Source organism: Pseudonocardia ammonioxydans, from assembly GCF_900115005.1.
In the GTDB taxonomy this organism is placed as follows: domain Bacteria; phylum Actinomycetota; class Actinomycetes; order Mycobacteriales; family Pseudonocardiaceae; genus Pseudonocardia; species Pseudonocardia ammonioxydans.
Genome location: NZ_FOUY01000035.1, coordinates 1 through 57,671, shown reverse-complemented (window position 1 = coordinate 57,671; position 57,671 = coordinate 1). Strand labels below are relative to the sequence as shown.

Sequence of the window (57,671 nt, the reverse complement as noted above, 5' to 3'; positions counted from 1 at the left end):
GCGTTGCGCGGGCTGGCGGAGCTCGGCTGGACCCCGGACCGCCCGGACGCCCGCCCGCTCTCCGCGCACCTGGCAGCTGCGCTGCTCAGCCAGTGGATCACTGCGCTGCTCGACGGCGGCCGGCCCACGGTGCAGGCAGTCTGGGCCGCGTCCGCGCAGCATGACGCCGCCGAGGCCGGCCGGCAGGGTGTGCTGTTGCGGCTGACCCTCGCCCGGGCCGATGCCGGGCCGGCCGACCGGACCTCCCGGGTGCTCGCCGATGTGGCGGCCGGTGCCGGCGCCGCCGGTGTCCCCGCACTGGTCACGGCGTGCCGGACCGCCCAGTCCGAGCTGCACGAAGGTGCCGGCCGGTACCGGGAGGCCCTCGAGGCGATGCGGTCGGCGACCGAGGCCGAACAGCTCGACCGCGATCGTGCTCGCCGCTTCCGGCAGGCGGTCGCCGCGGTACTTCCGGTCGCCGGTGCCCACCCGCGGTCCCGCCGACGTCGCTCGGCAGTCCGGTCCGCACCCGGGAGCAGTCCGCTTCCGGGGTCCGGTTCCGCGGAACGCGCCTCCGGCGATACGCGCGGGGCCGCGTCCGCATCCACAACCGTGCGGCGAGCGGCGCACGCCCGCCCCGACGACGGTGGACCGAGCCGGGGGCGCGACGGTGCGACCACCGCTGTCCCGGCGGACCGCAACGGCCTGACCTCGGCTGCGCGGGGGGAGCGCAACGGCACGGCCAGGGTGGTGCAGGAGAAGCGCAACGGTAAGGCCGCCACGCTCTCGGACGAGCGCAACGGCACCGCCGCCACGGTTCCGGGGGAGGGCCACGGTACGGCCGCCACGGCCCCGGAGGAGTACGACGGCGCGGGTACTGCGGTCTCGGGGGATGCTGTGGTCTCGGCCGATGCTGCGGTCTCGGCGGACGACGCTCGGCCGCGGTGGCCCGCTCCGGACCCGGTCACCGGGCCGGCCGCCGCGAACGTTCGGGACGACCGCACATCGCGTGAACGCGACAGGGTCCGTGACGCGAGGGACCGCGGCGACGCACCGGCACCCGCGATCGATCCCGCCGACCCGCTGGGTGTGTCGGGCATGCTGACCGGCAGCGGGATGGGGAACGGGACAGCGCCCCCCGCCGGCCGCTCGTCGGACGCCGTCGGCCCGGGGGCCGCCCCGGAGGTGTTCGCCCGGGCGGAGTGGGCGGGGTGGGATGAGCCCGCAGAGACCGTCACGCCCGATACCCGCGGCAGCGGTGCCCCACTTGCCGACGCGCTCCTCGCCGAGCTGCGCGGCGGGAGCGCGGGCATCGGCCGGGGCCGGTCACCGAGGGTGGGGGGTCTCGGGAAGCCCGCGGACGTCGACGCGGCCACGAAGGCCGGTGTCCGGGGTGACCGCGAGGCCGGCGGTGACCACGGCCGGGGCGGTGCGGCCCTCCCCGGCGACGCCGAGGTCGGGGGTGCCGGGCACGACGCCGGTGCCGGTGCCGCCACCACGGCAGATGTGTCCCTGTTCGGAGGTTCGGAGCTGGGCGGACGCGGTGAGCCCGGCACCGACGACAGCGGTGATACGGGGCGGGGCGTCGGGCGTGGCGTCGCACGGCACGGAGCCGGGCCCTCGGCGGGGGTCGACCGGTCGATCGTCGTGGACGTCGTCGACCCGGACAGCTCGCCGGTGACCGGCGACGCCGCCGCGGCGGTGCTGGAGGAGATCGCGATGCGGTCGCGTCGGCTGGTCCCGCCGTCCGGGACCGCGAGGCCCGACGACGCGATGGTGCGTATCGCGCTGCCTGACGCGGATCGCGTGACCGCCCTCCTCTGGGCGCGTTCGCTCTCCGCGCACCTCGCGGGCCGGGTGCACCGGGGTGGGCTACCGGCCGGGGCCGCACTGCGCCTGCGCTGCATCGGTCCGCACGGGGCCGAAGGAGACGAGCTCGTCCGGGATCTGACCGGGCCGGACGAGCCGGCACTTCAAGCACCGCTGTCGACGACGGCCGGCGGGCGGGCCGGTAGCGGCCCCGGCGGTCGGTTCACGGTGGACGGCGTCGTCCCCGGGGCCGGTCGGAGTCCGGGCCATGGCACGGGTGACCCAGCGGACGCCGCCGGGAACGACGCAGCCGGCGCCGCCGGGAACGACCCAGCGTGCCCCGCCGGGAACGGCACAGCGGATGGTGCCGAGCACGCCGCAGCGGCCCATGCCGAACCGGTGGCAGGATCCGCCATGGCGACCTCGCTGCCCTCACCGTGGCCCGAGCCCGAGCCCGAGCCCGAGTTCGCGGCCGGGGTCGAGCCCGGTGCCGGGGGTGAGGGTCGCGCCGGGCGCCGCAGGGCAGCCGACGGGGCGGTCTCGCCGCTGTTCGCGGCCGGTATCGAGGTGCGGCCGGGCAGCGGCGGCCGGCGTCGTTCCGACGGGCGGTCCCGTTCCGGCACCACCGCAGGGCACCGTGAACCGGCCGGAGGGGACGCAGCCAGCCGCGACGAGTCCGCGACCGTGCCGGACGACCCGGCGACCACCGCGGCGTCCGGGAGCGGACCGACCCCGAGCGCCCGCGGCGTCGACCGGCCCGGCACCGCTGCCGGAGCGAACACCGCGTCACCGGCTCCCGGCGTGACGGAACGGGACACCCCCGGCGCCGACCGCCGGCTGGCGGACATGGTGCGCGCGCACCTCGACCTCGGTGAGCGGCAGGGCGGGCAGCACACCGGTCGCGAGGGGCGTCCGGTGGCCTGGTCCTCGGTGAGCGAGGGCGACGGCCCGGCGGACCTGCCGAAACGAAACGGGCGCAGAGCCCGCGCCGCGGACCGGCCGAGCGATGCCGACGACACCTCCGGCAACCGGACCGGTGCCGCCGGTGGAGCCGACGTGTGGACGCTGCGGTCCGCCCGCGCCGACGCCCGGGAGACGCCGGACTCCCGGCCCGCCGAGACCGTGTCGGCCGGGACCGGGCAGGCAGGCGCCAGCACGACGCCCGCCACCACGACGCCCGCCACCACGACGTCCGCCACCGCGAGGTCGGCCGCGACGGAGCCCGCCACCGCGAGGTCGGCCGCGACGGAGTCCGCCACCGCGAGGTCGGCCACCATGGAGTCGGCCACCACGGAGTCCGCCACCACGAACTCCACGAGGTCGGCGGACCGGAACAGTGCCGGTGCGCGAACGGGAGCGTCGTCGAGGTCAGCGGTGTCCTCGGGAACGGCAGCGGCGCCGGGGTCGGTGTGGGCCTCCGCGTCGGCAGCGTCGCCAGGACCGGTCGGACCCGGCGTCGGGAGCCGGACGGAGCGCGGTAGCACGACACCGTCCGACGACCGTACGGACACGCCCGACGATCCGAACGCGATCCCCGAGGGCATGGGTCTCGCCGATCTCCTCGCCGGCGCCCTCGCCGCGTACCGCGAGATCTGACCGACCTGCACCGATGTGCCCGTGCACATCGCTCGTCGCCCGCCCGGAACCGTCGGGGCCGGAGGCTAGGGTGGCGAGCGTCATGGACGCGCGGGGGCCGGAGTGGGACGTGAGCAACGGTACGACGGGTGACACGGGGAGCACAGCGGACGTGGACGTGCGGTCGGGGAGTGGTCCGCGACCGGGCGGTACCGCCGCCGCGGACCTCGTCCGGTTCTACGTGCGGCACACCCCGGAGGCGGAGGACACCGGCGGCCCCGTGCTGCCCGGCCCGGCCACCGTGGTCGATGCGCATCTCGCGCTCGCCGCGCGCCGGGAGCCCGGCCGGGCCGCGGTCGACGTCGTCTCCGGGCCGGGTGAGGCGACCACGGTCGACATCGTCACCGACGACATGCCCTACCTGGTCGAGTCGGTGCTCGCCGGGGTCGGACGCGTCGGCGGCACCGTCCGGCGGGTCGTGCACCCGATCCTGGTCGTCGACCGCGACGGCACGGGGAACCTCACCGGCGTCGACACCGACGCCGACCCGAGCGAGCCGGGTGACGCGCTCGCCGAGTCGTGGATGCACCTCGACGTCGTCTCGTCCGGGCAGCTCGACCGGGAGGCGCTGCGCTCCGAGCTGGAACGCACCCTGTCCGACGTCCGCCAGGTCATCGACGACTCCTCCGCCATGACCCACCGGGTCCGGGCGCTGGCCGACGACCTGACCGGGATCACCTCGCACGGCGACGGCGTGGACCCGGGTGAGGTCGCCGACCTGCTGCGCTGGCTGGTCGACGACCACTTCGTCTTCATCGGCTACCGGCACTACGCGCGCCGCGACGGCCGTCTGCAACCCGACACCGACACCGGGCTCGGGGTCCTGCGCCCGGGCGACGCCGGCGCCAACCTGTTCCTCCCGGAGGAGGGCGAGCTCGGCGCCGAGGACCCGGCCGGCCCGTTGCTGATCACCCGGGCGAGCGAGCGCAGCCGGGTGCTGCGGCCGGTGCACCCCTACTACGTGGGCGTCCGCACCCGGGACGCCGCCGGGACCGTCGTCGGGGAGCACCGCTTCCTCGGCATGCTCACCGTGCCCGCCCGCCACGAGTCCGTGCTGGACATTCCGGTGGTGGCCCGCCGTATCCGGGGCGCGATCCGCCGCGCGGGCTTCCCCGCGGACTCCTACTCGGGTCAGCAGATGCTCGAGGTGTTCTCCGTGCTGCCCCGCACGGAGCTGTTCTCGTCCTCGGAACGGCGGCTGCACGACACCGGTGTCGGCGTGCTGGAGGCCAGCGCACGACGCGCGGTCCGGTTGTTCGTGCACCCGGACCCGTACCGGCGGTTCCTCTCCTGCCTGGTCTACCTGCCGCGGGACCGCTACACGACCGACACCCGGCTGCGCATCACCGACATCCTCCGCGAGCGGCTCCAGGGCAGCGATGTCACCTACACCGCGCAGGTCGGCGACGCCGAGCTGGCGATGCTGCACCTCACCGTCGCCACCGACCCGTCCGCGGAACCCGTCGCCTACGACGTGGCCGCCCTGCAGGACGAGATCGCCGAGGCCACCCGCAGCTGGGACGACCTGCTGGTCACCGCGCTCGGTGACGCCGGGCCGTCGGCGCGCCCGATGCTCGCCGGCGTCCCCGAGTCCTACAAGGCCGGGGTCGTCCCGGAGCGCGCGGTGGAGGACCTGCGCCGGCTGATGGCACTCGGCGGCGGTCCCGACGACACCGACGCGTTCGACCTGCGGCTCTACCGCACGACCGACGACGACATCCGGTTCGCGCTCTACCTGGGTGACGCCCCGGCGACCCTGACCCGGGTGCTGCCGCTGCTGCAGCAGCTCGACGTCGACGTCGTCGATGAGCGTCCCTTCGAGTTCACCCGGCCCGATGGCCGGCACTGCTGGCTCTACGACTTCGGGCTGCGCGCGCCCGAGCCGTCGGGCGCACCCGCGGCGCCGGCCGTGACCGTCGAGGACACCGGGACCCGGTTCGAGGAGGCGTTCGCCGCGGCGTGGCGCGGCGACGCCGAGTCCGACCGGTTCTCCGCGCTCGTCCTGCGTGCCGGGCTGCACTGGCGCGAGGCCGCCGTGCTGCGTGCCTACAGTCGCTACACCCGTCAGCTCGGTGGTCTGTTCACGCTGCAGTACACGGCGAACGTGCTGGTGAACCACCCGCAGGTCGCCCAGGGGCTGATCACGCTGTTCCGGGCCCGGTTCGACCCGGCGACGACCGACCCGGCCGAGCGCGACGCCGCCCACGAGCGTGCCCTGGCGAACGTCACCGCGCTGATCGACCAGGTCAGCGGCCTGGACGCGGACCGCATCCTGCGCGGCCTGCTCGCGGTGATCGAGTCGACGCTGCGCACCAACTGGTTCCGCGGCCGGGCGTTCTTCTCGTTCAAGCTGGACCCGGCGGCGGTGCCGGACATGCCGCTGCCGCGGCCGCGCTTCGAGATCTTCGTGTACTCCCCGGACGCCGAGGGCGTGCACCTGCGGTTCGGCCCGATCGCCCGCGGTGGGCTGCGGTTCTCCGACCGGCAGCAGGACTACCGCACCGAAATCCTCGGTCTGGTGAAGGCTCAGGCGGTGAAGAACGCCGTCATCGTGCCGGTCGGTGCGAAGGGCGGCTTCGTCGTGCGCCGGCCCACGCCGGACCCCGAGCACGTGCGGGCCTGCTACACGACGTTCATCTCCGGGCTGCTCGACGTCACCGACAACCTGCTCACCCACCCGGACGGCAGCACCGAGACCCTGCCGCCACCGGATGTCGTCCGGCACGACGGCGACGACTCCTACCTCGTCGTCGCCGCGGACAAGGGCACCGCGACGTTCTCCGACCTGGCCAACTCCATCGCCGGGGACTACGGCTTCTGGCTCGGCGACGCGTTCGCCTCCGGCGGGTCGGTGGGCTACGACCACAAGGCCATGGGCATCACCGCCCGCGGTGCCTGGGAGTCGGTGAAGCGCCACTTCCGCGAGCTCGACCTCGACACCCAGAGCCAGGAGTTCACCGTCGTCGGCATCGGCGACATGTCCGGTGACGTGTTCGGCAACGGGATGCTGCTCTCCGAGCACATCCGGCTGGTCGCCGCGTTCGACCACCGGCACGTGTTCGTCGACCCCACCCCGGACGCCGCCGCGTCGTACGCGGAACGGCGCCGGCTGTTCGAGCTGCCCCGCTCGACCTGGGAGGACTACGACAGCTCCCTGATCAGCGCGGGCGGCGGGGTGTGGCCGCGCACCGCGAAGTCGGTGCCGGTCGGGCCGGAGATGCGCACCGCGCTCGGCCTGCCCGGGACGGTCACGGCGATGTCGCCGCCCGAGCTGATCCACGCGATCCTGCAGGCGCCGGCCGACCTGTTGTGGAACGGGGGCATCGGCACCTACGTGAAGGCCTCCACCGAGACCCATGCCGACGTCGGGGACAAGGCCAACGACACGATCCGGGTGGACGGGCGCGACCTGCGGGTCCGGGTCGTCGGTGAGGGCGGCAACCTGGGCCTGACCCAGCGCGGCCGCATCGAGTACGCCCGTGCCGGCGGGCGCGACGGCGTGCCGGGCCGGGTCAACACCGACGCGATCGACAACTCGGCCGGGGTCGACTGCTCCGACCACGAGGTCAACATCAAGATCCTGCTCGACCGCCCGGTCACGGAGGGCACGCTCGACGGGCCGGCCCGCAACGAGCTGCTCGCGTCGATGACCGACGACGTCGCCGACCTGGTGCTGGCCGACAACATCGCGCAGAACAACGTGCTCGGTGTCGCGCGTGCCCACGCCCCCGGCATGGTCTCCGTGCACGGCCGCATGGTCACCGATCTCGTCGAACGGGCCGGGCTGGACCGCGAGCTGGAGGTGCTGCCCTCGGCCACCGGGTTCGACGAGCTCGACGAGGCGGGGTTGGGCCTGACCGGTCCCGAGCTCGCGACCCTGCTCGCCCACACCAAACTCGACCTCACCGCCCGGATCGTGGAGACCGACCTGCCGGACCGTCCGGCGTTCGAGCCGCCGCTGCCGGACTACTTCCCGGCCCAGGTCCGGGAGCGTTTCGGCGACGCCGTCCGTACCCACCCGCTGCGCCGCGAGATCATCGCCACGAAGCTGGTCAACGAGATGGTCGACGGCGCGGGGCTCAGCTACGCGTTCCGCCTCGGGGAGGAGATCGCGGCCGGCCCGGGCGACGTCCTGCGCGCCTACACCGTCACGACCCGGGTGTTCGAGCTGCCCGAGCTCTGGGCGGCGGTCCGGAGCGCCGACGTGCCGGTGGCCGTCGCCGACACCGTCGTGCTTCAGTCGCGCCGGCTGCTCGACCGGGTCTCACGCTGGTTCCTCACCAACCGGCCCCAGCCCCTGGCCGTCGGTGCGGAGATCAGCCGGTTCGCCGAGCCGATCGCCCGGCTGCGGGGCCAGCTGCCCGAGCTGCTGCAGGGCCGCGAGCTGGACTCGGTGCGGGAGCAGGCGGCGAGCCTGCGGGAGTCCGGTGTGCCGGAGGGCCTGGTCCGCCCGGCCGCCCTCTCGCTGTACGCCTACGGTCTGCTCGACGTGGTCGAGGTCGTGGAGCTGTCCGACCGGGAGAAGGAACCGCGTCCGGCCGCCGAGGTGGCCCGGCTGTACTACGCGCTGTCCGAGCACCTCGGCGTCGACCAGGCGTTGTCGGCGGGGAGCAGGCTCGACCGCGGCGACCGGTGGCACGCGCTGGCCCGGCTCGCGCTGCGCGACGACCTGTACGGCTCGCTGCGGTCGGTGACCCTCGACGCGCTGCGGGAGACCCCGCCCGGCACCGGTGTCGACGAGGCGATCGCGGCCTGGGAGCAGGCGAACGCGTCGAAGCTGTCCCGCGCCCGGACCGCCCTGGAGGAGATCGGCGCCTCGGCGTCGCTGGACCTGGCCACGTTGTCGGTGATCTCTCGCCAGCTGCGTGGGCTGGCCCGGTAGGACTCGGGGACATGTCGGGCACGTCCGCAACTTCTGCTGAGCCATCCGTCACTGGGTCGTCCGGCACCGGGCCGTTCGTCCACCTGGTCCCGTTGCGCTGGACCGACCAGGACGCCTACCGGCACGTGAACCACGCCCGGATCGTCACGCTGATCGAGGAGGCCCGCGTCGCGCTGGCCTTCACCGGCGCCGGGGAGGAGGGGATGACCGGGTTCGCGTCCGGGCTGCTGGTCGCCGGGCTGCACGTGGACTACAAGCGGCAGCTGCCCTGGCGCGCCGAGCCCCTGCGGGTGGAGATCACCGTGCGGGACCTGCGGGCCGCGTCGTTCACCCTCGACTACGTGCTGCGCGACGGGTCCGGCGCGGACGACCCGGTCGCGGTGACGGCCTGGACTTCGATGGCGCTCTACGACCTGGAGGCACAACGCGTGCGGCGACTCACCGGCGACGAACGTGACTACCTGAGGCGCTTCCTGGGAGAGGTGTCATGATCCTCCGGCTGGCGGACCCGTCCGAGCGGGACGACCTGGGCGCGTTCACGGCGCGGGTGGTGCGGCTCGACCAGGCCGCCGCGATCCGGCTGACCTCGGCGGGGGACCGTGTGACGGCGTGGGCCCGCACGCCGTTCGACGTGCTGGTCACCCGGTCCGTCACCGGGCGGCTCGACGGCGGGACCGCGGTCACCGCGCACGCGTCGACGCTGCTCACGGCGCTGGCGGTGGAGCGGGCCGAGGAGATCGACCCCGGCCCGGCGGCGTCGTGGCTCGACGAGCTGCCCCCACCCGACGGCTGGTCACGGGTGGACGAGGTGCCCGCCGGTGAGCTGGACGCCCTCGCCGATCGGGGCCTCGCGCTGGCCCGGGAACACGCCGGGCCGATGGGGCCGCCGGCGTCGTTGCTGGATCAGACCGTGCTGACGGTGTCGCCGCCCGAGGCCGGCGGGCCGGTGCGCGTGCCGATGCGGGTGCTGTTCGCGATGTCCGGGATGGGGTTCCTGGGTTCCGGACCGGCCCCGAACGCTCCGGGCGACCGCCGGGTGCGGGTGTCGGCGTCCGGGTCGTGGATGCGTCTCGACGCCCGCTACGGGGCCGTCGTGCGCCGCCGTGTGGTCTCGCTGCCGCTCACCGTCACCGGGTGATCAGGCCAGGTTCAGGACGCTGACCTCGCCGTCCCCGGTGACCCAGCCGGTGCGGCCGTCGGGGGCGACGGACACGGCGGTGGGCTGCTGGGCGACGTCGGTGGTGCCGGCGACCTCCCAGGTGGAGGTGTCAGTGGCGGTCTCAAAGGTCTGCAGGCCCTGCCCGGTCGTGACGTAGAGGTGCCCGCCGTCCGGGGCGAACGCCAGCCCGGTCGGCCCACCGGCGGCCTCCACCGTGGCGACCTCGCTGCCGTCGGCAGGATTCAGAATGCTGACGGTGTCCGAGTCCGGCCCGGCCACCGCGACCAGCGTCTCCGGGGCGGCGGCCGGGGTGACGGCGACGGCCTCGGCGCCCCCGGCGACCGGGAAGCTGCCGAGCACGGCGAGCGTGTTCGGGTCCAGCACGGTCAGCTGGTCGGCGCCGCGGGTGGCGACGTAGACGCGATCAGCGGCGTCGTTCGTGGTCGCCGCGTAGGGGTCCCGGGAGATCGGGACGGAACGCGTGACGACGCCGGCGTACGGGTCGAGCTCGTCGATCACGCCCTCCGCCCGGGACGGCACGTAGAGGAACCGTCCGTCCGCGGAGGTGACGGCTCCGCCCGGGTCGGCGGTCACCGGCACCGTGGAGACGACCGTCCCACCGGGGACGTCGACGACAGCGATCTGCCCACCGCTGCCGTCGGACATGCTGACGAACGCGCGGGTCCCGTCGGGCGAGGCGGTGACGCCCTGGGGCGTGGCCGGGAGCGGCACCTCGGCGGTGACGGCGTCGGACGCGCCGTCGACCACCAGCAGCCGGTTCGCGTCCTCCACGGCGACGAGTGCCGTACCGCCGGCTGTCGCGGCGACCGCGACCGGGGACCGCCCGGCCGGGACGGTCGCGCGCACCGTCGGTTGCGCGAGGCTGGTCCCGGCCGGTGCGGCGGCCGGTCGCGGCCCGAAACCGGCTCCGGAGTCGCTCGCCGCCGGGCGGTCCGGGGCCGCGCCGTCGTTCTGCGGGGTCGGCGAGAACATCGCCCACACCGTCAGCGTCCCGAGCAGCAGGATCGCCAGGGCGATCGCGAGCCCGGCCGGGGAGACGCCGCGGCGGCCGTTGCGCGGCTTCGCCGACATGATCGCCTCGCGGCGCGGGGTGATCGTCTTGGTCGTGGGCTCCGGTGCACCGGCATCGCCGGCGCCGTCGACGTCATCGGCGTCGACCGTGCTCCCGGTGCCATCCGTGCCGCCCGGGTCGGCCTTGCCGGCGGCGGCACGGGTCGCGGCCACCGAGACCGCGCCGACCGCGGCGGCCGCCGCGGCGTTCCGCCCGCCCCGCTCATCGGGGGACCGCTCGTCACCGTCGGTGCTCGGCGCCGGTCGTGCCGCGGTCCGCGCGGTGCTCTCGGCGGCGTCCTGCTGGGTCGTCCGGGTACCGGCGGGCCGGGGACGCCCGTCGTCGCCGACGGCACCCATCGTCACGGTGGTCTCGCCGGCCGTCGGATCCGGCGCCCCGGGGGAGCCGGGCGTGCGTGGCCGGTCGCGCGACCCGGTGGGGCCCTGCGGAGCCCACGCGGACGCGCCGGCGGCGGGCGGTCCCCACCCCCCGGCCTGCGGGTCGGCCCGGGCGTCCGGAACCGGGCGGGTCCCGGACGGCCCGCCCGGTGCCCGGAAGGATCCCGTGGCCGCAGCGGGGCCCGGGCGCTCGCTCGTCCGGTCCGGCGCCGGGAACGTGCCCGAGGCCGGTCCGGCAGCGGGACGCTCGGCCTGCTCACCCGGTCCGGGCAACGGCGGTGCGCCCGGTTCGGGGCGCTCGCGTGACCGCTCGGATGCGGGGGCGGCGCCCGGGACCTCTCCGGTGCCGGGGTGCTCGGCCGAGGCACCCGGTCCCGCGGACGGGCCCGGGCGAGCGGTCGTCCCGTCCGGCGCGGGGAACGCCCCGGAGACCCGTGCGGCCGCGGAGCGGTACTCGCCGGCGGCCGGGACCGTCCGGTCCGTTGCGCCGCCGGAGGTGGGGACGGCCCCGGACCTCGGATCCGAACCCCGGTGATCGGGCATCGCGCGGGCAGGGAGGGCCCCGGTGCCCGGGGGCGTCCCGGCAGGACCGTCGGTCTGGTCGGCCCCGGCGGTGCCCTCACGGCCGGTGGGGTCCGACGGAAGGGTTCCGCGGTCGGGCAACTCGCCGAAACCACGGCTGCTCCCGGCACCGCCCGGCGCCGCGAACAGGTCGTTGCCGGACAGCTCGGCCATCGCCGGGCCGCCCATCGCGGGCCGCGGAGCGGGAAGCCGATCCGGCTCGGACGCCGCCGGGCGCCGGCGGCCGGGCATGGTCGGACGGCTCCCCGGTGCCGGGGTGTCCGTCCGCGCGCCCCGGTCGTCCGGCCGGGCCTGCTGGTCGGAGTCGGACGCCGACGGGTAGTGCCCGAGGAACGCACCGGGCGGCAGGATGTCGGTCTCCGGTCCGTCGGCGCCGGACAGCGGTGGCCGCGGGGGCCACCGCTTCGACGACGGCGGGTCCCCGGCCGGGTCCGGGTCGTGCGTGTCCGGAGTGGACTGCGCAGGGCCGGCAGGTCTGCCGGGGGCGGGATCCGGGTGCGTCACCTCGGCGGTCTCCTCGATCGGCCGTGGCGGGGGTGCGATCGGCGGCACCACGGTGGGCGCGGGTTCGGTCACCGGGACGCCGTCGGTGCCGACCGGCCCGCCCGTCCTGCGACGACCGTCGGCGGGGGTGGCGGTCGACCCGTCGGACGGCTCCGGGGCGGACGCCGGCGCGGCGGACCGACCGGTCGGGGCGGCGGTCGGCTCACGGTGCCCGGTCGCGGACGGGGAGGACCCCGTCGACGGGGCGTCCGGGGCCGGTGCGGTCCCGGCGGTGGGCGCCGGTGCGAACGAGGGCGGCGGGGCGAACCGGTCCGCCGGGGTGTGCAGCGGGTCGACCGGCTCCTGGGCCCCGGAGCCGTCGGCGGGCAGCGATCCGATGCCCAGCGGGTCGTCGCCGAGGTCACCGAGGTCGGCATAGGAGTCGTCGCCGGTGTCGAATCCGGTCGTGGCCTGGTCGGCACGGTTCCCCGAGCCTGCGGAGGCGGAGCGTGGCGACGGCGTCGGGCGGCTACCGGCGGGCCCGGCTTGGCTGGACGTGCTCCCGGAGGCTCCGCTGCCACGGACCAGGTCGGTGAACCCGGTGCCGCCGGTGCCGGCGCCACCCGGGCCGGTGCCGGGGTACGTACCGGCGGCACCGGTCGGTGGTGGCGCGACCGAGGTGGACGGCCCGGCCGGGTCACCGCCGGTGCGGCCGGTCGTGGCACCGGGGGTGGTCGTGCCGGACGGCGTCCCGGCACCCGTCCGGGGTTCACCCGTACGGGAGCCGTCCCCGGCCGAGCCGGGGCGGGACGCACTGTCCGGGGCGGGCCCGGAATCGGTGGGGGAGGGGTCGGAGGCGTCGTCGGAGCCAGAACGCATGACCAGGTCGACCAGCGATCCGGGGACCACCGGTACGCGGCCGGTCCTGATCGCTTCGCCGAGCCCGGCCGCGTCCGGTTCCGCTGCATCGTCGCGGCCCGGTTGCCCGGGCGCCGACGTCATGCGTTCTGTGACGGTCGGGGGCACATCACGATCTGATTATCGCGAGCGCCGCCCGGGCCCCGGACCCCGGGTGGGTCCCCGGTGCGGTCGCGAGCCGTTGCTCGCCCCGTCGTTCCTGGTCCGGCCGCTCTCCCGGCCCGTCCCAAGATCACCGAACGGGAGTACCCCGATCGAGGTCAGGGAGATCGGCGGGATCTGCCCGATCGTCGTGCGGTCCGGGTCGTCGTCACGCGCGGTGCCGGGTCGCCGGCCCGGGCCGAGCAGGAGGGTGCCGGTGGCGGTGTCGTCCGCCGTGTCGTCGTCCGCTGTGTCGTCGTCGGCGCCGTCGCGGTCGGCCGCGAGGTCGTCCCGGTCGGCGGTCGTGCTGTCGGGGTCCTCCCCGTCCCGGAGCGCCGAGGGCGTCTCGTCGTGGGTCCCGGTGGCACCGTCGATCCTGGAAGTCCCCTCGTCCTGGGTGGCACTGTTGTCCCGGGTGGCACCGTCGGTCCGGGTGGCGCTGTCGTCCCGGGTGGCGCTGTCGTTCCGGGTGGCGCTGTCGGTGCCGCCGTCGGATCCGGAGTTGCCGCGAGGGCGGGAGGTGCTGTCGGCCGCGGTGTCGTCGGAGCGGGCGCCGCGGGCCCGTGCGTTGTCGCCGGGCCCCCAGCTGCCACCGGCCTCGGAGCTGCCGCCGGTCCCGGAATCACGGGCGGTCCGGGAGCCGCGGCCGGCCCCGATGTCGCGTCCGGCCCCCGAATCGTGGGTGGTCCCGCCGGTGTCGTGGCCGGTCCCCGAGGCGTCGCCGGTCCTGGGGCCGTCGCCGGTCCTGTAGCCGCGCCCGGCCACGGAGCCGCCGTCGAACATGGAGTAGCGGTCATTCCCGGTGTTGCGGGCGGTCCCGGAGCCGTGGTCGTCCCCGGTGCTGCGGCCGGTCCCGGTGCTGTCGTCGGTCCTGGAGTCGTGGCCGGTCCCCGAGTCGCGGGTGGTCCCGGAGCCGCCACCGGAGTGGGAGCTGCCGCCGAAGCGGGACACCCCGTTGGGACGGGAGACACTGTCGGAGCCGACCGTGCCGTCGGCGGTGTCCGCGGGATGGCCGGTATCGCTGGAGCCCGGCCGCAGGGTGTCGCCGGAGGTGAACCGGGCCGCGGTCGCGGAGCGCAGGTCGAAGGCTGCGGTGTCGGATGCCGCCGCACCGGTGGTGCCGGCCGGGTCGGTGCCCGGCGTCGCGCCGGCGGAGCCGGACCCGGACCGGCGGCGCTCGGAGCCCGGGGCGTCCTCCTCGGACTCGGGGGAGCCCACGGACTCGGGGGACCCCACGGACGTGGCGAGGCGGTCGGCACCGGTTCCGGACGACCAGACGAACGACGTGCCCGTCGTGGAGCGGGAGGCGTCCAGGACGGAGACCGACGCCATCGGCGAGTCCTCGGTGGACGACTCGCCTGCCGTCCCGGACGAGCCGGTGCCGGAGACGCCGAACAGGGCGTCGTCCAGGGTGGCCGAGACCGGCTCACGGTCCAGTTCGGTGGTCAGCGTCTCGCGCACCCGCGCCAGCTCGCCGCGGACCTCGTCGCGCAGGCCGGCCAGCCGTTCGACGTCCCGGGCCACCCCGGCACGCCGCTCGTCGGCATCGCGCTCGGCGGCACGCAGCGCGGTCGCGGCCTCGTCTCGGGCGGCGGTGAGGATCTCGTCGGCGTCGGCCCGGGCCGACGCGATGATCCGGTCGGCCTCCTCGCGGACCGAGCCGACCCGCTCCTCGACCGAACGCTCCCGCTCGGCGAGCGTGTCCTCACGGCGGTCCAGGCCGTGCTCGCGCCGGTCCACGTCCTGCGCCCGGTCGTCGAGAGCGGCGCTGCGGGAGGCGAACTCACGGTCCAGGGTGGAAGCCCGCTCGAGCAGCGCCTCCTCGGTGCGGGTGCGCCGGTCCTCGGCCTCCTGCCGTGCCCGGGAGACGATCTCGTCGGCGTCGGTGGCCGCACGCTCGCGCAGCTCTGCGGCCTCCTGTTCGGCCGCCTGCAGCACCCGTTCCACGCGGTGGCCGAAGCCGGCCTCCTCGGCCCGCCGCTCGACCGGCGCCGCGGCCGCCCGCGCCACCTGCTCCTGCAGCCGGCGCACCTGCGCCCGTGCCTCGTGCAGCGCCTGCTCGGCGGTCTCGGCGCGCCGGGCCTGCTCGTGGAGCCGGTCCTCCAGGCCGGCCAGCCGGGCCTCGACCTGGCCCCGGTCGTAACCGCGCAGCACGACCGTGAACCAGGACCCGTCACCCGGGTCGCCGTGCTCGTCGGCCTCCGCGCCGGCGGTGTCCGGGGCAGGGGTCCGGCGTGAGTGCCGCGACGCCCCGTGCGCCGGGTCAGGACGCTGCGGACCGGATCCGGACGGCGACGGCAGTGCGCTCACGATGAACCCCCAGACGGGCGACTACGGGCCGCCCGAAGCTCCGGGGCGGCGTCCGGTTCAACGAGCCCGGACGCATTCGGTCACGACGAGAGCCGCTTCGACGCGGATCAGCGCCAAATACCACCCGTTCGGCGGCCATTCAGCCGATTAGGGAGTCACTGTTGGTGACAATGACGACATGCGAGTCAGAACTCCGAGTTCTGCATGCTCATCGCCGCGTACTGCAGGTAGTTCCAGAGCTGCTCGCGGTGCGCGGGCGCGAGGTTCTCCTCGTCGACCGCGATCTGCATGCAGCGCAGCCACGCGTCCCGCTCGATCGGCCCGATCTTGAACGGGACGTGCCGCATCCGCAGTCGCGGGTGCCCTCGCTGGTCGGAGTAGGTGCGCGGCCCGCCCCAGTACTGCTCGAGGAACATCCGCAGCCGGTCCTCGGCCGGGCCCAGGTCCTCCTCGGGGTACATCGGGCGCAGGATCTCGTCCCGGGCGACCTCCTCGTAGAACCGGTGGACGATCCGGTGGAAGACCGGGGCCCCACCCACCTCGGCGTAGAAGTTCTGCGGTGCACTCACGTCGTCAGTCTCTCAGTTCCCCTGCGGTTCAGTTCTGCTGCTGGGCACGCCCGTCCAGGCTGCCGGCGAACAGCAGGGGGCGCGGCACGCCGTGGTCGTCGAACGCGTCGGTGATCGCACCGTTGAGGGCACGCTTGACCGCCCACTGCCTGCCGGGCTTGACCCGCACGGTGATCCGCAGGGTCACGCCCTCCGGGCTGATCTTGTCGACGCCGAGCACCTCCGGCGCCTCCAGGACGTCGTCGACGATGTCGGCCTGCGAGGCCCGCTCGGTGGCGGTCGTCCCGGCGAGCTCGGTGGCCTCCTCGATGTCGGCGCGGTGCGCGACGGGCAGGTCGACCACGGCCACCGCGTAGCCCTGGCTCATGTTCCCGACCCGCAGGATCTCGCCGTTGCGGACGTACCAGACGGTGCCCTGCAGGTCACGGATCGTGGTGATCCGCAGGCCGACCGACTCGACCGTGCCGATGGCCTCGCCGACGTCGACGATGTCGCCGACGCCGTACTGGTCCTCGAGCAGCATGAACATCCCGGACAGGAAGTCGCGCACGAGGTTCTGTGCACCGAACCCGATGGCGAGGCCGAGCACGCCCGCACCGGCCAGCAGCGGGCCGAGCGGGTAGCCGAGCTCGTTCATCACCATCATCACCGCGACGAGCAGCACGACCGCGGAGACGATCGAGCGCAGCACCGAGCCGATCGTCCGGGCCCGCTGCAGCCGGCGCTGCGACCCCGGCGCGTTGCTCCTCGCTCCCTCGCCGCGGTCGGTGCGGCGCAGCCGGCGGGCACGTCCGATCAGCGCGGTGAACCGTCCGTTGGTGGCGCCGTCGACCAGGCGGGCGATGGCGCGGTGGGCCACCCAGCGGAACAGGACGGCGATCACGACGATCATCGTGATCGAGACCGTTTTCCCGACGATGGTGTCGGCGTGCTGGGCCAGGAAGTCGTTGTTGGTCCAGCGGTAGAGCGTCGAGCACCAGGAGCCGGCGTCCCCGACGCAGTCGGGCATCGGTAGCGCGGACTGGACGGGGGCGGGCGGGATGATCGTCACGCGTCCTCCTCGGGGGCGGTGAGGGCGGCGTTCTCGGCGGCGAGAGCGGCCGGGGCCGGGGAGCCCCGTGACGCCGGTGCCGAGACTACGTCACCCGAACCGGTGACCCGATCACCCCAGGTGGGGTGGGAGTGCGCGGTGTCCGGGCAGGTCAGGGGCGGGTTCCGGGATCCCGGTCACGGTGCTGACCGGCACGACGCCGGCCCAGGCGAGATCGGCGGAGACGTCGGCGTCGTCGTCGGACGGCGGTCCGGAGCGGCGTTTCACGCTGGCCTCGGTCAGGTCGAGGGCGAACACGACGGTGGCGGCGAGCTCCTTGGCATCCGGGTGCCGGGCGTGCTCCCAGGCGCCGGGTGTCAGGTGCTCGACGATGGTGCGCAGGGCGTGCCACCGCGCGTGCGGGTCGGTGACCTTGCGTGCCACGCCGTGCACCACCGCGCTGCGGTAGTTCATCGAGAAGTGCATGACGGCGCGGGCGTGCACGATCCCGTCGAGGTGGGTGACGGTGACGCAGCAGGGGAGCTCGTCACCGGCGAGGTAGCGCGCGCCGCTGGAGCCGTGCAGGTAGAGGGTGTCGCCGTCGCGGCCGTAGGCCGTGGGGAGGACGACGGGTGCGCCGTCGCGGACGAAGCCGAGGTGGCAGACGCGGCCCTCGTCGAGGACGGCGTGCAGCTCGGCGGAATCGGTCGCCGCCCGGTCGCGATTGCGGCCGAGCGTGCTCCTGGCGGTGGTGGAGAGCGTCACGGGTCCAGCGTGTGCCGTCGAGTGGCATCCTGGAACGGCCAATTCCCCGGGAATCGAGAAGGCCGGTGACGTCGATGGTCGCGGTGGGCGTGGATCTGCCGATCATGATCGACCGGGCGGCCGGGGCGTCGCTCGCCGTCCAGGTCGCCGACGGCCTGCGCGCGGCTGCGGCCGGCGGGGCCCTGCGCCCCGGTGACCGCCTGCCCTCCACCCGCGCCCTGGCCACCGCGCTCGGGCTCAGCCGGACGGTCACCTCGGCCGCCTACGACCAGCTGCTCGCCGAGGGGTGGGTCGAGGGCCGGGTCGGAGCGGGCACCTACGTGACGGCGGTGCCCCGCGGGGTGTCGCCCGCGGCGCGCCGCGGCTCCGCGGGCGGGCCGGTCGGGGGCCGGCGTGATCCGGGGGCGGCCGCGGTCGGCCCGGTGCCCGCGCCGACGGCAGTCGCCATCGGGCCGGCAACTGCCGGTCCAGAGGGCGCAGCCGGGCCGGGGGCAGCGACCGGACCGGGCTCGTTCACCGGATCGGCACGCGCGTGGGGCCCCGCGGTCGTCGCCGCACGGGCAAGTGCCCCGGGGCGGGCGAGTGCCCGGCGGCCGAATGCCCCGGGGCGGCCGGAGCCGGGTGGCGGGCGGTACCGGCTCGATCCCGGGCGTCCGTGCACCGCGGCCCTGGACCGGGCCGCGTGGCGGCGGGCCTGGCGGGCCGCCGGCGGTGCCGGCCCGGACGACGTGCCCCGGCCGGACGGCCTGCCGGAGTTCCGCGACGCCGTCGTCGAGCACCTGCTGCGCCACCGCGGGCTGACCCCGGCGGACGTCCTCGCCACGGCGGGCACCTCGGCCGCGGTCGGTGAGCTCGCCCGGCTGCTGCCCGCGGGGGCCACGGTGGCCGTCGAGGACCCCGGCTACCAGCGGGCGGTCGGTGCGCTGCGGGCCGCGGGCCTGCGCGTCGTCCCCGTCCCCGTCGACGACGAGGGCCTGGTGGTCGACGCGATCCCGGCCGGCTGCGCGGCCGTCTACACGACCCCGGCCCACCAGTTCCCGACCGCGGTGCGGCTGGCCGCGCCGCGCCGGGTCGCCCTGCTCGAACGGGCCCGCGACGAGGACCTGCTGGTGATCGAGGACGACTACGACGGCGAGCTCCGCTACGACGTCGCCCCGTTGCCGCTGCTCGCCGCGCTCGCGCCGGACCGTGTCGTGCACCTCGGCACCGCGAGCAAGATCGTGAGTCCGACGCTCGGGGTGGGCTGGGCGGTCGCGCCGCGGCCGGTCCTCGAGGCCTGGCGCGAGCTGCGCGAGCGGACCGGGACCCGGCCGTCCCCCGCGGGCCAGCGCGTGTTCGCCGCGCTGGCCGCCGGCGGCGACCTGTCCCGCCACCTGCGACGCCTGCGTCGCGAGCTGCGCGAACGCCGCGAGCTGGTCGTCGCCGCGGCGACCCGCGCCGGCTGGGCCGTGCAGGGCGACCCGGCCGGTGCCCACCTGGTGGTGCCGCTGCCCGACGAGCCCGAGGCGATCGCGGCCGCCCGCGAGCGGGGGGTGGACGTGGGCGGGCTCGCCGACTACGCCACCGCTGACCACTCCACGGCCGACCACTCCACGGCGGACCACTTCACCGGCGGCCGGGAGGGTACCGGTCGGAGCGTGACCGGAGGCCGTCCGGCGGAACCGGCCGCCTCCGGACTGGTCGTCGGGTACGCCGCCGGAACCCGCGCCGAACTGCACACGGCGCTGGCGCTGCTGACCGGCGACTGACCGCTCCCCGGCTGCGGGGGGCCCGTGCGGCGAGGCATACCCTCGTGGCCCATGAGCTCCGACCGGGTCAGGGTGGCCGTCGTCTTCGGCGGCCGCAGTTCCGAGCACGCGATCTCGTGCGTCTCCGCGGGCAGCGTGCTGACCCACCTGGACCCGGAGCGGTTCGAGGTGATCCCGGTCGGGATCTCCCGTGACGGTGCGTGGGTGGTCGGCCCGTCCGACCCGCAGCAGCTGACGATCTCCGGTCGTGAGCTCCCCGAGGTCGACGCGGCCGCCGACGCGCTGGTGCTGCCCGGTGAGCCGGGCCGCGGGCTGGTGCGGCTCGACGGCGACGCCGTCGGGGAGGCCCTCGCCGGGGTCGACGTCGTCTTCCCGATCCTGCACGGCGCGTTCGGCGAGGACGGCACGATCCAGGGCCTGCTCGAGATGGCCGGTGTCCCCTACGTCGGTGCCGGCGTACTGGCCTCGGCCGTCGGGATGGACAAGGAGTTCGCGAAGAAGCTGCTGCGCGCCGAGGGGATCGACGTCGCCGACGGCGTCGTGCTCCGGCCCGGCACCGACATCGGGTTCGCCGACCGGGACCGCCTGGGCCTGCCGCTGTTCGTGAAGCCCGCCCGCGCCGGGTCGTCGATGGGCGTGACCCGGGTGACCGACCCGGCCGGGCTCGACGCCGCGATCGCGCAGGCCCGCGAGCACGACCCGAAGGTGCTGGTGGAGGCGGCCGTGCCGGGGCGCGAGGTCGAGTGCGCGGTGCTGGAGTTCCCGGACGGCAGCGTCCGCGCCAGCCTGCCCGCCGAGCTGCGCTACTCGGGCGAGTTCTACGACTTCGAGTCCAAGTACCTCGACGTGTCCGAGCTCGACATCCCGGCCAAGCTCGACGACGAGATCACCGACTCGGTGCGCTGGAAGGCGATCACCGCGTTCCGCGCGCTGGGCGTGCAGGGCCTGGCCCGCGTCGACTTCTTCGTCGCCGACGAGGGCGTCGACGGGCCCCGGATCACGGTCAACGAGGTCAACACGATGCCCGGGTTCACCCCGAGCTCGGCGTTCCCGAAGATGTGGGCGGTCACCGGCCTGGAGTACTCCGAGCTGCTGACCACGCTGGTGGAGACGGCGCTGGCCCGGGGGACCGGCCTGCGCTGAGCTGCTGAGCTAACCCTGCGCCGGCAGGGTCGCGGAGATCGCGTCGGAGACGGCCTGCAACGGGCCGGGGCCGATCTCGGCCGGTGCGGTCAGCTCCAGGTGGACGTGGCGGTCCACGGCCGAGTACGTGGTCGAGCGCGCCCCCTCGGGAGCGCTCAGCGGCAGCCAGGTCACCCCGTTCACGACGATCAGCGACGCGGTGGGCACCAGCTCCGCGGGACGCTCGGTGCCGCAGCGCAGCACCACCGGCTCCGGTTCGGCGACCCAGGCCCGGGCACCGGGCACCGCCGGGTCCAGCTCGCGCGGCGGCAGCTGCGCGGCGCCGTCCGGGCCGGGATCACCCGGCAGCTCCGCCGGCAGCGCGCCCAGCACGGCGTCGCACTGCGGCGTGGACGCCTGCGGTGCGGGCTGCGGGGGGAGGGCGAGGGAGCCGGTGTCCGGCCCGGCCGTGACCCGGCTGTGGATCCCCAGCGCGGCGACGACCAGCGCGAGGACCAGCGGCAGCGCGATCGCGAACGCGACCGGCACCGAGACCGGCCCGCGCCCGCGCTTCCCCGCGACCCCCACGAGCGGCCTCAGGTGAGCTTGACCACGGGGCAGGTCAGGGTGCGGGTGATGCCGTTGACGTTCTGCACCCGGGCCACGACCAGCCGGCCGAGCTCGTCGACGTCGTCGGCCTCGGCACGCACGATCACGTCGTACGGTCCGGTGACGTCCTCCGCCGAGATGACCCCCGGCAGCCCCCCGATCTCGGAGGCGACGGCGGCGGCCTTGCCGACCTCCGTCTGGACGAGGATGTATGCCTGCACCACGGCGTGCCCCTTTCCGGTACGTGCCGCCACGGGTGGATGGTTGGCGGCAGGAATGTCGGACGCAGAACCTACCGGAGGCAGCCCCCGTGTCCCCATCCGCGAGTACGCCCGAGGGCGGTTCCGAGGCGAGCGTCTCACTTCGTGAGGTCGGCGAGTTCCATCTGATCGACCGCGTCACCACGGGGCGGTCCCAGCCGGACACGACCCTGCTCGGGCCGGGCGACGACTCGGCGGTCGTCGCCGCCCCGGACGGCCGGGTGGTGGCGTGCACCGACGTCCTCGTCGAGGGCGTGCACTTCCGGCTGGACTGGTCCTCGCCCGACCAGGTCGGGCGCAAGGCCGCGGCGGCGAACCTGGCCGACGTCGCCGCGATGGGCGCGGTCCCGACGTCGCTGCTGGTCGGCCTGGCCTGCCCGTCCACCACGCCGGCGGCGCAGCTCGAGGAGCTCGCCGACGGGATGTGGGCGGAGGCTGCGACGGTCGGGGCCGGGCTGGTCGGCGGGGACCTGACGTCCGGCCCGGTGATCGTGGTGACGGTGACCGCGCTCGGCTCGCTGCAGGGCCGGGAGGCGGTGCTGCGCTCCGGCGCACGGCCGGGGGACCGGGTCGCGGTGTGCGGGCGGCTGGGCTGGTCGGCCGCGGGGCTGGCCGTGCTCGGGCGCGGGTTCCGCTCCCCGGCCGCACTGGTCAACGCCCACCGGGTGCCGGAGCCCCCGTACTCGGCCGGGCCCGCCGCGGCCGACGCCGGTGCCACCGCGATGATCGACGTCTCGGACGGGCTGCTGGCCGACCTGGCGCACGTGGCACGCGCGTCCGGGGTGGCGTTGCGCCTGCGGTCACGGGCGTTCACGGTGCCGGCGCGGCTGTCCGAGATCGGCTCCGCGCTGGGGCTCGACCCGCTGCGCTGGATGCTGACCGGGGGCGAGGACCACGCCCTCGCGGCGACCTTCCCGGCGGACACGCCGCTGCCCGCGGAGTGGGCCGAGATCGGCGTGGTGGAGGCCGTCGACGACGCAGGCCCGGTCGTCACCGTGGACGGCCGCCCGTACGACGGCGAGGCCGGCTGGGTCCACTTCGCGAAATTCTGATTCCACTTCCGGTTGCGGCCACGCCCGTCCGGGTGAAAGGGTCCCCCTCGTTCGTAGGCGTTCGGACGCTTTGTCCGGATGCCCGGAGTCACGAGGGGATGTCACCGTGGACAACCTGGGCGTGCTCAGCCTGCTCGCTCTCGCACCGATCCTCGTCGTCGCGGTCCTGCTCGTCGGCCTGCGCTGGCCGGCGAAGTACGCGATGCCGATCGGGTTCGTCGCCGCCGCGCTGGTCGGCGCGCTGGTGTGGGGGATGGACACCACGACGATCATCGCGTCGTCGATCGAGGGCCTGATCCTCGCGATCGGCCTGCTCTACATCATCTTCGGCGCGTTGCTGCTGTTGCAGACGCTGACCCAGAGCGGTGCGCTGGCGACGATCCGTGCCGGGTTCACCAGCATCAGCCCGGACCGGCGGGTGCAGGCGATCATCATCGGCTGGCTGTTCGGCTCGTTCATCGAGGGCGCCTCGGGGTTCGGTACACCGGCCGCGGTGGTCGCCCCGCTGCTGCTCGCGCTGGGCTTCCCGGCGCTCGGCGCGGTGCTGGTCGGCATGGTCATCCAGTCCACCCCGGTCAGCTTCGGCGCGGCCGGGACCCCGGTGCTCACCGGGATCGGCGACGGCCTGGCCGGGTCGGGCGAGGTCGAGGCGCGGACCGCGCTGCTCGGGCTGGACCCCGGGGGCTACCTCGCGACGATCGGGCTCGAGGTCGCCGCGCTGCACGCGGTCGTCGGCACCCTGGTTCCGCTGTTCATGGTCTGCCTGCTGACCCGGTTCTTCGGCGCGAACCGCAGCTTCGCCGAGGGACTCGGGGTGGCGCCGTTCGCGATCTACGCGGCGTTCGCGATGACCGTTCCCTACGTCGTCGTCGCCGCCCTGCTCGGCCCGGAGTTCCCGGCGCTGCTCGGCGGGCTGATCGGGCTCGCCCTGGTCATGTTCACCTCCAGCCGCGGTTTCCTGATGCCCGCCCGGGTCTGGGACTTCCCGCCCCGGGAGAGCTGGCTGGACCGGTGGACGGGCACCATCGAGCCCGACACCTCGGTCGCCGGTGCCCGGATGAACCTCTGGCTGGCCTGGACGCCGTACGTCCTCATCGCGCTGGTGCTGGTCCTGACCCGCACCATCGAACCGATCAAGGACGCGCTGCAGTCGGTCACCGTCGGGATCGACGACATCCTCGGCACCGGCATCGGCGACGACGTGGAGGTGCTCTACTCGCCGGGTGCGGTGTTCCTGCTGGTCTGCCTGGTCACCTACGGCCTGCACCGGATGAGCGGGCGGCAGATCGGCGCCGCGTGGCGGGTCTCGGCCGGTCAGCTCGCCGGGGCCGCGGTGGCCCTGCTCTTCGCGCTGCCGCTGGTCCGGATTCTGATCAACTCCGGGCCCGACTACAACGCGAGCGGGCTGGCCAGCATGCCGCTGACCCTCGCCGAGGGCGCCGCGACGCTCGTCGGCCCGGCCTGGCCGATCCTGGCACCGTGGATCGGCGCGCTCGGTGCGTTCGTGGCGGGCAGCAACACCGTGTCCAACCTGACGTTCTCGCTGTTCCAGTTCGCGACGGCGGAGAACATCGGGGTGCCCCCCGAGACGGTCGTCGCCGCGCAGGCGGTGGGCGGAGCGGCCGGCAACATGATCACCGTGCACAACGTCGTCGCCGCGTCGGCGACGGTGGGGCTGCTCGGGCGGGAGGGTGACGTCATCCGGATGACGATCATCCCGATGACCTACTACTGCCTGCTCACCGGCGCACTGGCGTTCGTCCTGATCCACGGCGTCGGGCTCAACGCCGGGACGGCGCTGCTGGTGCTAGTGCTGCTCACCCTCGCCGCGATCGTCGTCGGTCTCAGGCGGTCCGCCACGCGGCTGCCGGCCGCACGCTCCTGACCGCTGCCCGGAACGACGGCGGCCCGGTCACCCCCGAGGGGTGACCGGGCCGTCGTCGGGTGGGCCGGTGCTCAGGCGCCGCGGCGCCAGAACAGCAGGATCCGGCGCAGCCGGTTACGCAGCTGCGGGTGGCCGGGCTCGGACCGCTGCGGGGCGGGGAACTGGCGGAACTCCGCAGGCGCCGGGGTCAGGTTCGCCGCCGGGAGGGTCGGCGGGTCCATCGCGACGAGGGTCTGCGGGAAGTGGCGCGAGGACGCGCTGGGGCTCGGGGTCACGGACTTCTCCTCCACGGCCGATCCATCGCCGTACGTGGTGGTTCCGTTACCGCTTCTCGGGTGCACACGGCCTCCTGGTGTTCTCCTCGACCGCCGGGGCACGTCGCGTCCGCACGCCGCCCCGGGGAGGCCGCCGGGACCGGGTACCGGTGGGCGGCGCGGAGGGACGCGCGGGCGACGGTGCCCGTGTCGCGATCGGGCCTTCACGATCAGGTCTTCACGATCAGGGTAGTCGGCTCCGGGCTACCCCGGAGCGCGCACGACGACACCTCGGTTCCCCGGGCCGGTCACCCGAGTGATCACGGATCCGGCGTCGTTCCGGCCAACGGTGACCGTTTCCGCTCCCGATCCGTGACCACCGCGGGTTCGGTCAGCGGTGCGGGACCTCTGCGCCGCGGATGCTCGCGTCGAGCAGCTGCACCGGGTGCAGCAGCGGTACGTCGCCCCAGCCGGCGTCCACGGCGGGAGCGCGCCCGGTGCTCCCGCCCGTGGTGGTCCCGTCCGCGGTGGCCCCGCCGCCGGGCAGGTACTTCGCGATCTGCAGCAGGCAGCCCGGGTTCGCGGTGACGACGACGTCGGGTCGCGCGTCCCGGATCTTCCCGGCCTTGCGCTCGCCCAGCTCGGCCGCCGCGTCCGGCATGATCATGTTGTAGATGCCTGCCGAACCGCAGCACAGCGACGCCTCGGCGATGTCGACGAGCTCCAACTCCGGGATCGTGCGCAGCACCTCACGCGGCTGGTTCCGCACGCCCTGGGCGTGCCCGAGGTGGCACGCGTCGTGGTAGGCGACCCGGCCGGACACCGGGGTGCGCGGGGCCCGCGGGCCGCCGTCCTCGGACTCCGGGCGGGCGTAGAGGTCGGCGAGCACCTCGTGCACGTCCCGGCAACGGGCCGAGAACGCCCGCGCCCGCTCGGCCCACGCGGGGTCGTCGGCGAGCAGGTGGCCGTAGTCCTTCATCGAGGAGCCGCAGCCGGCGACATTGGTGACGACCGCGTCGACGTCGAGGGTCTCGAACCGGGCGATGGTGCGCCGGGCGCGGTCCAGCGCGGACTCCTCCCGGCCGGCGTGCACCTCCAGCGCGCCGCAGCACTGCTGGTCGCGGGGAACGAGCACGTCGCAGCCCTCGGCGGAGAGCACGCGGACCGTGGCCTCGTTGACCCGGTGGAAGAACACGTCCTGCACGCAGCCGGAGAGCAGCGCGACCCGGGCCCGCCGGGGCCCGACCGCGGGGGTGTGCACCGGCAGCGTCGCGAACGCCTCGCGCACGGTCACCGGCGGCAGCAGCGACTCCATCGCGGCGAGCCGCCCCGGCAGCCGGTCGGCGAGCCTGCGGATCGCCGGGACGGCACGCAGCTTCTGGTACAGCGCACCGGGCAGCGCGGCCGCGCGCAGCCGCCGCTTGTACGGGAACAACGCGAAGATCGCGTCCCGGAAGAGCTGATCCGTCCTCGACCGCTCGACGTTGCGCTCGATCTGCGGGCGGACCGACTCGAGCAGCTTGTCGTACTGCACCCCGGACGGGCACGCGGTCACGCACGCCATGCAGCCCAGGCAGTTGTCCATGTGCTCGGTGAACGGGCCGTCGAGGGAGATGTCACCCTTCTCGGCCAGGTCCATCAGCAGGATCCGGCCGCGCGGGGAGTCCATCTCCTCGCCCCACAGCACGTAGGTCGGGCAGGTCGGCAGGCAGAACCCGCAGTGCACGCAGTCGTCGAGCAGCTCGCGCTGCGGCGGGTGCACGGCGTCGAACGCGCTCGGGGCCTGCTGCGGGATCTTTGTCTCGGCGGCCCCGGTCGGGGTGCCGTCGGTCTCGGGGGTGCTCGTCACGGGAGGCCTCACATCCAGGGGGCGAAGCGGCCGGGGGCGAACCGGGCTTCGGGGTCGAGCTGGTTCTTGATCGCGGTGAGCAGCGGCAGGGCGGACGGGGCCGCGCCCCAGGCGGGGGCGTCGAGGTCCGCCGGGCGGTCCCGCAGCACCGAGGTGCCGCCGGCGGCGGCGACGGCGTCGTGCACGTCGGTGACCGACGCGTCGTGCACGGTCACGGTGGCGACGCCGGTGGCCAGGCCCGCGGTGACGGCGGTGGCCGGCAGCCGCCCGAGCAGCGGGGCGAGGGAGCGGGGTGCGCACCCGATCCGGACCACGGCGTCACGGCCAGCGGCCCCAGCGGCCCCGCCGACCCCAGCGGCCCTGCCGGGTTCCCCGGTGGTCAGGGCCGCGTGCTCGTCCCACGCGTCGGGGCCCACCTCGCGGGCGCCGTCGCCGAGCAGCTCGACCAGGCGCCGGACCCGGGCCGGCAGGGTCGACGTGCCACCCTCGAGCCGCACCAGCAGGCGCCCGGGGTCACCGGAGAGCCACTCGACGGCGATCGGTTCCAGCGGGCTCGCCATCAGGGCGAGCACCCGCTCGGCGGCGTCGTCCACCGGGCCGTCGACGGCGACGCAGGCGGTCGCCTTCGCCACCGGGTGCAGCCGCAGCACGACCTCCACCAGCGGCCCGAACGTGCCGTAGGAGCCGTGCAGCAGCTTGGCCATGTCGTAGCCGGCCACGTTCTTGATCACGTGCCCGCCGCTGCGGACCATGGTGCCGTCGGCGAGCACCGAGGTCGTGCCGATCACCAGGTCCCGCATGCCGCCGTAGATCAGCGCGGACGGGCCGGCGTCGGCGGTGGCGACCAGCCCGCCGACGGTGGCGCCCCGCCCGGCCCGGGCGGCGTCGAGCGCGAGCCGCTGGCCGTGGCCGGCGAGCTCGGCCTGCAGGTCGGCCAGCGGGGTGCCGGCGTGCACCGACACGGTCATGTCCCCGGGGTTGTGGGTGATCACCCCGGACAGGGCGGACAGGTCGAGCGTGGCGTCGACCGCGTCCGGGCGGCCCGCCCAGTGCCGGGCGGTCCCGGCGCCGGAGATCGCGAGCCGGCCGGGGACGTCCAGGACGGCGTCGCGGACCTCGGCCGGGGTGGTCGGGCGCAGCGTGGTGGGTGCAGCGCGGGTCATCGTTCGGGCCCTTCGTCGCGGGGGCGGATGGCTCTACAGGCGCTCGATCAGGCCGGCTTCCTCCAGCGGGTGCGGCCGGTAGCGGCCGGGCTTCTCACCGCACAGCCGTGGGGTGGGCAGCAGCTTGCCGGGGTTGCAGATGTGGTCGGGATCGAACCCGGCCCGGACCCGGTCCATGACGGCCAGGTCGTCCACGCCGAACATCGCGGGCATCGAGCACGCCTTGTCGGTGCCGATGCCGTGCTCGCCGGACAGCGAGCCGCCCATCTCCACGCACAGCTCCGCGATCCCGGCGGAGAGCCGTTCGGCGCGTTCGGTCTCGCCGTCGGCGGCGGAGAACAGCACCAGCGGGTGCAGGTTGCCGTCGCCGGCGTGGAAGACGTTGGCCACCCGCAGGCCGGCCTCGGTCCCCATCGCCTCGATCCGCTCCAGCACCTCGGACAGCCGGGTCCGGGGGACGACGCCGTCCTGCACGATGTAGTCGGGCGAGATCCGGCCGACCGCGGCGAACGCGGCCTTGCGGCCCCGCCAGATGTTCGCCCGCTCCTCGGGCGAGCCGGCGACGTGCAGCCGGGTGCAGCCGTGCCGGTCGCAGATCTCCTTGACCTGTGCGAACTGCTCCTCGCACTCCTCGACGGTCCCGTCGAGCTCGACGACCAGCGCGGCGGGGGTGTCGAGGGAGTACCCGGCGCCGGTGGCGCCCTCGGCGGCCTCGATCGCCAGCGCGTCCATCATCTCGACCGCGGCCGGCACGATCCCGGCGGCGACGATGTCGGAGACGACCTGGCCGCCCGCGGCCACGGACGGGAAGTCGGCGAGCAGCGTCCGCATGACCTCCGGGGTGCGCAGCAGCCGCACGGTGATCTTCGTGACGATCCCGAGGGTGCCCTCCGAACCGAGGAACACCCCGCGCAGGTCGGGGCCGGACTGCTCGGCCGAGTCCGAGCCGAGGGTGACGACCGAGCCGTCGGGCAGCACGACCTCGAGCGAGAGCACGTGGTTGGTGGTGAACCCGTACTTGAGGCAGTGGGCCCCGCCGGAGTTCTCCGCGACGTTGCCGCCGATCGTGCACACCTGCTGCGACGACGGGTCCGGCGCGTAGTAGAGGCCGTGCGGTGCCGCCGCCGCGGTGATCTCCAGGTTCGTCACCCCGGGTTCCAGGACGGCCCGCCGGTTCTCGGGGTCGACCTCGAGCACCCGGTTGAGCCGGTTCAGCCCGATGACGACGCCGTCGGCCACCGGCAGCGCGCCGCCGGACAGCCCGGTCCCGGCGCCGCGGGCGACGAACGGGATCCGGTGGCGGGCGCAGACCCGCACGCACCCGGCGACGTCGTCGGCGGTGCGGGGGAGCAGTACCAGTTCGGGGACGACCCGGCTGCCGGTCAGCCCGTCGCACTCGTAGGTGCGGGTGCGGACCGGGTCGCTGAGCACGTCGCGCTCGCCCAGCAGGGCCACGAACTCGTCGCGGATCGGTGCGGCCAGAGGCATCGGTGCGCTCCTTCGGCTCGGTCCGGCTGCCGGTCGGTGAGTGCGGTGCGTCGGCTGCCGGCCGGGGCCTCTCCGGGTGCGTGTGGGGGTGCACGCGAGGGTACGTCGGTGTCCATGCTGCGAGGTCCGAACTCGCGTCACACTACTTTCATGATGCGGAAAAGATAGTCCACTGGTAGAAATGTGACCAGTCGCAGCACCAACTCAGAGAAGGTGGTCACAGATGGCCGACAGCTCCGGGCTGCAGGTCGATCCGCACCTGGCGGCGTTCGTCGAGGACGAGCTCCTGTCCGACGTGGACCTCTCCGCGGCGGACTTCTGGGCGACCCTCGCGCGGCTGCAGGAGCGGTTCGCCCCGAGGATCGCCGCGCTGCTGGAGAAGCGGGACGAGTTCCAGGCCCGCATCGACGACTGGCACCGCGCGAACGGTGCCGGGTCGGTCGAGGACTACGAGACGTTCCTCACCGACCTCGGTTACCTGCTCCCCGACGCCTCGCCCACGATCGACGTCGACCGCGTGGACCCCGAGATCTCCGAGATCGCCGGTCCGCAGCTGGTCGTCCCGGCGACCGTGCCGCGCTACGCGCTCAACGCCGCGAACGCCCGCTGGGGCTCGCTCTACGACGCGCTGTACGGCACCGACGCGCTGCCGCAGGACGGCGAGCTCGCGCCCGGGTACGACGAGCGCCGCGGTGCCCAGGTCATCGCGGGCGCCGACGAGCTGCTCGACGAGCTCTTCCCGCTCGCCCGGGGCAGCCACGCCGGGGTGAGCGCCTACCGGGCGGGCACCGACGGCCTGGTCGCCGAGACCGGAACGGGTACCACCGGGTTGGCCGACCCCGCGCAGTACGCCGGTTTCCGCGCGGTCGACGACCAGGGCCGCGGCGCCGTGCTGCTGACCCGCAACGGGCTGCACCTCGAGATCACGGTCGACCCGACCACGCAGGTCGGCGCGCAGCACCACGCCGGCGTCTCCGACGTGGTGCTGGAGTCCGCGGTCACCACGATCGTCGACCTCGAGGACTCGGTCGCGACCGTCGACGGCGAGGACAAGACGCTGGCCTACCGCACCTGGCTGGGCCTGCTCACCGGGAACCTGGTGTCGGAGTTCGAGAAGGGCGGGCGGACCGTCACCCGCCGGGTGCACCCGGACCGCTCCTACACCGCGCCGGACGGTTCGGAGCTCACCCTGCCCGGGCGCTCGCTGATGCTGGTCCGCAACTGCGGGCACCACATGACCACGAACGCCGTGCGGACCGCCGACGGCCAGGAGGTCGCCGAGGGCGTCCTGGACCTGCTGGTCTCCGCTGTCGCCGGGCTCTACGACCTGCAGGACAAGGGCCCGCACACCAACTCCCGCGCCGGCAGCGTCTACATCGTCAAGCCGAAGCAGCACGGCCCCGAGGAGGTCGCGCTGACCGTCGAGATGTTCGGCGCGGTCGAGGAGGAGCTCGGGCTGGCGCCGAACACGCTCAAGATCGGCATCATGGACGAGGAGAAGCGGACCACCGCCAACCTCGGTGCCTGCATCGCCGAGGCGGCCCAGCGGGTCATCTTCGTCAACACCGGCTTCCTCGACCGCACCGGTGACGAGATCCACACCTGCTTCCGGGCCGGCCCGGTGCAGCGCAAGGGCGACATGAAGGCGACCACCTGGCTGCAGACCTACGAGGACCGCAACGTCGACGTCGCGCTCGCCGCGGGGTTCTCGCACACCGCCCAGATCGGCAAGGGCATGTGGGCCAAGCCCGCCGCGATGGCCGCCATGCTCGAGGAGAAGATCGGCCACCCGCGGGCCGGCGCGAACTGCGCGTGGGTGCCGTCGCCGACCGCGGCGACCCTGCACGCGCTGCACTACCTGCGCGTCGACGTGCACGGCGAGCAGTCCCGGATCTCCTCGCGCGGCATCGCCGACCGGCGCCGGCTGCTGGAGCTGCCGATCGGTGAGCCCTCCACCCTCACCGCCGCGGACATCACCCACGAGCTCGAGACCAACTCCCAGTCGATCCTCGGCTACGTCGTACGCTGGGTGGGCATGGGCATCGGCTGCTCGACGGTCCCGGACCTGGAGGGCGTCGGGCTGATGGAGGACCGCGCGACGCTGCGGATCTCCAGCCAGCTGATCGCCAACTGGCTCGCGCACGGTGTCGTGGACGAGCAGACCGTGCGGGACACGTTCGCCCGGATGGCCGCGGTCGTCGACGACCAGAACGCCGGCGAGCCCGGGTACCCGCCCATGGCGAAGGACCTCGACGGCAGCGAGTCCTTCCAGGCCGCGCTGGAGCTGGTGTTCACCGGCGCCACCGAACCGAACGGCTACACCGAGCGCACGCTGACCCGATGGCGGCAGCGCGCCAAGACGAACGCCTGACCGTTTCCGCGTCACCGACGACGCCCCCGGGACCACGTCCCGGGGGCGTTGTTCTGTGCAGGGGGAGGAGACCACACCGTGAAGGCCTGGATGCGCCCGGCGGCTGCGCTGTTCGGCGTCGGCTTCGGCGCCAACCAGTTCAGCCCGCTGATGGTCATGTACCGCGAGCAGGGGAACTACTCGGCCACCGTGGTCGCCGCGTTCTTCGGCGTGTACGTGCTCGGGCTCGCGCCCGGCCTGCTCGTCGGCGGGCCGGCCTCGGACCGCTGGGGACGGCGCCGGGTGCTGCTCCCGGCGACCGCGCTGGCGATCCCGGCGAGCGGGGTGCTCGCGCTGGGGGCGTTCGCCGAACCGTTCCTCTACGCCGGGCGGCTGCTGTTCGGGGTGAGCATGGGCGTCGCGATGGCGGTGGCGACCACCTGGGTCAAGGAGCTGTCCGACGACGGCGGCGGCGCCCGGCGCGCCACCCTCGCCCTGACCCTCGGCTTCGGTGTCGGTCCGCTGGTCGGCGGCCTGCTCGCGCAGTACGCGCCGCTGCCGATGGAGCTGCCGTACGCGGTGCACGTGCTGCTGATGATCCCGGTCGTGTGGGGCCTGCGCCGGGGCGCGGAGACGGTCACCCCGGACCCCGCCCGTTCCCTGCTGCGCGACCTGCGGGTGCCGGCCGTCGCGCACCCGCGGTTCGTGTGGCTGGTGCTGCCGGCCGCGCCGTGGGTGTTCGGGGCCGTCGCGCTGGCCTACGCGGTGCAGCCGGCGCTGGTGTCGCCGTCGGCGGGGGAGTGGGGCCTGCTCGTGGCCACCGCCATCACCGTGGTGAGCCTGACCGTCGGGTTCGCCGCCCAGTCGGTCGCCCGCCGGATCGACCGCCGCTCGGAGTTCGCGACCTCCCGGATCGGCATCGCCCTGGTGATCGCCGGGACGGTGGTGAGCGCGGGGGTCGCGGCCACGGCGTCGATCCCGCTCGCGCTCGTCGCCGCCGCGCTGCTGGGCGGCGGGTACGGGTTCGTCCTGCTCTCCGGGCTGCAGGAGGTGCAGCGGATCGCGCCGCCCGAGCACCTGGCCGGGCTGACCGCGGTCTTCTACTCGCTCACCTATGTCGGGTTCCTGCTGCCGGTGGTGCTCTCGGCGCTGACCCCGCTCGCCGGGTACCCGCCGCTGCTGCTCGGGGTCGCCGCGCTGGAGGCGGCCTGCCTCGGGCTGGTGTGGGCCGGGGCGCACCGGGTCGCCCGGGCCCGCGGACGCACCGGGCCGCAGCAGGCACCGGTCGCGGCCTGACCATCGGCTCCACCGGCCCGGCCGGGTGCCCGGAGTCCGGCCCCGCCCGGGTCCGATGATGGTCCGGTGCTCGAACTGCGCGTCGCCGCCCTGGACCACCCCGACGCGACCCGGCTGGGTGCCGAGGTGCAGGCCTACTACCGGCAGGTCTACGGCGACGGGGACGCCACCCCGATCGCCCCGGCACAGTTCGCCGCCCCGCACGGCACGTTCCTGATCGGCTACGACGCCCGCGGCGCGGCGGTGGCGACCGGGGCATGGCGGGCGGTCGACGCCGACGCGGCCGACCCGGAGCGCCGCGACGGCGACGCCGAGCTCAAGCGGATGTACGTCGTCCCCGGCGCGCGGGGGAACGGGTACGCGCGCATCATCCTGGGGGAGCTCGAACGCAGCGCGCGGGCGGCCGGGCGTCGCCGGGCGATCCTCGAGACCGGAACCGGGCAGCCCGAGGCGATCGCGCTCTACCTGTCGAGCGGGTACCACCCGATCGGCCGGTTCGGTCCGTACCGCAACGATCACCGCTCGCGGTGTTTCGGCAAGCCCCTGGTGGAGTGAGCCCCGGTACGGTGGCGGGCGAAACGTCCAGTTGCGCCGATAGGATGACGCCGGCGTCGTCGCCGTGTCCCCGCCCGGCGAACGGCTCGCGACACGCCTGCGCCGCTCCCCCGGACGGACCGTACGCGCGTGACCAGTGCCCGCCCAACGACCGTGAACAGGAGGTGCCGGTGCTCGCCGTCGTGGCCGCCCATTTCGTCCTGGCGCTGTGCCTGCCCGCACTCGCCCGGTACAACCGGCGGCTGGCGTTCGGTGCCGGTGCCGCGCTGCTGACCGCGACGCTCGTCTGGGCGATGTCCCAGGCCCCGGCCGCGCTGGACACCGGGGTCACCGACGTCCTCGCGTGGGCCCCGGACCTCGGGCTGTCGCTGAGCCTGCGACTGGACGCGCTGGCCCTGGCCATGATCGTGCTGGTGTCCGGGGTCGGGGCGCTGATCATGGTCTACGCGGCCTGGTACTTCGGGCCCCGGTCGACCGACGCCGCGCGCTCCGCCGCGTTGCTGGTCACCTTCGCCGGCGTGATGCTGGGCCTGGTCCTGGCCGATGACCTGCTGACCCTCTACGTGTTCTGGGAGCTGACGTCGCTGACGTCGTTCCTGCTGGTCGGGCAGGGCGGCCAGTACCGGGAGAACCGGCGTGCCGCCGTCCAGGCGCTGCTGGTCACCGTGTTCGGCGGGCTGGCGATGCTGCTGGGCATCGTGCTGCTCGGCGAGCTGGCCGGGACCTACTCGATCCCGGCGATCACCGCCGCCGCGAACGACGGCACCCTCGCCGCGGGGCGGCCGGTCGCGCTGACCATCGCGCTGGTGCTGATCCTGCTCGGCGCGCTCACGAAGTCCGCCCAGGTGCCGTTCCACCCGTGGCTGCCGTACGCGATGGCGGCCCCGACGCCGATCTCGGCCTACCTGCACGCCGCCTCGATGGTGAAAGCGGGTGTGGTGCTCGTCGCCCGGCTCGGGCCCGCGTTCTCCGCCTACGCCGTCTGGTGGGGCCCGGTGGTGGTGCTCGGCCTGGTGACGATGCTGCTCGGCGGCTGGCGCGCGCTGCGCCAGACCGACCTCAAGCGGCTGCTCGCGTTCGGCACGGTCAGCCAGCTCGGGTTCCTGATGGTGCTGTTCGGCGCGGGCTCGCGGGTGGCGGCGCTGGCCGGGATCGCGATGCTGCTCGCGCACGGCCTGTTCAAGGCCCCGCTGTTCATGGTGGTCGGCGCCATCGACAAGGCCTGCGGCACGCGTGACCTGCGGGAGCTGTGCGGGCTCGGCCGGCGTCGGCGCGGGCTGGCGGTGCTGGCGACCCTGGCTGCGATGTCGATGGCGGGGCTGCCGCCGATGCTCGGCTTCGTCGGCAAGGAGGCCGCCTACGAGGCGTTCCTGCTCGAGGGCGGCGTCCGTGGCGCCCTGATCCTGACCGGTCTGGTCGCCGGCTCGCTGCTCACCGCCGCCTACACGGCCCGGTTCCTGTGGGGCGCGTTCTCCACCAAGGGCACCCAGCCCACCGGGGGCGACCCGGTGCCGCTGGGCCTGTCCGGGCCGGCCTGGCTGTGCGCGCTGACCGGGCTGGGTGCCGGGATCGCCGCGCCGCTGGTGAACACCCTGGCCGAGTCCTACGCCGGCCCGCTGCCCGTGCTCGGCGACCCCTACGCCGCGCAGTACACGCTCGCGCTGTGGCACGGCGTCGGCCTCGCCCTGCTGCTGTCGGCGGTCGCCGTCGTCGGCGGTCTGCTGCTGTTCCGCTACGGCGGCACCGCGACCGGCCACGGCAAGGTGCCGGGCCTGTCCGCCCAGCGCGGCTACGAGGCCGTCGTGACGGGGCTGGAACGGACCGCGATCGTCGTCACCGGTCGCCTGCAGATCGGTTCGCTGCCGGTCTACCTGGCCTGCATCCTGGTCGTGCTGATCGTGCTGCCCGGTCCGGTGCTGGCCGTGGCCGGCTCGCTGCCCGCGCAGCAGAGCCTCTACCACTCGTTCATGCAGGTGCCGGTGGGCCTGATGGTGTGCGTGGCCGCGATCGCGCTGTGCCGGGCCCGCCGCCGGTTCACCGCGGTCCTGCTGGTCGGCGCGGTCGGCTACGGGATCGGCGGGCTGTTCATCATCGACGGCGCCCCGGACCTCGCGCTGGCCCAGTTCCTGGTCGAGACGCTGACCCTGGTCGTGTTCGTGTTCGTGCTGCGGCGGCTGCCCGCGCACTTCGCGGAACCGGACTCCGAGCGCCGGGTGCGGACGCCGAAGGCCCTGGTCGCCGCGATCGGCGGGGTGCTCGTCGCCACGATGGCCGTCGTGCTGTCCGGGGCCCGGGTGCTGCCGCCCGCCACCACCGACGGGTTCGTCGCGAACGCGCCCGAGGCCGGTGCCACCAACCTCATCAGCGCGATCCTGGTCGACTTCCGGGCGCTGGACACCATCGGGGAGATCACCGTCCTGCTGATCTGTGCCGCCGGGACGGCGAGCCTCGTGCTGGCCACCCGCTACGACAAGAGGAAGGGCGGTGCGACCGTGACCAGCGGCGCCGACTCCGCCGAGCGCGAGCAGGAGGTGGCGGGATGACGACGCCGAGCGAGGCCCCGCCGGGCCCGCCGGGCGATGCGGACCCGCCGGGCCCCGGCGACACCCCGTGGTCCCGGTGGGACCAGCCCAGCGGCCGGTGGATGCTGCCCGGCGCCTGCCCGGACAGCCGCGAGCGCACCCTGGTGCTGGAGGCGGCCGCCCGCCTGCTGTTCCCGACCGTGCTGGTCTTCTCCGTGTATCTGCTGTTCGAGGGCCACTACGGCCCGGGCGGCGGGTTCTCCGGCGGCCTGGTGGCCGGCCTGGCGTTCGTGCTGCGCCACATCGCGGGCGGTGACGACAACATCCTCGTCTCCCGGTTCGGGATCCGGCCGCCGGTGCTGGCCGGCACCGGCCTGGTCATCGCCGTCCTGACCGGGCTGGCCCCCGTGCTGTGGGGCGAGCCGGTGCTGGCCAGCACGAAGTGGCACATCTCGTTCGGCTCCTTCGGCTACCTCGACGTCGTCAGCAGCCTGCTGCTCGACGTCGGCGTCTACCTGCTGATCATCGGTGTGGTGCTGGACCTGCTGCGTTCGCTGGGCTCGGGCATCGCCCGCGACGCCCGCGAGGCCGGCGAGACCGCGCCCCGCCCGGACACCGGTGGTGGCCGGTGAACATCACGATCAACCTGAGCATGGCGCTCGTGCTCGCGGTGCTCTACTCCGTCGGGTTCTACCTGCTCATGCAGCGGTCGCTGATGCGGATCCTGATCGGCATCGTGGTGCTCGGCCACGGGGCGAACCTGCTGCTGCAGCTGGCCGGCGGGGCGCCCGCCCGGGCACCCGTCCTGGACGCCGTGCCGCCCCAGGAGATCAGCGACCCGCTGCCGCAGGCGCTCGCGCTGACCGCCATCGTGATCACCTTCGCGCTGACCACCTACCTGCTGGCGCTGGGCTACCGCTCCTGGGTGCTCGTCGGCCACGACGAGGTCCAGGACGACGTCGAGGACCGTCGCATCGCGGCCCGCCGCGGCCCGGACGGCGCCATGGAGGAGGGCACGGCCGAGGAGACCGAGGCCGCGCCCGAGGACACCGCCGACTCGCACGAGCTCGAGGAGGGCCGCCGGTGACCCTGCTCCAGGCGTTCGTGACGCTGCCGGTGCTGCTGCCGATGCTCGGCGCGGCCGCCAGCGTCATCGTCAGCCCCCGCGCGTCGCTGCAGCGGGTCATCGGCGTCGTGACGCTGGCCCTGGTCTGCGTGGTCGCCGGCGTGCTGCTGGTGTCCGCGGACAGCTACGGCCCGGTGGTCGCCCAGCTCGGCGGCTGGCCGGCGCCGATGGGGATCGTGCTGGTCGCCGACCGCATGTCGGCGCTGCTGCTGCTGATCTCGACGCTGGTCACCCTCGCGGTGCTGGTGTACGCGATCGACCAGCGGATCTCCGACTACGGCCGGGAGACCGCCAGCACGACGTTCCACCCGATCTTCCTGCTGCTCTCCACCGGCGTCTCGCTGGCCTACCTCACCGGCGACCTGTTCACGCTGTTCGTCGCGTTCGAGATCATGCTGGCCTCGAGCTACGTGCTGATCACCCGGCGCACCTCGGCGTCGCGGATCCGGTCCGGCATGACCTACGTGATCGTCTCGCTGATGTCGTCGCTGCTGTTCCTGACCGCGGTCGGGATGGTCTACGCGGCGACCGGATCGGTGAACCTGGCCGATCTCGCCGGCCGGGTCGGCATGCTGCCCGAGGGCCTGAAGACGGTGCTCGCGCTGCTGCTGGTGGTGGTCTTCGGGATCAAGGCGGCGATCGTGCCGCTGCACTTCTGGCTGCCCGACAGCTACCCGAACGCGCCGGCGCCGGTCACCGCGCTGTTCGCCGGCCTGCTGACCAAGGTCGGGATCTACGCGCTGCTGCGCACCCAGACCCTGGTCTTCCCGCAGGACCACCCGTCGACGCTGCTGCTGGTGATCGCCGCGGTCACGATGGTGGTCGGTGCGCTCGGCGCCGTCGCGCAGGACGACCTCAACCGGTTGCTGTCGTTCCTGCTGGTCAGCCACATCGGCTTCATGCTGTTCGGGCTGGCGGTGTACACGCCGTCCGGCATCGCCGGGACCGCCCTGTACATCGTCCACCACATCACCGTGCAGGCCACGCTGTTCCTGGTCAGCGGTCTGATCACCCGGCGCACCGGGACGGTGTCGATCGCGCAGATGGGCGGCCTCGCGCAGACCGCGCCGCACCTGGCGGTGCTGTTCGCGATCCCCGCGATTACCCTGGCCGGGCTGCCGCCGACGTCGGGCTTCGTCGCGAAGCTCGCCCTGCTCCGTGCCGGCGCCGGCGCGACCCCCGCCGCGGAGATCGTCGCCGCGTTCGTGGTGCTGGCCAGCCTGCTCACGCTGTACGCGGTCGCCCGGGTCTGGGTCCGGGTGTTCTGGGGGACACCGAAGGAACCGCTGGTCGACAACGACCCGAACGACGAGCTGGTCGTCGGCACCGCCCGCAGCGCGCGCGGCATGTACGTCGGTGCCTCGTCGCTGATCGTGGTCAGCATCGTCATCGCGCTGTTCGCCGGGCCGCTGTCGGCGATCGCCAGCCGCGCCGGCGACGACCTGCAGACCCGCGAGGCCTACCGCAGCGCGGTGCTCGGGCCGGACACCGCACCCGGCGGCCCCGGGCCCGTGCCGGTGGCGGCGGTACCGCAGGGCCCGGCCGCGGCGGGTGGTGGCGCGGCGATCGGTGCGATGACCGCTGACGACGCGGAAGGGACGACGAGCCGGTGAGCGAGGACGGGACCACCCGCGCACGCAACAGGACGGTGGAGGGCGGCACCGGGGGGAACGAGACCGCCCCGAACCCGGACACCGCCGGCCCGGAGACGGCAGCCGACCAGGACGCCGCCGGCCAGGACACCGCCGGCCAGGACGCCGCCGGCCAGGATGACGGGCTGCGCGCGGACACCCCGGAGGCCCGGCGGGAGGAGGAGATGTCGGCCGTCGAGACCGGCGACGCCGGCCCCACCCCCGCCCCGGACGGTGATGCGCCGTATCCCGAGGCCGCTCCGGCGTCGCCGGCCGCCCGGGCCGCCACCTGGCCGCGCCGCATCCCGCAGGTGCTGGCTCTGGCGGTGGTGTGGGTGCTGCTCTGGGGCAGCCTCACCCCGACCGCGATCATCGGCGGCCTGCTCATCGGGCTGGTCGTGACGATGCTGTTCCCGCTGCCGCTGCTGCCGGACCGGCTGCCGTTCCGGCCGCTCAAGTCGTTGCGGCTGCTGGTCTACCTGGCGATCGACCTCACCGTCTCCGGTGTGCGGGTCAGCATGGTGACGCTGGTGCGCGGCCCCCGGGCGCGGGCCGGGATCCTCGGCCTGCCGCTCTACACGGACTCGGACCGTGCGGTGACCACGATCGTGGCCGGGTGCGCGCTCACCCCGGGCAGCTACGTGCTGCAGATCGACCGACGGCGTCGCCGCTGGTACGTCTACGTCCTCGGCCTGCACCGGGAGGGTTCGGTCGAGCGCGTGCGCGGACAGCTGATGAACCTGCAGATGCGAGTGATCGACGCGCTCGGCAGCGACGAGGAGGTCCGGCGCTGCCGGGAGGCCGTCGCCGCGGGCCGGGACGGCGAGGGAGGGCCGCAGTGACCGTCGTCTACGCCCTGGTCCTGGCCATGCTGACGGTGGGTGGGCTGCTCACGCTGTGGCGGTTGCTGCAGGGCCCGACCACCCTGGACCGGATCGCCGCCCTGGACGTGTTCATGGTGCTGATCGTGGCCGCCGCCGCGGTCTACGCCGCGATCTACTCGGACGGGACGAACATCCCGCTGCTGGCGGCCGTCGCGCTGATCGCGCTGGTCGGCACGGCCACGGCGGCCCGCCTCGTCGAGCGATGGGAGCGGCACCGCTGATGTCGATATCCGACCTGATCTCCGCCGCCCTGATGCTGATCGGGGCGACGTCCTGCCTGCTCGGGGCGCTCGGGCTGGTCCGGCTGCCGGACCTGCCCGCCCGGCTGCAGGCCACCACCAAGCCGCAGACGCTGGGCCTGCTGCTGATCCTGCTGGCGGCCGCGATCCGCCTGGAGTTCGAGAACACCACCACGCTGGTGCTGGTGATGCTGTTCCAGGTCCTGACCGCGCCGGTGATCTCCCAGGTCGTCGGCCGCTCGGCGTACCGCAGCGGGGCCATCGACCGGGACTCGCTGGTCGTCGACGAACTGGGGGAGCGGATGGACGCCGACGCCCGCGCCGGCCGGGGCGACGGCGCCGACCGCTAGCCGGGCAGCCGACCCGGGGCCCCCGGCGTGCCCGCGCGGGCACCGCTCGTACCCTCCGGGTGTGCCTGTGTACGCGCTCGGTGACGCCGAACCGGAGATCCATCCGACCGCCTACGTCCACCCGGACGCCGTGGTGATCGGCAACGTGACGCTGGGGGCGGAGTCGACCGTCTGGCCGACCGCGGTGCTGCGCGGTGACGACGGCCGGATCGAGGTCGGGGCCCGCACCAGCATCCAGGACGGGTCGATCATCCACACCACGCTGCGCGAGCCGACGATCATCGGCGACGAGGTGACCGTCGGGCACAACGTGCACATCGAGGCGTCCACGATCGGGAACCGGGCGCTGATCTCGTCGGGCTCGGTCGTGCTCAACGGGTCCCGGATCGGCGAGGGCGCCGTCGTCGCCGCCGGTGCCGTCGTCTCGCCGCGCGCCGAGATCCCCGCCTACCGGATGGCGCTGGGCATCCCCGCCCGCGTCCGGGACGGCTACGAGGTGCCCGCGGAGAACTGGCGGGCCCCGGTCGAGTCCTATGTCGACCGCGGGCGCCGGTTCCGCGAGCAGCTGCGGGAACTGGACCGCCGATGAGCCCCAAGCCGCTGCACGAGGTCGTCGAGGCCGGCTGGGCGGAGGCGCTCGCCCCGGTCGCCGACACCGTGACCCGGATGGGCGAGTTCCTGCGGACCGAGCTCACCGCGGGGCGCCGCTACCTGCCGGCCGGTGCGAACGTGCTGCGGGCCTTCCAGCAGCCGTTCGAGGACGTCCGGGTGCTGATCGTCGGGCAGGACCCGTACCCGACGCCCGGCCACGCGGTCGGGCTGTCGTTCTCGGTGGCGCCGGAGACCCGGCCACTGCCCCGCTCGCTGCAGAACATCTTCCGCGAGTACAGCGCGGACCTCGGGCACCCGGCGCCGTCGTCGGGGGACCTCACGCCGTGGACCGAGCAGGGCGTGCTGCTGCTCAACCGGTGCCTCACCGTGGCCCCGGGGGAGCCCGGCTCGCACCGCGACAAGGGCTGGGAGGAGGTCACCGAGCAGGCCATCCGGGCGCTGGTGGACCGCGACGCCGACCCGATGGTGGCGATCCTGTGGGGCCGCGACGCGCGCAACCTGGCGCCGTTGCTCGCCGACGTGCCGACGGTCGAGTCCGCGCACCCGTCGCCGATGTCGGCCGACCGCGGGTTCTTCGGGTCTCGGCCGTTCAGCCGCGCCAACGACCTGCTGGAGGAGATCGGCGGCGACCCCGTCGACTGGAAGCTGCCCTGAGGGCGGCCGTACTAGTGTGGGTGGCGTGACGGATCCGGACTCCCTGCGCATCTCGGACGCCGACCGCGAGGCCGCCGCGAAGCGGTTGCACGACGCACTCGGCGAGGGCCGGATCACGCTCGCCGAGCTCGAGGAGCGGCTCGGCGTCGTCTACGCCGCGCGGACGGCCTCGGAGCTGCGGCCGCCGCTGTCGGACCTGCCCGGCGGTCTCCCGCCCGCGGTCGCGGCCGCTGCCGGACCGGCGCCCGCCCGGCCGGTCGACCCCGCCGAGCGGGTGCACCTGCGGACCGGCGCCGGCACCGTGAAGCGCACCGGGGACTGGCCGGTGCCCGCGGCCCTGCGCCTCACGACGAGCATGGGCACCATCCACCTCGACCTCTCCGAGGTGCGCACCCTGCCGTCGCGGATCGACGTCGAGGTCTCCACCGGGATGGGCGAGATCGTGCTGGTGCTCCCCGAGGGCGGCACCGCCGACGTCGACGGGGTGAGCGGCTCCTGGGGCGAGGTCAAGACGAAGGTCCCCGCGAGCCCGGGGAGCTCCGGACCGCATCTCGTGGTGCACGGCAAGGTCGGGATGGGGTCGCTGACCATCCGCGGCTCCCGCAAGGGCTGGTGGAAGGCCGTCCTCGGATAACGCTCGCGCGGGCGATGCACCCCTAGGTGACCCGGAAGCGCTCCAGGTCGGCGTCGCGGAGCTCGAGCCCCAGGCCCGGCCGGTCGCGGTCCGGGCGCAGCGTCCCGCCCGGCCGGGGAGCCAGCACGCCGTCGAACGCGAGGCGCTCGACCCGGACGTGGTCGTGGAAGTACTCCAGGTGCCGCAGGTGCCACACGGCCGTGCCGACGTGCGCGCTGACCTGCGGTGCGCAGTGCAGCGACAGGTCGATCTGGTGTGCGTCGCACAGTGCGGCCACGCGCAGCACGCCGGAGATGCCCAGCGCCCGGGTGACGTCGGCCTGCAGGCAGTCCACCGCACCGGCGTCGAGCAGCGTGCGGAAGTCCGGCAGGTGGTAGCCGTACTCGCCGGCCGCGACGTCCATTCCGGCCGGGCCCCGGTCGCGCAGCAGCCGCAGGCCCGCCGGGTCGTCGGAGCTGACCGGCTCCTCCAGCCAGCTCACCCCGTGCTCGGCGAACCGCTCCGCCCGGTCCAGGGCCTGCTTGCGGGTGTAGGCGCCGTTGGCGTCGACGTAGAGCCCGGTGTCCTCGCCGACGGCCGCGCGGGCCGCCCGCACCCGCTGCGGGTCCGCCGCCGGATCGCGCCCGACCTTCATCTTCACCCGCCCGATGCCGTCCTCGACCCACCCGGCCAGCCGCCGGGCCAGCTCGGCCCCGGAGTACGAGGTGAAGCCGCCGCTGCCGTAGATCGGGGTCTCCGCCCGGACGGCGCCGAGGGCGAGCACGAGCGGGAGCCCGGCGAGGCGGGCGTGCAGGTCCCACAGCGCGATGTCGAGCGCCGAGATCGCCTCCGCCACCAGCCCCGGCTTGCCGAGGTTGCGCACCGCGCGCTGCAGCGCGTCCCACGACGCGGGCGGGGTGCGGGCGTCGGCACCGGTGACGACCCCGGCGAGGTGGTCGCGCACCACCGCGGCGGCGGGTGGGCCGGCGTAGGTGTAGCCGAGCCCGCTCCGCCCGCCGGCGTGCACCCGCACCACGACCAGCGTGGTCGCCTCCCAGGTCAGCGTGCCGTCGCTCTCCGGCTCGTCGGTCGGGACCGTGTAGGCCGCGGCCTCCACCCGTTCGACCGGGACGGAGCCGGAGCCGGTCGCGGGGCGGCTCACCGGCCCGGCAGGAAGTCCTGCACCTTGGCCTTCACGCCGGTCTTGACCACGTCCCACGCCTCCGGGTCGCCGCGCAGCAGCGCCGCCGCGGTGCTCTCCAGCTGGTCCAGGTCGGCGTGCGGCGGGATCGGCGGCACCGCGGCGTCGGTGACGAACTCGACCACGCACGGGCGGTCGGCGGCGATCGCCCGCTGCCAGGCGTCCTCGATCCGGTCCGGCTCGGTCACCCGGATCCCGGTCAGGCCGAGGCTCTCCGCGAACCCGGCGTAGGGGAAGTCGGGGATGTGCTGGGCGAACGGCACGTCCGGCGAGCCCGCCATCGCCCGCAGCTCCCAGGTCACCTGGTTGAGGTCGCGGTTGTTGAGCACACCGACGATCACCCGCGGATCGGACCACTCCCGGTGGTGCTGCGCGATCGTGATCAGCTCGTTGATCCCGTTCATCTGCATCGCCCCGTCGCCGACCAGGGCGAACACCGGCCGGTCCGGGTGCGCGAACTTGGCGCCGGTCGCGTACGGCAGCCCCGGGCCCATGGTCGCCAGCGTCCCGGACAGCGTCGCCCGCATCCCGCGCCGGATCCGCAGGTGCCGGGCGTACCAGTTGGCGGCCGACCCGGAGTCCGAGGTGAGCACGGCGTCGTCCGGGAGCAGCGGGGACAGCTCGTGGAACACCCGCTCCGGGTTGATCGGGTCGGCGGTGACCCCGGCGCGGCGCTCGAGGACGTCCCACCAGCGCGACACGTTCGACTCGACGGTCTCCCGCCACGACCGGTCGGTCTTGCGGTCCAGCATCGGCAGCAGCGCGCGCAGGGTGGCGCCGGCGTCGCCGTGCAGGTTCACCTCGAACGGGTACCGCAGCCCGATCATGGTCGGGTCGATGTCGATCTGGACCGCCCGGGCCTGGTCGTACTCCGGCAGGAACTGGCTGTACGGGAAGCTGGAGCCGATCATGAGCAGGGTGTCGCAGTCGCGCATCAGCTCGTAGGACGGCCGGGTGCCCAGCAGCCCGTTGGAGCCGGTGACGTACGGCAGGTCGTCGGGCAGCACGTCCTTGCCCAGCAGCGCCTTGCTGACCCCGGCGCCGAGCAGGTCGGCGACCTCGGTGACCTCGTCGACGGCACCCCGGGCGCCCTGGCCGATCATGATGGCGACCCTGCTGCCGGCGTTGAGGACGTCCGCGGCCCGGCGCAGGTCGGTCTGTTCCGGGACCGGCCGCCCGGGGGAGAGGCCCAGGCTGGACGGGATCATCTTGAACGCGTGCGTGGGCGGCGAGTACTCCGCCTCCTGCAGGTCCGACGGGATGATGACCGCGGTGACCGTGCGCCGCGACATCGCGACCCGCATCGCCCGGTCGATCAGGTTCGGCAGCTGCTCGGGGACCATCGCCGTCTGCACGTAGTCGGCCGCGACGTCCTTGTAGAGCGCGTGCAGGTCGATCTCCTGCTGCATGGAGCCGCCGATCGCCGTCCGGCTGGTCTGGCCGACGATCGCGACCACGGGCACGTGGTCGAGCTTGGCGTCGTAGAGGCCGTTCAGCAGGTGGACGGCGCCGGGGCCGGAGGTGGCCGCGCACACCCCCACCTTCCCGGAGAGCTTGGCGTAGCCGACCGCCTCGAACGCGGCCAGCTCCTCGTGCCGTGACTGCACGAACCGCGGTGCGTCGTCACCGGCCCGGCCCCACGCGGCGACCAGGCCGTTGATGCCGTCGCCCGCGTAGCTGAACACGTGGTCGACGTCCCACTCGCGCAGTCGCCGCAGCAGGTGATCCGCAACGTTCGGTGCCATGCCTACTCCTTCGTCGGGTCCGTGGTGGCGGTGCTCGAAAGGTCAGCCCGGCCGGGTGCCCGGAGGGCCTCGGCGAGATGGATCGCCCGCCGGCCGGGCACGCCGTGCGCGATCTGGGTGCGGCAGCTGAAGCCGTCGGCCAGCACGAGGGTCTCCGGGTCGGCGTCGCGCACCGCGGGCAGCAGGGCCTGCTCCGCACAGGCCATCGACACCGCGTAGTGGCCGGCCTCGAAGCCGAAGTTCCCGGCCAGCCCGCAGCAGCCGGAGTCCAGCCGCTCCGCGTCGATCCCGGCCCGGCGCATCAGCTCGGTGTCCGGCTCCGAGCCGGTGACCGCGTGCTGGTGGCAGTGGGTCTGGACGATCGCGGACCGGTCGAGCCGGGGCGGCGTCCAGTCGTGCGGGGCGTGGGCGACCAGTGCCTCGGCCAGGGTGGCGAACCGCCCGGCGAGGCGCGCCACGTCGGTGTCGCCGGGCAGCAGCTCCGGGGCGTCCGAGCGGAACACCGCCGTGCACGACGGTTCCAGGCCGACGACGAGCGTCCCGGCCTCGATCCACGGGCGCAGCGCGGCCACCGTGCGCCGCAGCACCCGCTTCGCGACACCCAGCTGCCCGGTGGAGATCCAGGTCAGGCCACAGCACAGCGGCCCGGCCGGGACGTGGACGGTGAACCCGGCCGCCTCGAGCACCTCGACCGCGGCCCGGCCGACGTGCGGGTCGACGTGGTTGGTGAAGGTGTCCGGCCACAGCACCACCGTTCGGGGATCGTCCGGGTCGGCGGCGGGCCGGTCCCGGGTGGCCCACCACTCCTGCAGCGTCTGCCCGGCGAAGTGGGGGGCTACACGTTCCGGGGCGATCCCGGCGAGCCGCTTGCCGATCCCGGCGAGGACCGGTGCGTGCAGCGCGGCGTCGGCCACGCGCGGTGCGAGCCGGGCCAGGCGCGCCCACACCGGGAGCCAGCCCATCGAGTAGTGGGCGGCCGGGCGGACCCGGTGCCGGTAGTGCTGGGAGAGGAACTCGGCCTTGTAGGTGGCCATGTCGACACCGACCGGGCAGTCCGACTTGCAGCCCTTGCAGGCCAGGCACAGGTCCAGGGCGTCGTGGACGGCGCCGGAGCGGAAACCGTCGGTGACCGTGGAGTCGGCGTGCCCCTGCAGCATCTCGAACAGCAGCCGCGCCCGGCCGCGGGTCGAGTGCTCCTCGGCCCGGGTGACCTGGTACGACGGGCACATCACGCCACCCTGGGGGCTGCTGCGCCGGCAGGCGCCGACCCCGACGCAGCGCAGCACCGCGGAGGTGAAGCTGCCGCCGTCGTCGGGGTAGCCGAATCCGGTGGCGTACGGCGTGGGCCGCCAGCCCGCACCGAGCCGCAGGTTCTCGTCGACCCGGTACGGGGCGGCCACCTTGCCCGGGTTCATCCGGTTGCCCGGGTCGAACAGCGCCTTGAGCTCGCCGAACGCGGTCACCAGTCCGGGGCCGAACATCCGCTCCAGCAGCTCGCCCCGGGCCTGCCCGTCGCCGTGCTCGCCGGACAGCGAGCCGCCGAACGACACCACCAGGTCCGCCGCCCGCTCCAGGAACCGCCGGAAGTCGGCGACCCCGCCGGCCCTCTCGAGCCGGAACGGGATGCGGGTGTGCACGCAGCCGTGCCCGAAGTGGCCGTAGAGCGACGGCTGCCCGAGCCCGAACTCCGCGAACAGCGCGCGCAGCGCCCGCAGGTAGTCGCCGAGCCGCTGCGGGGGCACCGCGGAGTCCTCCCAGCCCTCCCAGGTGTCGTGCATGAGCGGGGCCCGCGCCGTCACCCCGAGACCGGCCTCCCGGGCGGCCATCATCCGGGCCTCCCGGGCCGGGTCGTCGGTCAGCGCGACGTCGCCGTCGTCGGGGCCGCGGCCGAGCGCATCGAGCAGCGCCCGGGCGTGTGCGTCGCACTCGTCGGCGGTGCCGGCGCCGAACTCGACCATGAGCCACGCCCGGCCCTCGGGCAGTGACCGGATCGAGTCCAGGTGGCTGCCGAGGTGCTCCATGATCTCGACGAGCCGGTGGTCGAGCGCCTCGACCTGCAGCGGGGTGTCCGGACAGCCGTCGAGCACCGCGGGCACCGCGTCGGCCGCGGCGATGATGTCGTCGAAGCCGAGCACCAGCATGCTGGTGCAGGGCAGGGTCGGGACCAGGTCCAGCTCGGCGTGCAGGACGGTGGCCAGGGTCCCCTCGGAGCCGACGAGCAGCCGGGCGAGGTCGAAACCCTGCTCGGGCAGCAGCGCGTCGAGGTTGTAGCCCGACACCCGCCGCGGGATGGCCGGGTACCGGTCGCGGACGCGCTCGGCGTAGGTATCGCGCAGGTGCCGCAGCCCGCGGTGGAGCTGGGCGTGCTCGCCCGCGCCCGCGGTGATCCGGTCCAGCTCGTCGTCGGAGGTCGGGCCGGCCCAGCACCGCAGCCCGCCGTAGGTCGCGATCTCCAGCCGGCGGACGTTGTCGACGGTCTTGCCGTAGCGCTGCGCGGTGGAACCGCACGAGTTGTTGCCGATCATCCCGCCGAGCGTGCAGTGGCTGTGCGTGGCCGGGCGCGGGCCGAACTGCAGGCCGTACGCGGCCAGCTGCGCGTTGAGGTCGTCGAGCACGATCCCGGGCTCGACGACGCAGGTGCGCGCCTGCGGGTCCACCGACACGAGCCGGTGGCAGTGCGCGGTCCAGTCGATCACCACGGCGGCGTTGGTGGCCTGCCCGCCGAGGCTGGTGCCGCCGCCCCGCGACAGGACGGGCACATCGTGCTCCCGGCACACCGCCAGTGCCTCGGCCCCGTCGTCGACGGAGCGGGGGACCACCACGGCGAGCGGTACCTGCCGGTAGTTCGAGCCGTCGGTGGAGTACGCGCCGCGGGCGGTCGCGTCGACACGGACGTCGCCGTCGACGCGGGCGCGCAGGTCGGCCACCAGCCGGTCCCCGGCCACTCCCGGTGCGGCGAGCTCCAGGTCGGTCACCCGGCCTTCCGGCATCGCTGCGCGCCCGGGTTGTGGTGCACCGGGCCCCACCGGTTTCGCCGGCCTCACCGCAGGCACCGGGGCGGTCGGGCAGGGCCGGCCGATCGACCGGCCGGCCGCGCGGAACGGGTCGGCCGGGCGGGCCGGGGGCCGCGCGGGCGTGCGCGCGTGCGCAGCCCGGCGGTCAGTGCCACCGCGCCCGCTCCGGCGCCCGCCAGGGTCGCCGCGACGATCCCACGGTGCCGGGTCCACCACAGCTGTGGGTCCCGGGTGCGTGACCGGGCGTCGAACTCACCGTGGGCGCCGTGGTCGCCACCGCCGCTGCCGCCACTGCCATCACCACCGCGGCCGCTGCCACCGCGGCCGCCGCTGCTACGGCCGCCACCACCACCGCTGCTGCCGCCGCCGCTGCCGCTGCCGTCGGTGGTCCCCGGGCCGTCGTCCACGGGGGCCCACAGGTTGTCCCGCCGCCCGGGGTCGCGCGGCCGGTCGGTCTGCTGGGCCGCGTAGCCGGTGCGGGCCAGGTAGCGGTCCAGCAGCGGGGAGGCGAGCTTCTCGCCCAGCACGGTCGCGACGGTGCTCGTCCCCACCCGGTACTGCTTGCGACGGGGGTGGTCGGCGGCGAACAGGACCGCGCGGGCCGCCACCTCCGGCTGGTAGATCGGCGGTACCGGCTGCGGCTGCCGGGGCAGCCGGGAGCGCACCCAGGAGAACTGCGGGGTGTTCACCGCGGGCATCTGCACCACGGTCACGGCGACCCCGCTGCGCTCGTGGCGCAGCTCGACCTGCACCGAGGAGGTGAACCCGTTGATCGCGTGCTTGGCCCCGCAGTAGGCGGACTGCAGCGGCACCGAACGCAGCCCCAGCGCGGAACCGACCTGCACGATCACCCCGGCGTCGCGGGGCTTCATCCGGTCCAGGGCGGCCCGGGTCCCGTGCACGAACCCGAGGTAGGTGACCTCGGTGACCCGGCGGAACTCCTCGGGGGTGATCTCGTCGAACGGGGCGAACACCGAGGCGAACGCCGAGTTGACCCACACGTCGATCGGGCCCGCGTCCCGCTCCACCGCGGAGGCGGCCTCGTCGACCGCGGCGGCGTCGGCCACGTCGACCGGTATCGGCAGCGCCCGACCACCGGCCCGCTCGACGTCGCGGGCCGCGCCCGCCAGCCCGGCCTCGCCCCGGGCGAGCAGCGCCACGCAGGCGCCGCGTCCGGCGAAGCAGCGTGCGACGGCCCGGCCGATCCCGGCGCTCGCACCGGTCACCACGACGGTCGTGGCCATCCGTGCCTCCTTCTGCTCGTCTCCGTTCACACCGGCCACCGCGGTGGCGCCGTACCCGGCGGGTCGAGGTCCAGCCGGACGGCCGCCTCGAGCAGCAGGGCGTGCACGAACGCCTGCGGCAGGTTGCCGCGCAGCTGGTGCTGCCCCACGTCGAACTCCTCGGAGAACAGCCCCGGCGGGCCGCACGCGGACCGGCCGCGGTCGAGGAAGCGCGCGGCGGTGACCCCGGTCGCCCTGCTGGCCGGCGGCCATCGCGACCAGGAAGTTGCACAGCAGGAATGCACCCTCGGGGTCGCCGAGCGGACGCTCGTCGTGCCGGAACCGGTAGGCGTAGCCCTCACCCGTCAGCTCGGCCAGGTACGCCGCCACGGTGGCGACGGTGCGCGGGTCGTCGGCCGGGACCGCCCCGCGCAGCCCGGCGAGCAGCAGGGAGCCGTCCAGGCGGGGGTCGCCGGGACTGCGCTGCCAGCGACCGCTCGGGTGCGTGGCGTGCGCCGCGGTGTCGGCGAGCAGCCGGTCCGCCAGCGCGAGCCGGTCCGGTCCACCCGGCACGGCGCCGTGGAACGACCGCGTCGCCGGGTCCGCCGCGATCGCGCGCAGGCCGGCGACGCAGAGCAGCCTGCTGTGGGTCCACCGGCGGTCGTCGAGCTCCCACACACCCGCATCGGGCTCGTTCCAGCGGCGCTCGATCGCGGCCACCGCGACCTCCGCGGCGCGCCGGGCATCGGTGTCGAGCCGGTCGCGGCGGGCGGCCGCGGCGAGCAGGAGCAGGATCTCGCCGAACGCGTCGAGCTGGAACTGGGCGTTGACGTGGTTGCCGGTGCGGGCGTCACTGCCGGGATAGCCGGGCAGGTCCAACGGGGACTCGTCGGGCACGCGGCCGCCCCGCGCGGTGTAGGCGGGGGCGAGCGCGGGCCCGTCGGCCAGGAGGCGCTCGGTCAGGAACCGGACGGCGTCGTCGAGGAGCTCGTCGACACCGGCCGCCGCGGCCGCCAGGCCCGCGTAGCACTGGTCGCGTACCCAGACGTAGCGGTAGTCGTAGTTGCGCCCGGCCCGGAACCGCTCCGGAAGGCTCGTCGTGGCGGCCGCGACCATGCCGCCGGACGAGCTGGTCAGCCCGCGCAGCACCGCGACGGCTCGGGAGGCGTCCCGTGGCGCCGCGGACGTGGACATCCGCGCACCCGCGGGCGCGCTCGCCCGGGCCCAGGCCGCCTCGGTCGCCCGCCACTGCTGCCCGGCCCGCGCGGGTTCGGACGGGAGCGGGCCGTCGCCGAGCTCCAGGACGAGATCGTGGGTCTCGCCGTGCGCCAGGTCCAGCAGCGTGCTGAGGACGGGCCACCCGTCGGGGCTCTCGAGCACCTGGACCCGGCCGCCGCCCTGCCAGCGCAGGTACAGCGCACCGACGCGCCCGTGCCAGGTCCCGGCGGTGTCGCCGATCCCGCGCTCGGCGTGCGTCCCGCGGTCGGCGTGCATCCCGCGGTCGGCATCGCTACCACAGTCGCGGCGCAGCTCGCGCAGGCCCGCGGCGCCGAACCCGGCCCGCGGGTCGAGTGCCACCCGGACCCGGGCGTCCCCCGCCACGGCGGTGACGCGGCGCAGCAGCGTCAGCCGGCCGGGATCTCCGGGGAAGGCCAGCGCCTCCCGGCACTCGACCACCGCGGAGCCGACGACCCAGCGGCAGCGCCAGATGAGCGTCCCGGTTTCGTAGTAGCCGCCCCACACGAAGGTCCCGACGGGTTGCACGACGTAGTGGCCCGGCCCGCCGAGCAGCGCGGAGAACACCGCCGCGGAGTCCCAGCGGGGCGCGCACAGCCACGCGATCTCCCCGCGCGGCCCGACGAGCGCGCCGCGCTCGCCGTCGGCGAGCATCGCGTACTCGCGCAGCACGTGCGGCCAGGCCTCCGGACACCGGTCCGGCGGGGCCCCGGCCTGGTCTCGCGACATCGCGGAGCGCTCCGATCACCGGGTGCCCGCCCGTGGCGGCTCCTCGTCACGGGACCCACGGCGGCCACACCGGGCGTTGGGGGTCTTCCGACTCCGGTCGCGTACCCGCTCGACGGCTTCTGAACCACAAGACTTGCAGAAGGCAAATCTTGGTGCGAATCGTCAGAGGACCGACCCGTGGTCGCCGCGCTCGTGCTCCGCCCGGTCGCAGAAGCGGGTGACCAGCTCCGCCAGTTGTGCCTGCTCGTGCGGGGGCAGGGCGGTGAGGAGCCGGTCGAGCTCGGCCGCGCGGCGGCGCCCCACGCGCTCGACGACCTCGCTTCCGGTCGTCGTCAGCTCCAGGCGCACGACACTGCGGTTGGGACGCTCGCGGCGCCGGACGACGTACCCGACCCGCTCGAGGTGATCCGCCAGCCGGGTCACCGACGAGGGCGCGGTGCCCAGCTGGTCGGCGACGCGGGCGCTGGGCGTGGGGCCGAGCTCGGACAGCACGAGCAGCAACCGGAACTGCGGGAGCGAGACGCCCACGTCGAGCTCGTCGACGGCCTCCGTCGCGATCCCGACCAGCAGCCGGGTCATCCGCAGCAGGGAGGTGACCGTCTCCGGTGCCGAGGTGAGCTCCCCAGCGCCGTCGGTTCCGTGCTCGCCCCCCACACCGGTCAGTGTGGCATCGGCCGTCGCGTCGTCCGCCGGGCCACTCGCGTGCCCGGACACGTGCCCGGACACGACGAAGGCCCGGTCCCTGCTGGGATCCGGGCCTCCGGTGGATTGGGTCTCGCTGCGCACCTGCGTCAGACGCGGGTGACCTTCCCGGCCTTCAGGCACGAGGTGCAGGCGTTGATCCGACGGCGGTTGCCGCCGTTGATCGCGGCGCGCACGGTCTGGATGTTCGGGTTCCAGCGGCGGTTGGTGCGGCGGTGCGAGTGCGAGACGGACATGCCGAAGCCCGGACCCTTGCCACAGACGTCGCAGACGGCAGCCACGTCGGACACTCCTCGGGGGATAGGAAACAGTTCACAAAAGTTGTGCAGAGCCCGGGCGTGCCTGGGCTCGGCGGTCAATTCTAGCGAGCCGTGCGCCGGCGTCGTCGCGGGGGCCCGCCACCGGCGTCCGGCGGGCACGACGCACCTAGGCTGGCGGGGTGGCCCCGTCGTTCGACCCCGCGCTGCTGCGCCGCTGGATCGACACCGCCGCCGAGCGCCTCGCCGCCGTCCGGGCCGAGATCGACCGGATCAACGTGTTCCCGGTCGCCGACCACGACACCGGGTCGAACCTGCTGCTCACCGTGCGCTCTGCGGCCTCGGCCCCGCTCGACGGCGGCTCGGTGCGGGCCGCCGCCGCGCTCGCCGCGGCCGCGGTGCGCGGGGCGCGCGGCAACTCGGGACTCATCCTCTCGCAGGTGTTCCGGGGGCTGGCCGAGGAGCTCGCCACCGGGGACGGGCGCGGGACCGGCGGGACGGTCGGGGGCACAGCACCGGCTGAGGGCACAGCACCGGCTGAGGGCACAGCACCGGCCGAGGGCACAGCACCGGTCGACGGCGCGCGAGTCCCGGCGTCCGGCGGTGGCCGGACCCCGGGGAGCGCCGGACCCTCGGACGGCGGCCGGGCCGGGGAGCAGGGAACGCCCCCCGGCAGTGGTCGGACCCGGGTCGATGCGTCGCCGCCCGGCGGCGGTCCGGCGGCCCTCGGGCAGGCGGCCCTCGGGCAGGCGGCCCCGGGCGGCGGTGTCCCCGTGGCCGGCGACGTGGGCCGGAACCCCGGCCCGGCCGAACTGCTGGCGGGTGCGCTGCGCCGGGCTGCGACCCTCGCCTCGGCCGCGGTCACGGCTCCGCGGCAGGGCACCGCCCTCACGGTCCTGGAGGCCGCCGCCACCGCTGTCACCAGCGCGATCGGCGCGGGTGCCACGGGGCTCGCCCGGGGCTCCGCCGGGACCGCGCGGGCGGCGGAACTCCGGGGTACCGACGACTCCCACGGGGCGGGCTCCCGGGCGAGCGGTCGCCCGGTGGACCACCGGGATCCGGAGAGCGGCCCACTCGGCCGGGCGGGAGCGCTCGCCGGCGCCGCCCGGGTCGCCGCGGACGCCGCCCGGGACGTCCTCGCCCGCGGCGCCGGGCGTCCGGCGGAGCTGGTCCGTGCCGGGGTGGTCGACGCGGGCGGGCTCGGGCTCGTCGTCCTCCTCGACGCCCTGGTCGCCGCGGCCGGGGGCACGCCCGGTCCACCGCCGCGTGCCCGGGTCGGCGACCCTGCCGAGGGGAGCGACTCCGCCGGAGCCGGCGGCGGTCCCACCGCCGATCCCGCCGGGGGCGGCGACTCCGCCGCGAGTGGTGGTTCCGCCTGCGGCAACGGCCCGGGCGATGGCGATGACCCGGCTGGTGGCGTTGGCCCGGCTGGTCGCATTGGCCCGGCTGGTGGTGCCGGCGCGGCCGGTGGTGACGGGGCTGCTGGTGATGCCGGCGCGGCCAGTCGCGACGGGGCTGCCGGTGGTGCCGGCGCGGTCCGTGGCGACCGGGAGTCCCGCGGTGACGGTGTGCCCGCCCCTGCCGCGGACGGCGAGCCGGCCCCGTGGGTGCCGCAACCGGTCTACGAGGTCACCTACTGGCTTCCCGACCCCGGGACGGAGGTGCTGAACCGGCTGCGGGCGCGGCTGTCGGGGCTCGGCGACTCGGTCGTCGTCGCCGGGGACGGCAGTGGCGGCTGCACCGTCCACGTCCACACCACCGAGGCCGGTCCGGCGATCGAGGCGGGGCTGGCGGTGGGCCGGCCTGCCTCGATCCGGATCGAGGCGCTGCCCCCGGCCGTCCGCACCCGGGACCGTGCCGTCCTGCTGATGATCGAGAGCAGCGGGGCCGGGGCGCTGGCCCGAGCCTCCGGCGCCGACGTTCTGGTCGCCGACCCGGACCCGGTCGTCGACGAGGTGCTCGCCGCGATCCGGGCCACCGGCGCCGGTCACGTGGCGGTGCTGCCGTGCGCGGCGCATCGCCGGACGGTCGCCGAGACCGCGGCCGAACGGCTCCGCGACGAGGGGACCGAGGTCGTCGTCGTGCCGTCGTCGTCGGTGTTGCAGGGCCTGGCCGCGCTGGCCGTGCACGATCCGGCCCGGCGGGCGTCCGACGACGTCGTCGCCATGGCCGAGGCCGCGGCCGGTACCCGCACCGGTGGGCTGCAGATCGCCGAGACCGAGGCGCTGACCTGGGCCGGTCCGTGCCGTCCCGGCGAGGTCCTCGGGCTCTCCGACGGTGAGGTCGTGCTGATCGCCCCGGATCTCGCTGTCGGTGCCCTGTGGTTGGCTCACCGCATGCTGACTCCGGGGGGTGAGCTGGTGACCGTGCTGCTCGGCTCGGCCGCCGCCGATGCGCTCGGCGAGCGGTTCGCCGAGGACCTGCGGCGTACCCATCCGGAGGTCGACGTGGTGGTGCACCGAGGGGAGCAGGGTGACTACCCGCTGGTTCTGGGGGTGGAGTAGATGGAGTTCGACACGGACAGCCGGCTCGAGGGGCCGATCGGGAAGAACTCGGCGGAAGTGCTCGTCAAGCTCGGGCTGGAGACGGTGGGTGACCTGCTGCGCCACTACCCGCGCCGTTACGTCGACCGCGGCCGGCTCAGCGACATCAGCGGGCTGGTCGAGGGGGAGCACTCGACGGTCGTCGCGGAGGTGACATCGGCCGACCTGAGATACATGCGCAACCGGCGCGGGCAGATGCTGAAGGTCATCATCCGGGACGAGAAGGGCAGCGCCCTGGGGTGCACCTTCTTCAACCCCCGCAAGCTGCTGCGCTTCCTGCGGGTCGGGGTGGTCGGCGTCTTCGCCGGGAAGGTCGGCTCGTTCCGGGGGGAGCTGCAGCTCACCCACCCGCAGTTCGAGGAGTTCGACGAGGGCGATGCGTTGCGCCCCTTCCTGTCGATCTACCCGACCACCGCCAAGGTGGCTTCGCAGGCCATCGCGCGGTCGGTCCGGCTGCTCCTGGAACAGATCGACGACCCCACGGACCCGCTGCCCGAGGAGCTGCGACGGCGGGAGAAGCTGCCCGAGCTGGGGCAGGCCCTGCGCCGCATCCACGTGCCCGAGTCCGAGGCCGATATCCACGCCGCCCGCACCCGCCTCGTGTGGGACGAGGCGCTCGGGGTGCAGCTGGCGCTCGCCCTGCGTCGTCGCGACGCCCTCGCCCGCCCCGCCCCGGCCTGCCCGCGCGTCGACGGCGGCCTGCTCGACGCGTTCGACGCGGATCTGCCGTTCCCGCTCACCGAGGGCCAGGAGTCGGTCGGGGAGGAGATTGCCGCGGACCTCGCCGGTGAGCACCCGATGAACCGGCTCGTGCAGGGCGACGTCGGGGCCGGCAAGACGATCGTCGCGCTGCGGGCGATGCTGCAGGTCGTCGACTCCGGAAAGCAGGCCGCGATGCTCGCTCCCACCGAGGTGCTCGCCGCCCAGCACGCGCGCTCGCTGCGGAGCATGCTCGGCGCCCTCGGCCGGGCCGGCGAGCTCGGCGCGAGTGACGGCGCCACCTCGATCACCCTGCTCACCGGGTCCATGGGGGTGAAGGCCAAGCGCCAGGCCCTGCTGGACGCCCAGTCGGGTGCGGCGGGGATCGTCGTCGGGACGCACGCGTTGATCCAGGACACGGTGGGGTTCGCGGACCTGGGCCTCGTCGTCGTCGACGAGCAGCACCGCTTCGGGGTCGAGCAGCGCGACGCGCTGCGCGCCCGGGGTGAGACCGCGCCGCACATGCTCGTCATGACGGCGACCCCGATCCCGCGGACGGTCGCGATGACCGTCTACGGCGACCTGGCGGTCTCCGAGCTGAAGGGGTTGCCGCGCGGGCGCTCTCCGGTGACGACGACGGTCGTCCCGGTGGCCGAGCACCCGTCCTGGATCGAGCGGGTCTGGCAGCGGATCCGTGAGGAGGTCGAGCGCGGCCACCAGTGTTACGTGGTGTGTCCGCGGGTCGGCGACACCGAGAAGGACGACCCGGAGCTGGAGGAACCGCCGCCCGAGGACGGTGAGTCCGACCGGCGGCCACCGCTGGCGGTCCTCGACATCGCACCGATGATCACTGAGAAGCTGGCCGGGCTGCGGGTCGGGATCCTGCACGGCAAGCTCCCGCCGGACGAGAAGGACGCGGTGATGCGCGCCTTCGAGAACGGCGAGTACGACGTGCTCGTCGCGACGACGGTGATCGAGGTCGGTGTCGACGTGCCCAACGCGACCGGGATCGTGCTGCTCGACGCCGACCGGTTCGGCCTGTCCCAGCTGCACCAGCTCCGTGGCCGGGTCGGCCGGGGGAGTGCACCCGGCCTGTGCCTGCTGGTGACCGAGATGCCGGCGGCGACCACCGCGCGGGAACGCCTCGACGCGGTCGCCTCCACCACCGACGGTTTCGAGCTGGCCCGGCTCGACCTGGAGCTGCGCCGTGAGGGCGACGTCCTCGGTGCGAGCCAGTCCGGGTCGCGGTCCGGGTTGAAGCTGCTGTCGCTGCTGCGACACGGTGAGGTGATCGCCAAGTCGCAGGTGTACGCCCGGGACCTGGTGGATCGGGACCCGGACCTGCGACAGCACCCGCGGCTGCGGGATCTGGTGGGCGAGACGCTCGGCGACGAGGAACGGGTGGCCTACCTCGACAAGGCGTGACCCGGCCGTCGATGACCGAGCGCGTGAGCAGCAGAGAGTCCGAGGACGCGGCGGTGACCCATTTTCGTCGCGCTGCAGGAGTCGGTGGGACTCCGCTCGGCCACCGACGGCGGGTGCCGCTGCACGTCCTGGCACATGGACGTCATCCACCGCCTCGGCGGGGTCTCCACGACCTCCGGCCGGGTCGAGGTGCGGATGCGCAACGCCGCGGGCCGAACAGCATCACCTCTGCCGGCATGGCGGTCGGCCTGACCGTTGTGAGTGCACCGTCCCATCCGTGCCGATACACCGTCCGCGTTCCACGACGACACGGAAGATCTGTTCAGGCGTTCAGTACGGAACGGTCCAACGTCGCGATTGCCGCCCTCGCCGCCGCATCGGATGCGGCGACGCAGCGCCGGTTCAGCGGGACCGGACGATGGGTGGCACGGCGGTCGAGGCGCGTCACCTGGACGCGGAGGTGCTGGACACCGTGAACCGGGTCTCGCTGTCGACCATCCGGGCCAAGCCCTCGGACTACACGGTGCTGTCGCCCGGGGCCTAGAACGGTGGTTCGTCATCGTCGGGCTCATCCGCCGGTTTCCGGTCGGGTGCGTCGTCGGTCTCGGTCATGTCTCTCACGGTCTCCACCGTGTCGTCGCCGGTCGCGCCGTCGCCGGTCGCATCGGGCTCGGGCTGGGGTTTGGCCTCGGGTTCGGGGAAGAGCGGTTTCTCGTCGAGGGCGTCCTGGGCGGGTGAGCGGGGCCCGTACCCGGTGTCGGGTGTCGGAGCGCTGTCCTCGGGTGGGACCGGGTCGGGTAGTGGTGGGCAGACGGGTTCGCCGCGGGTGAGGTAGCGGTGGTGTAGGGGGCTGGTCCAGCGGAATGTGCCGGGGCGGGGCTGGACCAGGTGCCAGTGGCCGGC

Annotated in this window: 41 protein-coding genes and 1 pseudogene (1 of these 42 running past the window's edge); 24 read left to right on the top strand and 18 right to left on the bottom strand. The window is 74.7% G+C overall.

Going from position 1 to position 57,671, the window contains the following annotated elements:
• From BM093_RS26030 to BM093_RS26015, 4 genes are all read left to right on the top strand, one after another.
• On the top strand, positions 1-3,384 hold the 3' portion of the coding sequence (locus BM093_RS26030; protein WP_143105526.1) for a hypothetical protein. The gene continues 627 nt to the left of window position 1, outside the view; the window shows 3,384 of its 4,011 coding nt (coding positions 628-4,011); its start codon lies off the left edge, out of view; the stop codon is at positions 3,382-3,384.
• Between the two features lie 157 nt (positions 3,385-3,541).
• A complete protein-coding gene (locus BM093_RS26025) occupies positions 3,542-8,305 on the top strand; it encodes an NAD-glutamate dehydrogenase (RefSeq protein ID WP_093351355.1) in 4,764 nt (1,587 codons plus the stop codon).
• Between the two features lie 11 nt (positions 8,306-8,316).
• Entirely contained in the window at positions 8,317-8,796 is a 480-nt protein-coding gene (locus BM093_RS26020) for an acyl-CoA thioesterase (RefSeq protein WP_093351311.1), read from the top strand.
• Entirely contained in the window at positions 8,793-9,443 is a 651-nt protein-coding gene (locus BM093_RS26015) for a DUF8185 domain-containing protein (protein ID WP_093351306.1), read from the top strand. Before BM093_RS26020 ends, BM093_RS26015 begins: the two co-directional genes overlap by 4 nt.
• Here the strand turns inward: BM093_RS26015 and BM093_RS26010 are convergent, their stop codons facing one another.
• The 5 genes from BM093_RS26010 to BM093_RS25990 form a co-directional block, all read right to left on the bottom strand.
• A complete protein-coding gene (locus BM093_RS26010) occupies positions 9,444-13,001 on the bottom strand; it encodes a YncE family protein (protein ID WP_093351301.1) in 3,558 nt (1,185 codons plus the stop codon).
• Positions 13,002-13,037: 36 nt separating this feature from the next.
• The gene (locus tag BM093_RS26005; protein ID WP_093351296.1) at positions 13,038-15,368 is read right to left on the bottom strand and encodes a hypothetical protein; all 2,331 of its coding nucleotides are present in this window, start codon (positions 15,366-15,368) and stop codon (positions 13,038-13,040) included.
• A 185-nt stretch (positions 15,369-15,553) separates the two neighbouring features.
• Positions 15,554-15,937, bottom strand: coding sequence for a globin (locus BM093_RS26000; protein WP_093351291.1), 384 nt, complete (start codon positions 15,935-15,937; stop codon positions 15,554-15,556).
• Between the two features lie 28 nt (positions 15,938-15,965).
• Positions 15,966-16,988 carry a mechanosensitive ion channel family protein gene (locus tag BM093_RS25995; RefSeq protein WP_093351288.1) on the bottom strand — a complete coding sequence of 341 codons (1,023 nt, stop codon included), beginning with the start codon at positions 16,986-16,988 and terminating at the stop codon, positions 15,966-15,968.
• Between the two features lie 111 nt (positions 16,989-17,099).
• A complete protein-coding gene (locus BM093_RS25990; protein WP_093351283.1) occupies positions 17,100-17,732 on the bottom strand; it encodes a pyridoxamine 5'-phosphate oxidase family protein in 633 nt (210 codons plus the stop codon).
• Positions 17,733-17,806: 74 nt separating this feature from the next.
• Between BM093_RS25990 and BM093_RS25980 the strand changes: the two genes are divergently transcribed.
• Together BM093_RS25980 and BM093_RS25975 are read left to right on the top strand one after the other, a co-directional pair.
• Complete coding sequence (locus tag BM093_RS25980) at positions 17,807-19,480, top strand: aminotransferase-like domain-containing protein (RefSeq protein WP_245773812.1); 1,674 nt, start codon at positions 17,807-17,809, stop codon at positions 19,478-19,480.
• Positions 19,481-19,531: 51 nt separating this feature from the next.
• Positions 19,532-20,623: a D-alanine--D-alanine ligase family protein gene (locus tag BM093_RS25975; protein WP_093351279.1), complete on the top strand. Its 1,092-nt coding sequence runs from the start codon at positions 19,532-19,534 to the stop codon at positions 20,621-20,623.
• A 9-nt stretch (positions 20,624-20,632) separates the two neighbouring features.
• Here BM093_RS25975 and BM093_RS25970 read toward each other — a convergent pair whose 3' ends face one another.
• Together BM093_RS25970 and BM093_RS25965 are read right to left on the bottom strand one after the other, a co-directional pair.
• Positions 20,633-21,190: a DUF3515 domain-containing protein gene (locus BM093_RS25970; protein ID WP_245773808.1), complete on the bottom strand. Its 558-nt coding sequence runs from the start codon at positions 21,188-21,190 to the stop codon at positions 20,633-20,635.
• An 8-nt stretch (positions 21,191-21,198) separates the two neighbouring features.
• Complete coding sequence (locus BM093_RS25965) at positions 21,199-21,435, bottom strand: Lrp/AsnC family transcriptional regulator (protein WP_177238709.1); 237 nt, start codon at positions 21,433-21,435, stop codon at positions 21,199-21,201.
• A gap of 86 nt (positions 21,436-21,521) precedes the next feature.
• Here BM093_RS25965 and BM093_RS25960 point away from each other — a divergent pair, with 86 nt between their 5' ends.
• The gene (locus BM093_RS25960) at positions 21,522-22,523 is read left to right on the top strand and encodes a thiamine-phosphate kinase (protein WP_245773807.1); all 1,002 of its coding nucleotides are present in this window, start codon (positions 21,522-21,524) and stop codon (positions 22,521-22,523) included.
• 106 nt (positions 22,524-22,629) lie between these two features.
• Positions 22,630-24,408: an L-lactate permease gene (locus tag BM093_RS25955; protein WP_093351269.1), complete on the top strand. Its 1,779-nt coding sequence runs from the start codon at positions 22,630-22,632 to the stop codon at positions 24,406-24,408.
• A 71-nt stretch (positions 24,409-24,479) separates the two neighbouring features.
• Here the strand turns inward: BM093_RS25955 and BM093_RS25950 are convergent, their stop codons facing one another.
• The 4 genes from BM093_RS25950 to BM093_RS25935 all read right to left on the bottom strand — a co-directional run bounded on the left by BM093_RS25950 (position 24,480) and on the right by BM093_RS25935 (position 29,162).
• On the bottom strand, positions 24,480-24,683 hold the full coding sequence (locus BM093_RS25950; RefSeq protein WP_143105525.1) for a hypothetical protein: 204 nt from the start codon (positions 24,681-24,683) through the stop codon (positions 24,480-24,482).
• Positions 24,684-25,053: 370 nt separating this feature from the next.
• Positions 25,054-26,457, bottom strand: a complete 1,404-nt coding sequence (locus BM093_RS25945) for a (Fe-S)-binding protein (RefSeq protein ID WP_177238711.1) — start codon at positions 26,455-26,457, stop codon at positions 25,054-25,056.
• Between the two features lie 62 nt (positions 26,458-26,519).
• Positions 26,520-27,674, bottom strand: coding sequence for an FAD-binding oxidoreductase (locus BM093_RS25940; RefSeq protein ID WP_093351258.1), 1,155 nt, complete (start codon positions 27,672-27,674; stop codon positions 26,520-26,522).
• 33 nt (positions 27,675-27,707) lie between these two features.
• A complete protein-coding gene (locus BM093_RS25935; protein ID WP_093351254.1) occupies positions 27,708-29,162 on the bottom strand; it encodes an FAD-linked oxidase C-terminal domain-containing protein in 1,455 nt (484 codons plus the stop codon).
• A 223-nt stretch (positions 29,163-29,385) separates the two neighbouring features.
• On the opposite strand from BM093_RS25935, the gene BM093_RS25930 reads away from it, so the two are divergent.
• The 13 genes from BM093_RS25930 to BM093_RS25870 all read left to right on the top strand — a co-directional run bounded on the left by BM093_RS25930 (position 29,386) and on the right by BM093_RS25870 (position 42,015).
• The gene (locus BM093_RS25930) at positions 29,386-31,533 is read left to right on the top strand and encodes a malate synthase G (RefSeq protein ID WP_093351251.1); all 2,148 of its coding nucleotides are present in this window, start codon (positions 29,386-29,388) and stop codon (positions 31,531-31,533) included.
• Positions 31,534-31,611: 78 nt separating this feature from the next.
• Entirely contained in the window at positions 31,612-32,808 is a 1,197-nt protein-coding gene (locus tag BM093_RS25925; RefSeq protein WP_093351248.1) for an MFS transporter, read from the top strand.
• A gap of 66 nt (positions 32,809-32,874) precedes the next feature.
• Positions 32,875-33,363, top strand: coding sequence for a GNAT family N-acetyltransferase (locus BM093_RS25920; RefSeq protein WP_093351245.1), 489 nt, complete (start codon positions 32,875-32,877; stop codon positions 33,361-33,363).
• A 170-nt stretch (positions 33,364-33,533) separates the two neighbouring features.
• On the top strand, positions 33,534-35,906 hold the full coding sequence (mbhE, locus tag BM093_RS25915) for a hydrogen gas-evolving membrane-bound hydrogenase subunit E (RefSeq protein ID WP_245773806.1): 2,373 nt from the start codon (positions 33,534-33,536) through the stop codon (positions 35,904-35,906).
• A complete protein-coding gene (locus BM093_RS25910) occupies positions 35,903-36,517 on the top strand; it encodes an MnhB domain-containing protein (protein ID WP_093351238.1) in 615 nt (204 codons plus the stop codon). Before mbhE ends, BM093_RS25910 begins: the two co-directional genes overlap by 4 nt.
• Before the next feature lie 2 nt (positions 36,518-36,519).
• The gene (locus tag BM093_RS25905) at positions 36,520-36,972 is read left to right on the top strand and encodes a Na(+)/H(+) antiporter subunit C (RefSeq protein ID WP_093351338.1); all 453 of its coding nucleotides are present in this window, start codon (positions 36,520-36,522) and stop codon (positions 36,970-36,972) included.
• A complete protein-coding gene (locus BM093_RS25900) occupies positions 36,969-38,624 on the top strand; it encodes a Na+/H+ antiporter subunit D (protein ID WP_093351234.1) in 1,656 nt (551 codons plus the stop codon). The genes BM093_RS25905 and BM093_RS25900 overlap by 4 nt, the downstream gene beginning before the upstream one ends.
• The gene (locus BM093_RS25895) at positions 38,621-39,484 is read left to right on the top strand and encodes a Na+/H+ antiporter subunit E (RefSeq protein ID WP_093351230.1); all 864 of its coding nucleotides are present in this window, start codon (positions 38,621-38,623) and stop codon (positions 39,482-39,484) included. Before BM093_RS25900 ends, BM093_RS25895 begins: the two co-directional genes overlap by 4 nt.
• Positions 39,481-39,747, top strand: coding sequence for an MrpF/PhaF family protein (locus tag BM093_RS25890; protein ID WP_093351225.1), 267 nt, complete (start codon positions 39,481-39,483; stop codon positions 39,745-39,747). Before BM093_RS25895 ends, BM093_RS25890 begins: the two co-directional genes overlap by 4 nt.
• Entirely contained in the window at positions 39,747-40,115 is a 369-nt protein-coding gene (mnhG, locus tag BM093_RS25885; protein WP_093351334.1) for a monovalent cation/H(+) antiporter subunit G, read from the top strand. Before BM093_RS25890 ends, mnhG begins: the two co-directional genes overlap by 1 nt.
• Positions 40,116-40,176: 61 nt before the next feature.
• Positions 40,177-40,704: a gamma carbonic anhydrase family protein gene (locus BM093_RS25880; RefSeq protein ID WP_093351220.1), complete on the top strand. Its 528-nt coding sequence runs from the start codon at positions 40,177-40,179 to the stop codon at positions 40,702-40,704.
• Positions 40,701-41,381, top strand: a complete 681-nt coding sequence (locus tag BM093_RS25875) for a uracil-DNA glycosylase (RefSeq protein WP_093351216.1) — start codon at positions 40,701-40,703, stop codon at positions 41,379-41,381. The genes BM093_RS25880 and BM093_RS25875 overlap by 4 nt, the downstream gene beginning before the upstream one ends.
• Positions 41,382-41,406: 25 nt before the next feature.
• Complete coding sequence (locus tag BM093_RS25870) at positions 41,407-42,015, top strand: DUF1707 SHOCT-like domain-containing protein (RefSeq protein ID WP_245773805.1); 609 nt, start codon at positions 41,407-41,409, stop codon at positions 42,013-42,015.
• A 22-nt stretch (positions 42,016-42,037) separates the two neighbouring features.
• On the opposite strand, the gene BM093_RS25865 is transcribed toward BM093_RS25870, so the two are convergent.
• The 6 genes from BM093_RS25865 to rpmB form a co-directional block, all read right to left on the bottom strand.
• Positions 42,038-43,156 (bottom strand): enolase C-terminal domain-like protein, encoded by a 1,119-nt coding sequence (locus BM093_RS25865; protein WP_093351207.1) that lies wholly within the window; start codon positions 43,154-43,156, stop codon positions 42,038-42,040.
• A complete protein-coding gene (locus tag BM093_RS25860; RefSeq protein WP_093351204.1) occupies positions 43,153-44,940 on the bottom strand; it encodes a thiamine pyrophosphate-requiring protein in 1,788 nt (595 codons plus the stop codon). The genes BM093_RS25865 and BM093_RS25860 overlap by 4 nt, the downstream gene beginning before the upstream one ends.
• Positions 44,941-44,942: 2 nt before the next feature.
• On the bottom strand, positions 44,943-47,930 hold the full coding sequence (locus BM093_RS25855) for an FAD-binding and (Fe-S)-binding domain-containing protein (protein ID WP_093351198.1): 2,988 nt from the start codon (positions 47,928-47,930) through the stop codon (positions 44,943-44,945).
• Positions 47,931-47,980: 50 nt separating this feature from the next.
• Positions 47,981-51,142, bottom strand: a complete 3,162-nt coding sequence (locus tag BM093_RS37550) for an SDR family oxidoreductase (RefSeq protein WP_245773803.1) — start codon at positions 51,140-51,142, stop codon at positions 47,981-47,983.
• Between the two features lie 162 nt (positions 51,143-51,304).
• Positions 51,305-51,796, bottom strand: coding sequence for a MarR family winged helix-turn-helix transcriptional regulator (locus tag BM093_RS25840; protein ID WP_143105523.1), 492 nt, complete (start codon positions 51,794-51,796; stop codon positions 51,305-51,307).
• A gap of 137 nt (positions 51,797-51,933) precedes the next feature.
• Positions 51,934-52,125: a 50S ribosomal protein L28 gene (gene rpmB / locus BM093_RS25835; protein ID WP_010239613.1), complete on the bottom strand. Its 192-nt coding sequence runs from the start codon at positions 52,123-52,125 to the stop codon at positions 51,934-51,936.
• Positions 52,126-52,283: 158 nt separating this feature from the next.
• Here rpmB and BM093_RS38230 point away from each other — a divergent pair, with 158 nt between their 5' ends.
• The 3 genes from BM093_RS38230 to BM093_RS38010 all read left to right on the top strand — a co-directional run bounded on the left by BM093_RS38230 (position 52,284) and on the right by BM093_RS38010 (position 57,312).
• Positions 52,284-54,605: a DAK2 domain-containing protein gene (locus tag BM093_RS38230; RefSeq protein WP_342743042.1), complete on the top strand. Its 2,322-nt coding sequence runs from the start codon at positions 52,284-52,286 to the stop codon at positions 54,603-54,605.
• Positions 54,606-56,768 carry an ATP-dependent DNA helicase RecG gene (recG, locus tag BM093_RS25820; protein ID WP_093351186.1) on the top strand — a complete coding sequence of 721 codons (2,163 nt, stop codon included), beginning with the start codon at positions 54,606-54,608 and terminating at the stop codon, positions 56,766-56,768.
• Between the two features lie 418 nt (positions 56,769-57,186).
• The gene (locus BM093_RS38010) at positions 57,187-57,312 is read left to right on the top strand and encodes a hypothetical protein (RefSeq protein WP_281248731.1); all 126 of its coding nucleotides are present in this window, start codon (positions 57,187-57,189) and stop codon (positions 57,310-57,312) included.
• Here the strand turns inward: BM093_RS38010 and BM093_RS36780 are convergent.
• Positions 57,309-57,671 (bottom strand): annotated as a pseudogene (locus BM093_RS36780) (hypothetical protein); the annotation flags it as partial. The gene BM093_RS38010 and the pseudogene BM093_RS36780 sit on opposite strands and share 4 nt — an antisense overlap.

Bases quoted from the DNA above. Each gene is read 5' to 3' on its own strand.
- BM093_RS25940 (WP_093351258.1), bottom strand. From the start codon at position 27,674: ATGACCCGCGCTGCACCCACCACGCTGCGCCCGACCACCCCGGCCGAG.
- mnhG (WP_093351334.1), top strand. From the start codon at position 39,747: ATGTCGATATCCGACCTGATCTCCGCCGCCCTGATGCTGATCGGGGCG.
- BM093_RS38010 (WP_281248731.1), top strand. From the start codon at position 57,187: ATGGGTGGCACGGCGGTCGAGGCGCGTCACCTGGACGCGGAGGTGCTG.
- BM093_RS26015 (WP_093351306.1), top strand. From the start codon at position 8,793: ATGATCCTCCGGCTGGCGGACCCGTCCGAGCGGGACGACCTGGGCGCG.
- BM093_RS25855 (WP_093351198.1), bottom strand. From the start codon at position 47,930: ATGCCGGAAGGCCGGGTGACCGACCTGGAGCTCGCCGCACCGGGAGTG.
- BM093_RS25930 (WP_093351251.1), top strand. From the start codon at position 29,386: ATGGCCGACAGCTCCGGGCTGCAGGTCGATCCGCACCTGGCGGCGTTC.
- BM093_RS25980 (WP_245773812.1), top strand. From the start codon at position 17,807: ATGGTCGCGGTGGGCGTGGATCTGCCGATCATGATCGACCGGGCGGCC.
- BM093_RS26010 (WP_093351301.1), bottom strand. From the start codon at position 13,001: ATGACGTCGGCGCCCGGGCAACCGGGCCGCGACGATGCAGCGGAACCG.
- BM093_RS37550 (WP_245773803.1), bottom strand. From the start codon at position 51,142: ATGTCGCGAGACCAGGCCGGGGCCCCGCCGGACCGGTGTCCGGAGGCC.
- BM093_RS25860 (WP_093351204.1), bottom strand. From the start codon at position 44,940: ATGGCACCGAACGTTGCGGATCACCTGCTGCGGCGACTGCGCGAGTGG.
- BM093_RS25935 (WP_093351254.1), bottom strand. From the start codon at position 29,162: ATGCCTCTGGCCGCACCGATCCGCGACGAGTTCGTGGCCCTGCTGGGC.
- BM093_RS25875 (WP_093351216.1), top strand. From the start codon at position 40,701: ATGAGCCCCAAGCCGCTGCACGAGGTCGTCGAGGCCGGCTGGGCGGAG.
- BM093_RS26020 (WP_093351311.1), top strand. From the start codon at position 8,317: ATGTCGGGCACGTCCGCAACTTCTGCTGAGCCATCCGTCACTGGGTCG.
- BM093_RS25910 (WP_093351238.1), top strand. From the start codon at position 35,903: ATGACGACGCCGAGCGAGGCCCCGCCGGGCCCGCCGGGCGATGCGGAC.
- BM093_RS25975 (WP_093351279.1), top strand. From the start codon at position 19,532: ATGAGCTCCGACCGGGTCAGGGTGGCCGTCGTCTTCGGCGGCCGCAGT.
- recG (WP_093351186.1), top strand. From the start codon at position 54,606: ATGGAGTTCGACACGGACAGCCGGCTCGAGGGGCCGATCGGGAAGAAC.